The following is a 47833-nucleotide window of genomic DNA, read 5'->3' as shown; positions in this document are numbered from 1 at the left end:
CATCCAACAGCGGCTCAAGCGGGCCGGGGCACGCTGGTCGGATGCTGGCGGCCAGGTCATGGTTGCACTCCGCGCCCAGCACGCCACGCAACTCGCCCAGGCCGCCTAATCACTTGACCCATTACAACTTGTCACACCCTGCGGGTCGGTGGCGCTCGTCAGCCAGTGGTTGCCGGCCGCGTCGTAGCCGTACCCGATCGTGCCGCCCAGCACGGTGCCCACGCCGGTGAGGGCGCTTCCCGTGTAGCCGTAGAAAACGATGCTCCCGGCGTTGTCGTTGACGCTGACGATGCGCCCGCCCTGGTAGGCGATACTGAGATAGCGGCCGCTCACGCGGTCCTTGATCAGGGTGATGTTGCCGCTGCCGTCGTGCGTCAGGTCGATCGCGTTGCCGGCGCGGTCAGTGATCGTGTTCAGGGTGTAGGGCGGCTGCGCCCCGCTCAGGTACTGGCCGAACTGGCAGCCGTTGCAGGAGAAGGTGTAGGTGCGCTGGTCGGCCGTGGTCAGGTAGAAGAAGCCGGAGCCGCTGCTCAGCGTCGCGTTCACGCCCTTGGGCGCGGCGAAGACGCCGCCGCCCTGCCCCTGGCCCAGGTAGGTGAAGTAGTAGACGCCGCCGCCGGGCGTGTTCGCCACCACGCCGGTGGCGTTGTTCACCCACTGGGCGCTGCTCTGCCAGTTGTGCGCCCAGCGGTCGCCCAAAGGCGCCGTCTGGCCGGGGGCGACGAGGGCGCGCGTGCTGTAGGCGCGCGTGAAGCTGAGCGTGCCCGCCACGCCGGGTACGCTGAGGTCTGTCGCCGTGAGGTTGAGCGCGCCCGTCACGGTATCGACGCCGGCGCCGGCCGCCGCCGACAGCGCCTTGGGGAAGCGCGGCGCCGCCGCCAGGCCCGCCGCCGGCACGCCGGTGGCCGTGGGGCCGTCCGCCCGGTCCAGGTAGGCGGCGCTGGGGTAGTGCACCCCCGTGTCCGAGTCAGCGCCGATCAGCACCACGCCGATCTGCCCGGGCGCACCGAGCGAGGACGGCACCTGCACGTCGGCCTCGACCCAGGTGTTCCCCGGCGTGGGGCCGGGGCGGCTGTCGTAGTAGATCTGGGTGTAGACGCCCGTCTGGCTGTTGTACCACTTCACCTGCACGGCCGAGCCGTTGTTGACGCCTGCCTGCAGGTTGTCGATCAGCTCATACCCCAGGCGGAAGCTCGAACAGCTGCCGCCGCCGGAGCAGGCGCCGCTGAAGTCCAGGCTCAGCGCTGTGGACCAGTACTGGTAGTTGGGCGGCGGGCCGGAGGGCCCCACCGACCAGCCGATGGGTGCGCCGCCGTAGCTCTGCGGCGTGCCGCCGAAGTCGGGATTGACGATCCAGGAGACGCCGGCGCCGCTGGCCGTGGCCAGCGCGGGCAAAGGGCTGGTGAAGCTCCACCAGGTGGCGCTGTAGCCGGCGCAGGCGCCGGCGCCGTTACAGGCCTGCACGTTCCACGAATAGCTCTGGCCGGGCAAAAGCCCTTCGCTTGCCGGCACGGTGGTGGAGAGGCTCGTGGTGGTGTGCAGGTCGCCCAAAAAGTGGCCCTGCGGTTCGCCGTAGGGGTCGTAGAGGCTGACGATGTAGAAGGTCGTGCCGGGGATCGCGCCCGCCGGCTGGCTCCAGCTCAGCGTGAGCGCGTTGGGGTTCTGCGCCGTGGGCAGCGTCACGCTGGCGCCGTTGGCCGGGCTGATCTCCAGCGCCGCGCCCGGCGCCGTTGCCGTGGTGAACGTCCATTGGTCGGTGAAGCCGGAGCAAAAGTCGCCGTTGCAGGCGTTGACCGCCCAGTCGTAGGTGTGGCCCAGCACCAGGTTCTCGCTCGTGGGCGCGGTGGCGTACAGGTTCGTCGTCGGCGGCAGGTCGGGCAGGAAGTCGCCGGTGGCGTCGTCCTGGAGGCCGACGACGTAGACGGTGCTGCCGGCCGTGGCGCCCGCGGGCTGGCTCCAGCTGAAGGTGGGCGTGGTTTCGGGCGTGGCGCTCAGCAGCGTGACGTAATCGGGCGCGCCGGCCGGCCCCTGCACGAAGAAGTCCCATTCGCCGCTGCGGGCCGAGCAGTTCGTGCCGTTGCAGGCCTTGACGGACCAGAAGTAGCGGTGGCTGTTCTGCAGCGCTTCGCTCTGCGGCACGGCGAGGCTGGTGCTCGTCGTAGTCAGGGTAGGCAGGTTCTGGTTGGTGTTCCAGTCCGAGAGGAAGAGGCTGTAGACCGTGACGCCAGGGCTGGCGCCCGCGGGCTGCGTCCACGACAGGGTGCCGGTCGGACTCACGTCGAGCTGGCCGTTGGCCGGGGCCAGCAGCGCCGGCGTGCCCGGCGCGCCGGTCTGCGCCGCCGCCGGCAGCGCGCCCAGCGTCGCGCCGCACAGCAGCGCACCAACGAGGCCGGCGAGCAGGCCGAGCAGCGGGTGCAGGCGGCGGGTGCGGGAGCGCATCGGGCACCTCACGGCAGAGCGTGGCGAGACATGGTGGCGGCGCCGCGCCGGCGCTCAGGGACCGCGCGGCGTGGCCGTGGGCGTTGGCGGATGGGCGGGCGACGGCGAAGGGGTGGCGCGTGCGGTGGCCGTGGCCGTCGCCGTGAGGGTGGCGCTGGCGGTGGCGGTGGGGGAGGGCGTGGGCGTCCGGGAGGGCGGCAGGCTCGCCTGGGACAGCGCCTGCACCTGCGCTGGCGAGAGATGTCGCGGCACGCCGTGCACGCGGGCGGCGGGGGTGAGGTCCGGCCGCGGCGGGTGCGCGTGCAGCGCCTGCGCCGGCGGCGTGGCCCGGCGCGGTGGGGTGCCCGCCTGGGCCGTGGTTCCCGAACGCTGGTGCGCCGTGGTGACTGCGGCGGCGGCGCCCAGCGGCAGCGTGGTCAGGCAGAGCAGCAGCACGAGGCGCCGGCGGGGCAGACGCATCGCGGGCCTCCGCACGCTGCGCAGCAGCGCGGTGCTCGGAAGCCTACCCCCCCCCGCATATCGTGTCAAGACCGATCTGCGTGCAGTTTGCTTGCAGAGTGTGAACCGTGCGGTGCGGCGCGATCGTTGGCTCCGCGACGGATCGCTGCTCAGGGGTTGGCTATATCACGGACCGCGGCGACATCGGCGCCTGAGGTCGAGCGGCGCCGCGGCCGATTGTGCAATAATGTACAAACCGGGACACGGCTCCGGCACACCTCGCCGGACCTCAGGAGAGAGCCTCGATGCGGTCTGGTCTTGTTCGAATCCTGCTGCCCGCCGGTCTTGCGGTGGCGCTGGTGGGCACGGCGGCCTGCGGCAGCAGCAACAACAACGGCAACACGGCGGCGAACAGCGGCACGACCAATAGCGCCGCGCCCGTGGCGTCGGTGGTATCTTCGCCCGCCGCTGGGGTGTCCGTGACGAAGCCGGCCGGCACCGTCGCAGCCCCCAGTGCGGGGTCGCCCGCGGCCGCGGCGACCGCGCTCACGGAAGTCGCCACCGACAATAAGTTCTCCGAGACCAAGTACACGGTGAAGGCCGGCGTGCCGGCGACCCTGACCATCGAGAATCACGGCCAGGCGATCCACAACTGGCACCTGCTCGACATGAAGGACGACAGCGGCAAGGAGATCAAGACCGATCTGACCAACGGCGGCAAGAGCAGCTCGGTGACCTTCACGATCAGCAAGCCCGGCACCTACAACTTCCACTGCGACGTGCATCCGACGGAGATGACGGGCACATTGGTTGTGCAGTAGGCAGTCGGCTAAGATCGGCGGGGGCCGCGGCAGCGTATCACTGGTGGCCGGGTCTGCTGGGCGGAGGTGTGCGGTGATACGGCTCGGGGCAACGGGTCGGTTTGCAGCGGCGGGAAGGTGGCCGCTGGCGGCGGTCCTCTGCGGCTCTCTGGCGTTGCTCGCCTGCGGCGGCGGCAAGAACAACACCGCCGCCGGTGCCAAAGCACCGGCCAAGGCGCCGGCAGCGACGCAGGCGGCCGCGGCCACACCCGACCTCGCCGGCCCTGCCTGCCCGCCGGGCGGCAGCCTGCGGCCGGTGATCGCCTCATCGGAGCTGGTGACAGGACCGAACCGCTTCACGATCGGCATCCTCGACCGCCAGTGCACGCCGATACCGGATGCGAAGGTCCACCTCAAGTTCTTCGAGCTGGTCGGGCAGGCGCAGGGCAACCAGGCACAGGGCACCCTTCGCTTCGAGGCCGACGCGACCTTCCGCTCACCGGGCCGCGAGGCCGGCCTGCCCGCCGTGGAGACCGTGACGCGGCCCGACGGTACGCGCATCTCCGTGGCCAGCGGCGGTGACGACGTGGGCATCTACGAGGCGCAGGTCGCCTTCGACAAGGCGGGCAACTGGGGCGTGGAGGCGGACGTGACGGGCGCCGACGCCGTGCACAGCGGCGTGGTGCGCACGCCGTTCACGGTGCTGGCGCAGAGCACGACCCCGGCGATCGGCTCGCCGGCGCCGCGCAGTCAGAACCTGACGGTGAAGGACGATCCGCAGTTCAAGCTGATCGACACCTCCGCGCACCCCTCGGCCGACATGCACACGGAAACGGTGGCCGAGGCGATCGCGCAGCACCACCCGACGCTCGTGCTGTTCGCCACGCCGGGCTACTGCACCAGCCGCCTCTGCGGGCCGGAGCTGGAATTGGCGCGCAAGCTGGAGCCGAAGTACCAGGGCAAGGCAGACTTCATCCACATCGAGATCTACAAGAATCCCCAGACCAAGGAGCTGATGCCCGCGGTGGAGGAGTGGCGCCTGCAGACGGAGCCCTGGTTCTTCGTCGTGGACAAGAACGGGAATGTCGCCGCGAAGTTCGAGGGGCCGACCACGCTGGAGGAGATCGACGCGGCGCTGACAAAGGTGACGGCCGGATGAGGCGGCCGATAAGCGCGTGAGTGTATGCTGCCGGGGGTGCTCACGCCCCATGCTCTGCAGACGGCAGCCCGGCGCCCTGAGCCAAGTGCTGCGCAGGAAAGGCGAATGACCGACGAAACCACCGCCCTTTCATCGACGCCGCTGCTCGACCGCGTGCAGCGCCCGCAGGATCTGCACGCGATGACGCACGGCGAACTGGAGGCGCTGGCGGAAGAGATCCGCGCCGAGCTGGTCCGCGTCGTCTTCGAGACCGGCGGCCACCTCGCCTCCAACCTCGGCACCGTCGAGTTGACGATCGCGTTGCACTCGCTGCTGGACAGCCCGCGCGACAAGATCGTCTGGGACGTCGGCCACCAGGCCTATGTGCACAAGCTGCTCACCGGGCGGCGCGACCGCTTCGAGACGATCCGCCAGTGGGAGGGCCTCACGCCCTTCTGCGAGCGCGACGAGAGCGAGCACGACGTCTGGGGCGCCGGCCACGCCAGCACGTCGCTCTCGGCGGCGACAGGCATGGCGATCGCCCGCGATCTGCAGGGCGACGATTACAACGTGGTGGCCGTGATCGGCGACGGCGGCCTGACCGGCGGCATGGCGCTGGAAGCGATCAACCACATCGGCCACCTGGGCAAGCGGCTGATCGTTGTGTTCAACGACAACGGCATGTCGATCGCGCCGAACGTGGGCGCGATCAACCGCGTCTTCAACAAGATCCGGCTCGACGCCCGCTACCACTTCGCCAAGTCATCGCTCGGCCAGATCGCGCGCAAGATGCCGCTGGGCGATACGGCCTGGGAAGCCAGCCGCCGCGTCAAGCGCAGCGTGAAGGGCATGCTGATGCCGAGCATGCTGTTCGAGCAGCTCGGCTTCGACTACATCGGCCCCGTGGACGGGCACGACATCGGCGAGCTGCGCGCCGCCCTGCAGACGGCGCTGCAGTGGGAGGCCAAGCCGGTCTTCATCCACGCGATCACGCAGAAAGGCCACGGCTACGCGCCGGCCGAGGCTGACCCGGTGAAGCTGCACGGCGTCTCGCCGGCCGGCGGTGGCTCCGGCGGTCCACCCAAGTACCAGGATGTGTTCGGCGCCGCCGTGAGCGAGTTGATGCGCCGGGACAAGACGATCACGGCGATCACCGCGGCCATGCCGGACGGCACCGGCCTCGTCAAGACGATGCAGGAGTTCCCCGACCGCACTTTTGACGTCGGCATCTGCGAGCAGCACGGCGTCACGCTGGCGGCGGGCATGGCGACGCAAGGTCTGACGCCCATCGTCGCGATCTATTCGACGTTCCTGCAACGCGCCTACGACCAGATCATCCACGATGTCTGCGTGCAGAACCTGCACGTGGTTTTTGCCCTGGACCGCGCCGGCTTCGTGGGCGACGACGGCCGCACGCACCAGGGCGCCTTCGACCTCTCCTATCTCTCCTGCATCCCCAATATGGTCGTGTCCGTGCCAAAGGACGAGCAGGAGCTGCGCGACCTGCTGTTCACCGGCGTGGAGCACAGCGGTCCCTTCGCCCTGCGCTACCCGCGCGGCGCCGGCACGGGGGTCGAGCTACGGCCCGGCTTCCAGCCGATTCCGATCGGCAGCTGGGAGGTGCTGCGCGCAGGCGACGATGTGGCGATCATCGCCTGCGGCGCGGCGGTGCAGCCGGCGCTCAGCGCGGCTGAAGAACTGGCGGAGCACGGCGTCTCGGCCGCGGTGCTGAACGCGCGCTTCGTCAAGCCGCTGGATACGGAGCTGCTGCTCGACTACGCGCGGCGCATGCGGGCGCGTCATCTCTTGACGATCGAGGAGAACGTGGTGCGCGGCGGGCTTGGCTCCGCGGTCGCCGTGGAGCTGCAGAAGGCCGGGCTTGCCGAGGTCAAACTCGAGTGCATCGGCATGCCCGATCGCTTCGTGGAGCACGGCTCACAGAAGATCCAGCGGGCGCGCTACGGCGTCACCGCCGCGGCGATCGTGCAACGGTTGCTCAGCGCCACGCCGGAGGCGGTGCCGGCCTCCTAAGCGCTGATTCGCTCGGGGGTCGTCATCCGGCCGAGGCTGCGGCGAAGGATGTCGTTGTATAGTGGCCTCGACGCCGGCCGCGAGGCGCGGGTGGCGGAAAGGCGGCAGGGCATGGTCGTACTCGAACAGCGGATTACGCTCGACACCCTCGACATCACCGACACCGAGCGCTACGTGGCGCGAGGCTACCCCTGGCGCGAGTGGGACCTGTTGCGGCGCGAGGCGCCGGTCTTCTGGTACGAACGCCCCGGCTTCGAGCCGTTCTGGGCGATCACGAGGCACGCGGATATCGGCTTCGTTTCACGCAACCCGCAGCTCTTCTCCAACACGCAGCGGCTGCGCCTGGACAGCATCGAGGGTGTGGACATCCTGGAGCGCAGCCGCGAGCGCAACGCGCGGCGCTACGGCGGCAGCCCGAGCGATCCGCCCGACTTCATCTTCATGGACCCGCCGGCGCACCGGGAATACCGCGCCCTGACGAGCAAGAACTTCACTCCGCGCGCGATGGCCGGCCTGGAGCAGCACTTCCGCGAGATGTCCGGCGAGTTCGTGTCGGACTTCGCACGCGGCCTGGCGGCCAGCCACCCGGCAGGCGAGCCGCTGGACTTCGTCCACGAGCTGGCGGCGAAATTGCCGGTGGCGGCGATCTGCGAGATGGCGGCGATCCCGCGGGAGGACTGGGAGAAGGTCTTCCACTGGACCGAGGTGCTGATCGGCGCGGGCGACGCGGAGTACCAGCGCCCCGGCGAGGACCGTGAAACCACTGCTCGACGAGCCAGCGGCGAATGGAAGGCCTACACCTCGGCGCTGATCGAGCAGCGCCGCGATGCCGGCGCGACCGGCGACGACCTGGTCAGCATGCTCGTGCGCGCGGAGGTTGCAGGCGAGCCGTTGAGCGAGCGCGAGCTGATCAACTACATCAACCTGCTGCTGGCGGCCGGCAACGAGACCACGCGCAATGCCACGACCGGCGGCGTCCAGGCGCTCTTGCAGCACCCGGACCAGTTGAGCCTGCTGCTAGAGAACCCTTCTCTGGTCGAGCCGGCCGTGGAGGAGATCCTGCGCTGGACCTCGATCGTGATCCAGTTCGCGCGCACCTGCGTGGAAGACACGGAGATCCGCGGCCAGCGCATCCGCAAGGGCGAAACGGTGGCGATGTGGTATCCGTCCGCCAATCGCGACGAAGCGGTCTTCGAGGACCCGTACCGCTTCGACATCACCCGCGATCCGAATCCGCACTTCGCCTTCGGGGGCTACGGCGAGCACTTCTGCCTGGGCGCCAACCTGGCGCGCTGGGAGCTGCGCGTGATGCTGCGCGCCCTGCTGCCGCTGCTGCCCGACCTGGAGCTGGCCGGCCCGGCGGAGATGGTCGCGCACAGCCTGCACGTGGGCGGGATCAAGCGGCTGCCGGTTCGCTACCGGCTGCGCGCTTGACCCCGCCGCCGGAAGCCGCGTCCGCATGGGAAGTCTCCATCTGCCATAGGTGCGGCGCGCCCAATTGCAACCGTGGCGCTGCCCTCTGGCCCGAGGCGTGAGGGATGCGGTTAGTAGAACTGCGGAAGCCCCCGAACCATCCTTCCTCATCTCCCATGAGTCCCATGAGTCCCATGAGGGGAAGGGACAGCCGGCGCCGCCGGCAGGGATAGGTGACGCCCGATGCCTGCGCCGCCGGCCGCCCTGAACCGCTTCCGCGCCGCCGTCGAGCAGGAGATGCGCGACACGCTGCGCGGTGGCGAGGGACCGCTCTACGCGATGCAACGTTACCACCTCGGTTGGGAGGAGGCGGACGGCAGCGCGACCACGGGCGTGAGCGGCAAGGTCTTCCGCCCCGCACTCTGTCTGCTCTGCTGCGAGGCGCTGGGCGGCGACCCGGATCGCGCCCTGCCCGGCGCCGCCGCGCTCGAGTTGCTGCACAATTTTTCGCTGATCCACGACGATATCGAAGACCGCAGCCGTTTCCGTCACGGCCGGCGCACGCTGTGGGACTTGTGGGGCGTCGAGCTGGCGATCAACGCCGGCGACGCGATGTTTACCGCGGCGCGGCTGGCGCTGCACCGGCTTGCGGCCCGTGAGTATGCGCCGCAGACGATCCTCAACGCCTTTCTGCTTTTTGACCGCACGTCTCAACATCTCTGCGAGGGGCAGGACGCCGATTTGCGCTTCGAGCAGCGTGCCGCGGTGCCGCTGGACGAATATCTGGCGATGATCGCCGGTAAAACGGGGGCGCTGATCGGCGCCTCGGCGGCGCTGGGCGCCGTGCTGGCCGAGCGGCCCGGCGGCACGGTCGCCTTGTTCGAGCGCTTCGGCCGGCTGCTGGGGCGGTCCTATCAGATCCAGGACGACGTGCTCGGCGTCTGGGGGATCGAAGCCGTGACCGGCAAGCCAAGCGGCGACGATATCCGCTCGAAGAAGAAGGCCTATCCGATCACGCGGGCGCTGGAAGCCGCGCAGGCCGAAGACCGGCTTTTGCTGGCGGAACTGTACGCGCAGCCGGAACTGGACGAAGCGAGCGTGGCCGCGGTGCTGGCCATCTTCGAGCGCAACGGCATCCGCCGCGACGCGGAGGCCGCCGCTCGACGCGCGGCCGCGGAGGCGATCGCCTTGCTCGACCGCATTGAACTGCGGGAGCCGGCGCGGACCGAACTGCGCCGGCTCACCGAGTTCGTGGCCGAACGGGAAGCGTAGCGCGCCGGGCTACTCCCAGCCGGCTGTTCCCAAGCTGCCGCCGCCTACCGTACGCTTGCCGCATGACGAAGAAAACCGTGCGGGACATCGACGTGGCGGGCAAGCGCGTGCTGGTCCGCGTCGATTTCAATGTGCCGCAAGATAAGACCAGCGGCGCGATCGACGACGATTCGCGCATCCGCGCGGCGCTGCCCACGATCGACTACCTGCGCGACCACCAGGCGAAGACGATTCTCGTCTCACACCTCGGCCGGCCGGACGGCAAAGTGGTGGAAAAGCTGCGGCTGAAACCCGTGGCGGCACGCTTGCAGGAGCTGCTCGGCGCGCCGGTGGCCTACGCCACGGACTGCATCGGGCCGGAGGCAGAGGGCGCCGTCGCCCGGCTGCAGCCGGGCGACGTGCTGCTGCTGGAGAACGTGCGCTTTCACCCCGAGGAAGAGACGAACGACCCGGAGTTCGCGCATAAGCTGGCCGCGCTTGCCGACCTTTACGTGGACGACGCCTTTGGCACGGCGCACCGCACCCACGCCTCGACCGAGGGCGTGGCGCACGATCTGCCCGCGGTCGCCGGGTTGCTGATGGAGCGCGAGCTGGACTTTTTGGGCCGCGCGAACCAGAACCCGCAGCGGCCGTACGCCGCGATCATCGGCGGCGCCAAGGTCAGCGACAAGATCGCCGTGCTGCGCCGCCTGGTCGAGACGGTGGACAAGCTGCTGATCGGCGGCGGCATGGCGAACACCTTTCTGGCCGCACGCGGTTACCAGCTCGGTGCGTCGCTGGTCGAGCAGGATCAGCTCGACGTCGCCAACGAAGTCACTCAACGGGCGGCGCAGCGCCGCATCTCGCTGCTGCTCCCCGAGGATTTGGCGGTGGCCGAGCGCTTTGCCGCGGACGCCGGGCGCGAAGTCCTCGATCTGCCGGAGCGCACGGATAACCCGCATACGGTGTTGGAAGACGGTATGATGGCGCTCGACATCGGGCCGAAGACGGTGGCCACCTTCACCGCCGCGCTGCAGGGCTGCAAACTGATCGTCTGGAACGGGCCGCTCGGCGTCTTCGAGTTTCCCAACTTCGCCCTGGGCACGATGCTGATCGCCGACGCCGTGGCGAAGACCGGGGCGACCACGATCGTGGGCGGCGGCGAAACGGTGGCGGCGATACACCGCGCCGGCGTGGCCGATCGCATCAGCCATATCTCGACCGGCGGCGGCGCCTCGCTGGAGTTCCTCGAAGGGAAGACGCTGCCGGGTGTAGCGGTGCTGCAAGACAAGTAGGCGCCGCACAATGCCTGCGTCGCATGCTTTCTGTCCCACGGAGGCGAGATGGACGAGTCGGTGTTGCGCGAGGTGGTCGCGCCGAACCAGAGCAAGATCGTGCTGATGGTGCTCGACGGGCTCGGCGGCCTGCCGCACCCGGAGACGCGCAGGACCGAGCTTGAGACGGCCGACATTCCGCACCTGGACCGGCTGGCCGCCGAAAGTGCCTGCGGGCTGACGATCCCGGTGGCGCCGGGTGTGACGCCGGGCAGCGGCCCCGGTCACCTGGCGCTGTTCGGCTACGACCCCGTGCGCTGGAACATCGGGCGCGGCGTGCTCGAAGCGGTGGGGATCGAGTTCCCGCTCGAGCCGAGCGACGTGGCGGCGCGGGGCAATTTCTGCACGGTAGACGAAGGCGGCCTGATTACCGATCGCCGTGCGGGGCGCATCCCGACGGAACGCTGCGTCGAGCTGTGCAATATGCTGCGCGAGATCGAGCTGCCGGGCGCGGTGGCCCTGATCGAGCCGGTGCGCGAACACCGCTTCGTGCTGGTGCTGCGCGGCGAAGGCCTCTCCGATGACCTCGCGCCGCTGGGCACCGACCCACAGCACGAAGGACTGAAGCCGTTGCCGGTGCAGGCGCGATCGGCCGAGGCCGAGCCGACGGCGCGCCTGTTCAACGAGTGGATCGGCAAGGCGAACGCACTGCTCAAGCATCAGCATCCGGCCAACTCTGTGCTGGTGCGCGGCTTCGCGAAATATCCCGATCTGCCGCCGATGAAGGAGCGTTTCGGGCTGAACCCGGCCGCGATCGCGGTCTACCCGATGTACCGCGGCCTGGCGAAGCTGGCGGGCATGCAGATCCTGAAGACCGGCAGTAGCTTCGAGGACGAGATCGCCACGCTGCGCGAGCGCTGGGACGAGTTCGACTTCTTCTTTATCCATTACAAGAAGACGGACGCGGCCGGCGAGGACGGCGATTTCATGCGCAAGGTCCACGCGCTGCAGGAGTTCGACGCACAACTGCCCAAAGTGCTCGACCTGCAGCCCGACGTGCTGATGGTGGCCGGCGACCACTCGACGCCGGCGATCATGGCGGCGCATAGCTGGCATCCCGTGCCGTTCCTGCTGCACGCGAGGCTGACACGGGCGGATGAAGCGGACGCGTTCAACGAGCCGTCGTGCCAGAAGGGTGCGCTGGGCACCTTCCCCGCGCGCGAGGCGCTGCAACTGGCGCTGGCGCATGCGGGCCGCTTCACCAAGTTCGGCGCATGAGGCAACAATCCAAAGCGACATAACGTACGTGCGAGGCAAGGAGCCGATGGCGCAGCGCAGGCCGATTGCGGCCGGCAATTGGAAGATGAACCCGGCGAGCCAGGTCGAGGCAAGCGACCTGGCGTCGACGCTTGCCGTGGAGCTGGTCGCGCTTACCGGCGCCGATCTCGTCGTCTTTCCTCCCCTCCCGTTTCTCCATGCAGTTGCTCAGCGATTGGCAGGAACGAGGCTGGGCTTGGGAGCGCAGAACCTGCACTGGGAGGAGAAGGGGGCGTTCACCGGTGAAGTGAGCGCCGCCATGCTGCCGGCCGGCGTGGGCTGGACGCTGATCGGACATTCGGAGCGGCGGCAGTATTTCTGCGAGACGGACGAGACGGTGAACAAGAAGCTGCGCGCCGTGCTGGGCAGGCTCATGCCGATCGTCTGCGTCGGCGAGTCGTTGGCGGAGCGCGATGCGGGGCAAGTCGAGGCGGTGCTCGAGCGGCAGGTCCGCGGCGCGCTGGACGGCATCGAGTTCCCGGCCGGCTTCGGGCCTGCTTCGTCGCTTCAGTTTGCCTACGAGCCGGTATGGGCGATCGGCACCGGCCGGGCGGCGACGCCGGAGCAGGCGAACGAGGCGATGGGCCACATCCGTCGCGTGCTGGCCGGGCTGCACGGGCAGGAGATCGCCGGACGGATGCGCATCCTCTACGGCGGCAGCGTCGCGGACAAGAACGTGGCCGAGATCATGACGCAGCCGGAGATCGACGGCGCCCTCGTCGGCGGCGCCAGCCTGAATGCCGAGGCGTTCGCCAGCATCGCCCGGCAGATCGCCGCCGCCCGCCCGGGCTGATCATGTCGCGCGCGGCGCCGGAGCCGCTGATCGCCGTCGTCGGCCCGACGGCTACCGGCAAGAGCGAGCTCGCCGTTGTCCTGGCCCAGGTTCTCGGCGGCGAAGTGATCGGAGCCGACTCGCGCCAGGTGTACCAGGGCATGGCGATCGGCACGGCGCAGCCGGGGCTGGAGCTGCAGGCCGCCGTGCCGCACCACCTGGTAGGTTTTCTGCCGCCCGACGCGCCGTTCGGATTGGCGATCTATCTCGATTCGGCGCGCGAGGCGATCGCAGGCATTTGGGCGCGCGGACGCGTGCCCATCCTCGCGGGCGGCACCGGGCAATACCTTGCGGCGCTGATCGAGGGCTGGAACGTGCCGCGCGTGCCGCCGCACGCGGCCTTCCGCGCCGCGCTGGCGGCCCAGGCCGAACGTGACGGACGGGAGGCGCTGCATCAGCGGCTTGCCACGCTCGATCCCGATGCGGCCGCGGGCATCCATCCGCACAACCTGCGCCGCGTGATTCGTGCGCTCGAAGTGATCGAGCACAGCGGCCGGCCCTTCTCGGTGCAGCGAGGAAGCGGCGGCCAAGAACGGGCGACCGTGCTCGGCCTCGAACTGCCGCGCGAGCTGCTCTACGAACGCATCGACCGGCGCGTGGAGGCGATGTACGCGGCCGGGCTGCTGGACGAGGTGCGGCAGCTTGAGCGCGACGGCTTCGGCAGCACGCTGCCGAGTATGGCCGGTATCGGGTATCCTGAAGCGTGGGCCGTGTCGCGCGGGGAGGTGAGCGCCGCGGAGGCGATCCGCCGCACGCAACTGGCGACGCACCGCCTGGCGCGGCAGCAGCTCACCTGGTTCCGGCGGGCGGCGCTGGGCATTCACTGGCTGCGCGCAGACCGTGCGGATCTGCGCGAGGCGGCGCTTGCGCACATTCGACGCCGGCGTTCAGCAGTGGAACCAACCGAGGAGACCGATGCGCTTCACGAAGATGCACGGGACGGGTAACGACTTCGTGGTGCTCGACGGCCGCAGGGCCGCCGCCGACTGGTCCGCCCTCGCGGTGCCGATGAACGACCGCCACTTCGGCGTCGGCGGCGACGGGCTGATCGTGGCGCTGCCTTCCGACCGCGCCGATCTGCGCATGCGCATGTTCAACCCGGACGGCTCCGAGGCCGAGATGTGCGGCAACGGCATCCGTTGCCTGGCGAAGTACGCCGTGGAACAGGGGCTTGTAGCCAGCAGCAGGGAGAGCCTGCTGGTGGAGACGCTGGCCGGCGATCTCACCTGCGAGCTGCGCCGCGAGCGTGGCGCGGTCACGGTGGTGCGCGTGAGCATGGGGGCGCCGCAGCTCGATCCGCGCGCGATTCCGGTGCTGGCCGAGCAGGCGCCGCCGGTGATCGGCTTGCCCGTGCGCGCCGGCGGGCGCGAGTTCGCCGTGACCTGCGTGTCGATGGGGAACCCGCACGCCGTCTGGTTCACCGACGAAGTGGTCGCCGAGTTCCCGCTGCGCGAGTTTGGGCCGCTGGTCGAGCGGCATCCCGCCTTCCCGCGACGGGTCAACTTCGAGATCGTCAACATCGAGCGGCCCGGCGTGGCTCGCGCCCGCGTCTGGGAGCGGGGCGCCGGCCTGACGCTGGCTTGCGGCACCGGCGCCTGCGCGGTGCACGTGGCGGCGCGGCTCAACGGCCTCACCGGCGACGCGACCGACGTCGCCCTGCCGGGCGGTACGCTGCGCATCGAGTGGAACGGCGCCGGCGATCTCTACCTGAGCGGCCCGGCCGCTGCCGTGTTCGAGGGCGAGTGGCCGGGTTGATTCCGCGCCCATGCGAGTTCAGCGACATTGAAGCCCGGGAAGCCCGGTCGAGTTGCCCCGCGGCCGGGCGAAGGTCTGAGCCGTCTTGCAGCAGGAGCAGGTGATGGAGTTTGCCCGCCGCGTTCAGGAACTGCCGCCATACCTGTTCGCCGAGATCAGCCGCAAGATCGCGGCCAAGCGCGCCCAGGGCATCGAAGTCGTCAGTTTCGGCATCGGCGACCCCGATCTGCCCACGCCGCCGCACATCATCGCGGCCTTGCAGCGGGCGGCCGAGGAACCGGCCAATCACCGCTATCCGGAAACCGAAGGGCTGCCTGAGCTACGCCAGGCGATGGCCGACTGGTACGAGCGCCGCTACGGCCTCTCCTTCGACCCGGCTAAAGAGGTGCTGCCGCTGATCGGCTCGAAAGAGGGCATCGGCCACGTCGCGCTGTGCTTCATCGATCCGGGCGACACGGCGCTGCAACCCGACCCGGCCTACCCGGTCTACGCCGTGGGCACGATGTTCGCCTGCGGCCATACGTACACGCTGCCGCTGGACGAAGAAGGCGGCTGGCTGCCCGATCTGGAGGCCGTGCCGGCGGACGTGGCGCACCGCGCCCGCGTGCTCTGGCTGAACTACCCCAACAACCCGACCGGCGCCGTGGCGGATCGGGAATTCTTCGAGCGGGCGGTAGCCTTCGCGCGCAAGTACGACATCGCCGTGCTGCACGACCTCGCCTACAGCGACGTGACCTACGACGGCTACGACGCGCCGTCGTTCATGCAGGCGAAGGGAGCGAGGGAGGTCGGCATCGAGTTCAGCTCACTGTCCAAGACCTACAACATGACCGGCTGGCGCCTGGGCACGGCCGTGGGCAACGCGGGAATGATCGATGCGCTGATGCGCGTCAAGTCGAACCTCGATTCCGGCATTCCGCAGGCGATCCAGCAGATGGGCATCGCTGCGTTGCGCGGCCCGCAGGACGCGGTGGCCGAGCACAATGCGGTCTATCAGGCGCGGCGCGATCGGGTCGTGACGGCGATGCGGCAGATCGGGCTGCGCTGTACGCCCCCGCGGGCGAGCCTTTATGTCTGGGCACAGATTCCGGCCGGCGAGACGAGCATCGGCTTTGCCGGCCGCCTGCTGGACGACACCGGCGTCGTGGTGACGCCGGGCATCGGCTACGGCGAGCAGGGCGAGGGTTACGTACGCCTTTCGCTGACCACACCGGATACCGCAATCGACGAAGGCTTGCGCCGGCTCGCGGCCTGGCGCAGCGAGGCCGCGAAGGCGTAGACGAGCAGACGACGCGGAGGCGGAATGACGACGGCACGAGTCCGCAGGATTTTGGGCGAGCGGGCCAACCGGCTGGAGCGGCTGCACGACACCGCGCCGCAGCAGGAGCGGGCGTTCCTGGTCGCGGCCGAGGTGAAGGGCCGCGCCGGCTGGTCGACGCAAAGTTCCCTGGACGAGCTGGCGCTGCTCGCGGAGACCGCGGGCGCCGAAGTCGTGGGCCGCGCGATCCAGCGTCTCGATCAGCCGAACTCCGCCACGTATATCGGCAAAGGCAAGGTGCAGGAGGTCGTCGACGAGCGTTCGGCCTGCGGCTACACCCTGGTGATCTTCGACGATGAGCTGACGCCCTCGCAGCAGCGCAACCTGGAAGATCTGCTCAAGGTCAAGGTGATCGACCGCACGGCCCTGATCCTCGACATCTTTGCCCGCCGCGCGCAGACGCGTGAGGGCCGCCTGCAGGTCGAGCTGGCGCAGCTCGACTACCTGCTGCCGCGCCTGGCGGGGCAGTGGTCGCACCTGGAACGGCTGGGCGGCGGCATCGGCACGCGCGGCCCGGGCGAGACGCAGATCGAAACCGACCGCCGCCTGATCCGCGACCGCATCGGGCGGCTGCGCACACAGATCGAGGATGTGCGCACGCACCGGGCGCTCTACCGCCGCCGCAGGGCGCGGCAGGGGGCGCGCGTGGCCGCGCTGGTCGGCTATACCAACGCCGGCAAGAGCACGCTGATGAACGCGCTCTCCGGCGCGGGTGTGCTGGCCGAAGATCGGCTCTTCGCCACGCTCGATCCGGTGACGCGGCGCATTCACCTGCTCGACGGCCGGCCGGCGCTGCTCACCGACACCGTCGGCTTCATCCAGAAGCTGCCGACGGCGCTGGTGGCCGCCTTTCGCGCCACGCTGGAAGAGCTGAGCGACGCCGGTGTGCTGCTGCACGTGGTGGACATCACCGACGCCAACGCGGCGGACCAAGCCGATGCCGTCGATGAGACGCTTGGCGCGCTGGATGTGGCGGAGAAGCCGCGCATTACCGTACTGAACAAGGTCGATCGGCTGTGCGCCGCGGACGGCGAGCCAGTCACGAGCCTGGACGATGTGCGCAAGACCGGCAGCGAGCTGGAGCCGCGAGCGGATGTGGTGCTGATATCTGCCGAGCGGCGCTGGGGCCTGGACGAGCTGCGCGAGGCGATGGCCGCCGCCTTCGCCGGAACGCTGGCGAGCGACACCGGGCTCGAACCAGCACGAGCCGGAGGGGAGCCGGCCATGCCAGTCCGCGGCAGCCGCGCTGCGGGCTGACCGAAATGTGGCGCGGCTGACTCCCGCCTGCGCGAGCACCGTGCAACGATGAAGTGGAGCACACGGCGCCGGATGCGCTGGGAGCCGACGCCGGGCACCGACCGGGGATCGATGCGACGATGACGACTTTCGAACGTGACGCGCCGGCCGCCGGTTCGCTCGAAGACCACGCGACCGAACGCGAGTACGGCGGCTTTGCCGACCTGCTGAAGCCGTCCTCACTCTGGCAGTTCGGCGGCTTTCCGCTGCCGGACGGCGGCTTCTGGCAGTATCGCGAGCCGAACGCCACCGTGCTGGTGCGCAACGGACGCTTGCAGTGCACGGTTTCTCCGCTGACGCGCACACACGACCGCATCCAGTTTCTGGACAACGCCAAGCAGATGTGGTTCTCGAAGGAGCGGTTCAGCGTGCCCGAGCACGGCTCGATCAGCTTCGAGCTGAGCATCGCGGCGCGTGGGCTGGGCACGGCGCCGCGCGATCTGTACGACGGCTTCGTTTCGTACAACCTGCTCGACTTCAACACGGGCTGGGCGATCGACTTCTTCGTCAGCAACGACGTGATCGCCACCGTCTACGGACGGCTGCCGTTTCCCGGCGTGACCGTTCCGGACACCGGCCCGATTCGGCACTTCTGCCTGTTCAAGGAGCTGGAGCTGCCGACGCAGCCCGGCCAGCGCCACGATTACCGCATCGTCTACGACCGCGCCGCCGACACGGTGGAATGGTTCATCGACGGGGAACTGGTGAATCGCGAAGAGGCGGTGCCCGACAAGATCGACGGCTTCACCGCCGCGATGGGCCTGATGACGGAGAAGGATCTCGGCCCCGGCGGCAGCACCTCGTTGCACGGGCAGGGCTTGAGCGGCGAGTGGAGCGCGACGCGCGTGACGGTGCGGCAGGGTCCCGCTGGCGGCTAAAGCCGCCGTCTCGGCGCCCGAGCCCGGACAGCCAGCCTCGTGCTACTTGTCGCCGGTCAGCGATTTGCGGACGGTGCGCGTCTCGGCCAGGGGCGAGGGGCTGGGCGCGTCCCAGTCGGCCATCTCGTCGCGCTGGTCGATCTTGAGCACGACGAAGACCGGACCGTCCTCGTCGAGGATACCGGCGACCTCTTCGCGGAAGCGGCCGACGTCGTCAAAGCTGTAGGCGGCCTTGTAGCCGGCGCCCTTCGCCATCTGCGCGAAATCGATCGCCTCGGCCGAGGCGATCGGCTGGCTGCCGGAGGTCTCGTACACACCGTTCTGGAAGAGGATGTGGCAGAAGTTGGCCGGCGCGGCGCCGGCGATCGTGGCGATCGAGCCAAGCTGCATCAGCAGGCTGCCGTCGCCATCGAGGATCACGACGCGGCGCTCGGGCTGGGCCAGCGCCACGCCAAGGCCGAGCGTGCTGGCGCCGCCCATGAAGCCGATACATGAGAGATTTAACTCGCTGGGCGAGAGCGCGTGCCACGGGCGCAGCACCTGCATCGTGGAGACGACGATACGCTGATCGCGGTGCTGGGCGATCGCGCGCAGGGCGTCGCCGCGGGAGATCGTCATCTGCGTCTGCTCCTCAAGCGCCGGCGGCCAGCGGAAGTCAGGCGGTCTGGGCGCCGATCAGCACGGCGACCGGCGCCTCACGGTTCAATGCCTCGCGGTACGCCGGCTCGATCAGCCGCACGTCCTCGGGGCCATCCACGAGATAGTGCTTGATGCCCAGCGTGTCGAGCAGCGGCTCGGCCAGGCGCACCATGGAGCCGGTATTGTCGCGCGGCGCCTTGTTCACGTCGCGGCCCAGCAGGCCGATCAGCATGAACAGCGGTGCCTTCAGATCGAGGCCGACGCCGCGCAGATGGTTGACGCAGGCGTAGAGCCCGGCATGCTGGATCATCATTGCCACCGGCGCGCCGCCGATCCAGAGGCCCATCGCTACGCAGACGGCCTCGTCCTCGGTGCAGCAGGTGATCACGCGAATGTCGTGCACCGTGTCCAACAGCGCCAGCAACGACTTCTGGTGCGTATCGGGCACGGAGACGATGAACTTGACGCCGCACCGTCTGAGGGCGTCGAGCAAGGTCTGCGCCGGAACCGACTCGGCCGGCAGCGGCATAGCGATCACTCCGGGGCGCACGGATGCTCGATCGCAGGCTCAGCCCGGCTCGTCAGCCGCCGCGGCAAGCACGGCGGTAAGCCGCGCGACGCGATCACCCAACGTCCGCGCCTGCAGCCGGTCTTCCTCGGTGACGGCGCCGTGCGCGGTTGCGCCGTAGTAGGAGCCGGCCACGCGCATGCGCGCCGTCCAGGGCAGGCCGACGAACAGCATACCGTGCGAGAGCAGCAGATGCATCAGTTGCAGCAAGGTTGCTTCGGTGCCGCCTGAGCGCGAGTAGCCGGCGGTGAAACAGGCGCCGGGCTTGCCGGCCAGCTCGCCCGTCTCCCAAAGGTCGCCGGAGTGGTCGAACCACTCTTTGAGCTTGCCGGTCATGCCGCTCCAGTTGGGCGAGCCAACGATCAGCGCGTCGCAGAGCGTCAACTCGGCTGGATCGGCGTCGTCCACGCGCAGCCGGGCCAGCTCGACCCCGCCCGCCGCCTTCACGCCCGTGGCCACGGCCTCGGCAAGTTGTTCGACGAGGCCGCCACGGCTGTCGTAGAGCAGCAGCAGGCGGGGCAACGAGGTCATGGCGAGCTGTTAGTCGCCGAGCCTGGTGCTGTAGCCGAGGGCGATGATCTCTTCGACGTATTCGGACCGCCAGCCAGGGTCGGGAATGGGCCGGCCGTGCTCGCGGAACCACTTGTGCAGGCTGAGATACTCATCTTCGAGCTTATCTCGGCGTCCGTTCTCTTCCTCAAAGACCTCGGCGTCGACCTCTTCCAGGCGCTTGTCCATCTCTTCGGGGCCGATATCGAGGTCTTCCTGCCAATAGTCGGCCAGGTAGTCGAGACCCTCGTCCAGCTCGCGCCGGCACTCGTTGAGGATCATGCCCATCATCGTCTCTTCGTCGACCTTGCGGGCGCGCAGGCGCAGGTCGCGGGCACAGCTCTCGCAGACGACGACGAGACGGCGGGCGTCGCAGTCATCGGCGTGGGGGCATTCGTGGCGCCGCGGAGAGAACGCAGCGACGCCGGGTGAGCGGGAGTAGCCCACCACGATCTCGGGACTCAGCCGGCCGCAGCGCAGGCAGGCCACTTTCTCGCTGAAGATCTCGTTGATGGTCTTATCCCAGTCGATGCGCATCGATTCACCTGCCGTCGGCCGGCGCGCTCGCGTGCGGCGCCGGGCCACAACCATTGTACCGCGAAATCCTGACAAAGCGCGCCACGGGCGGGTTTCCGAGCGTTCCACCCCTTGCGCACCCATGATATGGTGAGTGGTGAAAGCTTCACAGTTTTGCAAGGCACGGGATGATGAACAAGCCGCTGGTGCTGGTCGTCGACGACGATCACAAGATCTTGCGTCTGGTACGCATCGAGCTGACCGCGCAGGGCTTCGGCGTGAGCATGGCCGAGCGCGGCGAGGAGGCGTTGCAGGCGATTCCTCGCATCCGTCCGGAGCTGGTCGTACTGGATATCATCATGCCGGGCATGGACGGGCTGCAGGTCTTGAAGAAGATTCGTGAGTCGTCCGGCGTGCCGGTGATCCTGCTCACGGCCAAGGGCACCGACTCGGACAAGATCATGGGCCTGGAGCTGGGCGCCGACGACTATCTGCCCAAGCCGTTCAATCCGGAAGAGCTGACGGCGCGTGTGCGCGCGGTGCTGCGCCGTTCGCAGGTGCGCGAGGCGCCCACCACCGGTAATCGCCTGCAGTGCGGCGACATCGTCATCGACCTTGCGCGCCGCACCGTGTTTGTGGAAGAGAAGCCGGTCGTGCTCAGCCGCACCGAGTGGCAGCTCTTGCAGCAACTCTGTTCGAACGCCGGGCGCGTGATGCTGCACGAGGATCTGCTCACCCGCACCTGGGGGCCGGAGTACCGCGACGACTTGCAGTACCTGCGCGTCTGGGTGAGCCGCTTGCGCCAGAAGCTGGAGAAGAACCCGGCCGAGCCGCGCTACATCCGCACCGTGCAGGGCATCGGCTACATCCTGGAGGCGAACAGCGCAAGCCCGACGCAGGCCGCGAGCTGACGGCGGCCTTGCGCCGCTGCCGCCTCTCCTAGTCCCCGCGGCGAAACACCGGCGATACGATCTACCCCGGCGGAATTATGCGGCCGCAGGCCGCCGCCCGTACACTGGCCTTGCCGTGGATCGCACGTGTGTGCTGGTCTGCGGTGACAAGGAGCCACAGTATGGTAAGCCTCGGGGGCGGTCTGCCGGCGAGCCGGACGCCTCTCCCCTCTTCGCTCGCCACCGGCGCGCAGTCGGTCGCGCCGCTGATCACGCTTCCCGCGGCGGAGACCGCCACCCGATCGCTTTCACGCGGCCAGATCGAGGCAATCCGCTCGGCAATGCGCCTGTTCATCGACGACGACCTGGCGCGCGGCGTGCGCCAAACGGACCGCGTCTACTGCGACGCCTGTCAGCGGCCGCGACCGGCGGCCGGCGTGATCCGTTACGGCCGCTATGCGCTGTGCAACGGCTGCGCCACCGAATACGAGGTCGCGCGGGCGCACGGCGCGCTCTCGACGCCCGGCCAGTTCGTGCGCGACAAGCATTTCGGCGAGGACGAGCGCTACACGTTGCTGGACTGAGACGATGTCAGGCGCTGAACGGCGGGCGGTGCAGATCCACCGCCCGCCGTTGCTGCGGCCCCGGCGCGGCGTCTAATACTCGGCGAGATAGCGTTGCAGCTCCCATGGGGTGACCTGCTTCCGGTACTCTTCCCACTCGATCTCTTTGGCTTCGAGGAATCGTTCCAGCACCTGCGGGCCCAGCGCCTCGCAGATCACCTCGTCGCGCCGCAGTTCGCTCAGCGCGTCTTCGAGGCTCGCGGGCAACGACTTGAGGTTGTATTCGGCGAGCAGCGCGGGCTCGAAGCCGGAGACGTTCTCTTCGACGGGATCAACAAGCGGCAAGCGGCGCTCGATGCCGTCCAGCCCGGCGCGCAGCATCACGGCGAAGGCAAGATACGGATTGCAGCTTGGGTCCGGGCAGCGCAGCTCCAGCCGGGTGACGGCGGTGTCCAGGCGGCTGGTGCGCGGCACGCGGATCAAGGCCGAGCGGTTCGTGTGCGCCCAGCCGACGTAGGCGGGCGCCTCGAAGCCCGGGATCAGCCGCTTGTAGGAGTTCACCAACGGCGCCAGGATCGCGCACATGCCCCGGGCATGCTCCAATAGACCGGCGATGAAGTGCCGCGCGATTGGCGAGAGCCGATACGGATCCTCGGCGTCGAAGAACAGGTTCTCACCCGTCTCGATGTCGCGCAGCGCCTGGTGCACGTGCATGCCTGAGCCATTGACGCCATAGATCGGCTTCGGCAGGAAGCTGGCGATCAGGCCGTGCGCCTGCGCGATTGCGCGGACGGTGTACTTGAACGTCACGGTGTCGTCGGCGGCCTGCAGCGCCTCGCGGTAGGTGAAGTCGATCTCGTGCTGGCCGGTGGCCACCTCATGGTGGCTGTTCTCCACGACGATGCCGATCGCCTCCAGGGCGTTGACCATCTCTTTGCGCACCTGGTAGGCGAGATCGGTCGAGAGGTCGAAGTAGCTGGCCGTGTCGTGCGGTGTGGCGCGCGGCGTGCCGTCGCCGTCGGGCTTGAACAGGAAGAACTCGATCTCCGGCCCGGCGATGAAGTTGAAGCCCTGCTGCGCCGCCTCGTCGAGGGCGCTGCGCAGCACGTAGCGTGAGTCTCCCTGAAAGGGCTCGCCGTCGGTAGAGAAGATGTCGCAGATCACGCGCGCCGTGGTGTTTTCGCCGCGCTCCCACGGCACGACCGCCAGCGTCGAGAGGTCCGGCTGCAGATAGCGATCGCTCTCGGAGACGCGGGCGAAGCCCTCTAGCGACGAGCCGTCGAACCATTCGCCGTGCTCGACGCAGTGGCGGAAGCGGTGCGCGGGGATCGTCACGCTCTTCACCGCGCCGAGGACGTCCACGAACTGCAGATTCACAAAGCGCACGCGCTCGCGTTCGATCAGCTCGAAGGCAGCGGCCGGTTCTGCAGCGTTCACTTGCGGATCCTCAGCGGCAGCCGCCGCGCGATGCGCCGAAGCCAGGTCGCGGGCGCCCCATCGGCGGCGGCGCGGCGGCCTGCCTCGGCGGGCCCGTCATAGTTGAGCAGATCGCGGGCAAAGTCGGCGGCGTGCTGGTAGCGATCGTCGGGGCGCTTGCGCAAGGCGCGGCTCACGATCGCCTGCAAGACCGGGGGAATGCCCGGGCGAAAGCGGTCCAGGCTCGGGGGATCGCTGTGCACCTGCTGGTACATGACGGCGTTGGCGTTGTCGCCGTCGAAGGGCACTCGGCCGCTGAGCAGCTCGAAGAGCAGCACACCCAGGGCGTAGAGGTCGGTGCGCGGGTCGCCGCGTGCGCCCTCCACCTGCTCCGGCGCCATGTAGTCGGGCGTGCCCGCCGCGTCGCCGCGCACCCGCCAGGTGAGGCGGCGCATGCCCTGCAGCCGCGCGTTGCCGAAGTCGATCAGCTTCACCCGGCCGTTCGGCAAGACGAGGATGTTCTCCGGCTTCAGGTCGCGGTGCACGACGCCGTGCTCGTGCGCGTATTGCAGGGCGAGGGCGACCTGGACCGCGATGTTCACGGCTTCGGCCACGGTGGGCGGCGCATCCGATTCCAGCCAGTCGCGCAAGGGGCGGCCGTCGACGTATTCCAGCGCAATGTAGCCCGCGTCCCGCGGCAGATCCGCATGCGCCGCGCCCTGGATGTTCGCGTGGCGCAGGCGCTGCACGATCGACGCTTCGCGGCGGAAGCGGGCCGCACTGCTGGGATCGGCGATGGTCGCGGGGATGGGAAGCTTGAGCACGACCCGCTCGCCGCTGCCGCGGTCGACGGCGAGATACGAGGCGGCATACAGCCCATGTCCGAGCAAACGCACGATCTCGAACTGATCGATACGATCGCCCGGCCGCCGTTCCGCGCTTAGGCTTTGCAGCTCTGGTGCGCTCATGGCCACCTGCTCCGCGCCGTGGCTTTGCCCGGCCGGATCGTGCCCTCGCGCGGCCCCGTCACCGGCCGAACCAGGACTTCCAGCGCGGCGCCGCCGGCGGAGTGGCCTCGACCGCATGCACCCGGGCGAGGCCGATGGTCATATTATCCGCGGCGCCACGATCGGAGCCAAGCTGCAGCAGCCGCTCGCAGGCCTCGTCGCCCGGCAGCTCGGCAACGGTGCGGCGGATCTCTTCGCTGCTGACCTCGTTCCAGAGGCCGTCCGTGCAGACGACGTAGGCATCGCCGGCCTGCACGCGCTCGCGCAGCGTATCGACCTGCAAGATCAGGTCCGCGCCGAGCGAGCGCGTGAGCATACTGCGCGCGGGGTGGCGCAGGGCCTGCTCCGGCGTGATCAGCCGCATGCGCAGCATCTCAGTAACGCGGGTGTGATCGGTCGTGAGTTGCTGGATGGCGCCGCCGCGCAGGCGGAAGACGCGGCAGTCTCCCACGTGCGCCAGCAGCAGACGGTCGAACTGGATGGCGATGGCGGACATGGTGGACTGCATGTTGAAGCAGTCGGGGTGATCGTGGCCGTGGTTGAAGATCGCCAGGTTCGCCTGTTGCAGCGCCCGGCTGAAGAAGCGATCGCCCAGCGGCGCCCCTTCCTGCCGCGCCTCGTCGATCAGCGTCTCGACCGCCATTTTGCTGGCGACCTCGCCGGCGCGGTGGCCGCCGAGGCCGTCCGCAACGATCAGCAGAAAGCTGCGGGCGGCGTCTGACTCCAGGCCGAGGGCGGCGCAGTAGTCTTCGTTGCCGTCGCGCACGGGGCCGGTGTCGGTGCGCGTGTGCAGCTCGACCTGCGGCGGCGTCTGCACCAGCATCGGCCCTCCTCCCCGCGCCAGTATGGCGGGATCGCGTTTCGGGCCTGTGACCGGCGCTTTTCGGCGCTGTTGCCGGCGCGTTTCTCCCGCGTTTCGTCGCGTTCAGCGACGGGAGGGTTGCACCAGCACCTTCTCATGCGCGCCGCGGTCGGCGACGATCGTGGCGAAGGCTTCGGGCACCCACGCCAGCGGGATACGGTGCGAGATCAGCGGGGAAACGTCGAGCGTGCCGAAGCCGATCAGCGCCGCAGCCTGGGCGAACTCCTCGCGGTAGCCGAGGGAGCCGATCAGCGTGTGCTCGGCAAGCGTGAAGCGCGCGAAGTTGACGGGATAGGGCTGCTGGAAGACTCCGGCAATCGCAATCCTGCCGCCACGCCGCGTGGCCGCGAAACAGTCGTCGAGCGGGGCGGCGAGGCCCACGCACTCGAAGCTGACGTCGGCGCCGCGGCCGTCCGTCAGCTCTTTCAGCGCCGCGCCAACGTTCTCATTCACGGGGTCCAGGGCGCGTTCGACGCCGAGCGCCTGAGCGCGACCACGGCGGCCGGCCGCCGGCTCCGAGAGGAAGATCCGCTCGATGCCGTGCTGGCGCAGCGCCAGGATGACGAGCTGGCCGATCGGCCCGGCGCCCGCGACCAGCACCACGTCTTCCGGCGCCGGCGCAGCACGGTTGACGGCGTGCAGGGCGACGGCCAGCGGCTCGCTCAGAGCCGCACGGTCGGGCGCCGTACCGGGCGGCAGGACGACACAGCGGCGCGCCGCGGCAACCGTGTACTCCGCGAGGCCGCCGGGTTTTGCGTAGCCGAGGGCGCCGCGGGAACGCTGACAAAGTTGCTCGTCACCGGCGAGGCAGAAGCTGCACTCCTGGCAATTCTCCGCCGGATTGACGGTGACGAGGTCGCCGGGCGCCATGCCTTCCGCGCCCGGGCCGAGCGCCATGACGCGCGCGGAGAACTCGTGCCCGAAGATCGTCTCTGCTGGCCGTTCCGGGCCGTAGAAGAGCCGGCCGGACTCGTATTCGTGCAGATCGGTGCCGCAGATGCCACAGAACTCGACGCGCAGCAGCACCTCGCCCTCGCCGGGCAGCGGCAGCGGCCGCTCCTCCAGTTCGATCCTGCCCTGGCCCTTATAGACCGCCGCTCGCATCGTTGCTCCTTGATCCGGGTACGCGGTGCGGCCCCCGGCGCGGTTCTCCGCGTTCCGCATGATAGGGTGGAGGGGAAGCTGCGGCAACGGTAGACGGCAAGGCGCAATGCGGCAGGAACTAACGGTAGAGGTGGCGGCCTCGCGCGACGCGGTCTGGCGGGCGCTGGCCGGCGACCTGGCAAAACGTGGTGGGCATGTGGAAGTCCTGGTCGAACAGCCGGCCGAGGCGCTGCGGCTGGTGGTAGCTGCCGGCGCCGGCGAGCGCTTCGCTCTCGACTATCGGTTGGACGTGCTGGGACCGGAGGATACGGCCGTGATCGCCGCGATCGAGCCGTCCGGCCCGCGCTACCTGCTCAAGCGCTTGCTCTCGTTCGGCGCGGTAGATCGTGGCTACCTGGACGCACTGGCGGTCGGCCTGGCCAACTTGCAGTCGCATCTCGAAGGCCCGCCGGCCGGCGAGGCCGAAGCGGCCGAGGTCTAACTCCGCTGGTGTCCGGCTAATGATGCGTCTGGTGCGTGGCCGCGGGCAGCGCGGCTTCGAACTGGTAGACGAGGCGTGAGAGGGCGGTCAACGTCGCGTTGCCGTCGTCCTCGCCGACGCCGGAGCCCAGGGCCACGGCGATGTAGGGATGCACGGGCGCGAGGAAGATCGCCGCGTCGTTGAAGACATCAACATCGGTGCCGATCTTGTGGGCGACGGGGATCGTGGCCGGGACGCCGGACTGCAGGCGGTCAGTCCAGACCGTGTTTTGCATGAACGCGAGCACCTCGTTCGTGGCGGCCGCGGACAGCAGCTTGTGCTGCTGCAGCAGGCTGAGCAGCACGGCGGCATCGCGGGCGGTGGTCAGGTTGTCCACCAGCGAGGTGGCCTTGAGCCCCCACGACTGCAGGTCGGCCTGCACGCTGTCGAGGCCGAGGCGCTTGCCGAGCACGAAGGCGGCGGTGTTGTCGCTCTCCTCGATCGCGAGCTTCGCCAGGTCGCGGTAGGAGTAGACCTGGCCGGAGCCCTGCGACTGGATTGTGCCGGTGCCGTAATGCTGGATCTCGTCGTCGGCGATCGCCGTGGTCGCGTCGAGATCGATCTGGCCCGCCGCGGCCCGACGGTAGAGGTCGATCACGATCGGCAGCTTGTTCACGCTCGCGGCGCGGTACTGCGTATCCGCATCGTTGAGCAGGGCGACACCCGTCGTGAGATCGAGGGCCACGAAGCCGTACTTGCCGTCGCGCCCGGCGAGCAGGCCGCTGAGCTGCGCCTGATAGCGCTGCACGACGGCGGGATCGACCCAGCTCGCCGGCGCGGAGGCTGCCGCCGCGCCCTGGGCGGCCACGGCCCCCGCGCTCGCCGCTTCCGAGCTGCCGCCGTGGGGGCGGCGGCCGAGGGCGCGCACGCCCAGTACCGCCGCGCCGAACGTGATCGCCAGCAGCAGATAGACGCGCAGCGGCAGCGGATGGGACGTTGCCGGCGGGCGTGCCGCGTGCCGGGTGGTGCGCGGCTCCGCGACCGGTCGCAGGGCTGTCGCGCGGGCGCTGGGCGCCAGGACGCGGCCGGCCCGGTGGCTGGAGCGATCGGGGGCGGGTGGGTTGATGAAGCGGTCAAGGCCGCGATCGCGACGGTTGGCCACGGGCTGCTGGCTCCTGAGCGCTGCGGCCGGCGGAGCGGAGACGCGCGGCGAGGCTCCCGAGATTCGATCGCCGGCGACCCTCGCCAGGCAGCCGACTGGCTGTTATCCTATCACAGGCTTCGTTGACCACGGAATCGAGGGTTCGACGTAATGGCGATCGACGTGCGGCTGCTCGACCACTCCCACGACCCCATCCGCTCGCTCTACATGGCCTACCGCACGTGCTACTCGGCCTTGACGCCGCAGCAGGTAGCGGCGCGCATCGCGGACGAGCGTATCACGCGTGAGCAGATGCTGATATTCGTAGACGAACGAATGCGGACTGGCCACGTCTCTCCGCTGGAGCAGGTCTGGTTCGAGTTCGCGATCGCCGGGATCAGCCGCGCCTTCTCGCACCAGTTCGTACGGCACCGCGTAGGCATCTCCTTCGAGCAGCAGAGCCAGCGCTACGTCGTGTACAAGCAGGGGCGCTTCCCCTTCAGCGTGCCCGACACGGTGCAGCGCGCGGGTATGGGCGACCGCTTTGCAACGTTGATGGCCGAGATCGGCTCGTTCTACGAAGAACTGGTGGCGGCGGGCGTACCGGGGGAAGACGCGCGCTTTGTCCTGCCCAACGCGACCAATACCAACTTCAAGGTGACGATCAATTTCGCGGCCCTGCTGCACCTGGCCGATCTACGCCTCTGCACGCGCGCGCAGTGGGAGTTCCGCCGCGTGGTCTCGCTGATGCGGGCCGAAATCTTCCGCGTCTATCCGGAGCTGGCGCGACAACTGCAGCCGAAGTGCGGCGAGCGGCGCATGGGTTACTGCGACGAATCGCTGGAAGCCTGGGAACGCTGCCCGATCGGCCGCAAGCGGCCGCACAAGACGCGGCTGTTCGATCTGTTCAACGCCTTCCAGCGGGGCGACGAGGCCGCGGCCTTCGCCGCGGCCGACGCGCCGGAGAGCGGCCTCGCGCCGCTGGACGCCGGGGATTTCCAGGTGATCGAGACCTATACCGAGGCCTGAGGCTGGCCGGTGAGCGCGCGGCACATTCGGCGGCGCCAGTGGATCTGGCACAGCTCCTGCAGCGGTTCGGCCGCGGCGCAGAGCGGGCCGCCGTGGCGAGCGGCCGCTGGCGGGTGTTCCGGGGGCGGTGGGCGGCCGGCGGACTCTATTTCCTCTTCCCGTACAATCGTCTGCTCTACGGACTGAACGACGTCTTCGCCTTCGCCTCAGACCGGCTCAACCCGCGCAAGCGCTCGATCGAGGGCGCCGTGATCCGGCCGCGGTATTTCCGGGCGCTGATCAACGCGATCATCGTCACGAACCTACGCCTGCTGGCCATGCTGTTCGCCACCAGCAGCGCACCCGCGGCGGCGCTGGCGTTTCTGCTGTTTACCAGCATCGCCTACAGCGCGCCGCCGCTGCGCTTCAAAGAAGTCCCGTTTCTCGACTCGTTCACCTCCGCCACGCAGTTCGTCACGCCGCTCGTCTTCGGCCTGCTGTACGGTCACGCCGGCGTGTTTGCCTGGCTGGAAGTGATCGCCTTCACCCTGTGGGCGATGGCCTCGCAGGCGTTCGGCGCAATCCAGGACCCCACGCCCGATCGCACCGCGGGCCTGGCCCCCGTCGCGACCTATCTCGGCCTGCGGCGTACGGCCTGGTTCTCGCTTTCGCTCTCTCTGCTCGCCGTGGCGCTGCTGCTCGCCGCGCAACAGTCGCTGGTGTATCTGTGCGTGGTGGCCGCGTTCCTGCTCTATCCGGCGTACGTGCTCTGGTTCCTTCGGGCGCCACCTGAGGCTTCAGAGCACCGCCACTGGCGCTTCTTCCTCTACCTCACTCTCATCGCCGGCATGATCATCACCCGGGCGTTCATCCTGCATGTGCGTTCATCGCCGTGGGGCCGAGCGGCCGCGTCGGTGCAGAGGGCGGGCCAGGCGATCGCTTGCTGCGGGCGGGGTGCGCTTCAGCGCACGTAGCGCTCGTGCAGGATGCACTCGGCTTCGGCGAGCACCGCTTCGACCGTGGGCAGCGGATCCACCAGCGGCCGCGCCGGGCGCGAGATCACCTTGAACAGGCCGCGCATCCGCGAATGAACCATCTCCCAGCCGGCGGCCAGATGCTGGCACAGACGTTGCAGCACGCCTGGCGCGGGCCCGGCAGGCTGCGCGTCGGCTGCTTGATCCGTTGGCCACTCGCGATCGTTCATCACTCACCGTCCTGTTCAGGCGCCGGACGGGGTGCATCCTTAGCGTATGCAGCCCGTGCAACGCCCGCCAGCACCCCCGGCGGTAAACAAGCGCGGCGCTGTCCGGCCTTTAGCCTTTACAGATGGTTTCAAAACCGGCGTTCACGTGCGATCGCATCTCTGCAAGCGGGAACTCCAGCCGGTTTTGAAACCATGTCTTAGAAAGAGGCGGATCGATTGGCTGATGTACACCGCTCAGCCTGGCTGAGCCGCGGCCTCAGCCGACATAATGCTCATGCAGGATGCGCTGGGCTTCGGCGAGTACGTCGTCCGCCGTCAGCAGCGGCTCGACGCCGGCCATTGCCGGGGACCACACAGCCTCGTCCAACAGGTGTTCGAGCGCGGGACCCATCTCCCAGCCCGCGATCAAGAGCTCGCGCATGCGCTGCAGAAAGTGTGGCGCCGACACGGCATAGCGGGCGCCGATGAAGCGATCGGTGGTCCGGTCATGTTCCAGCATTGCTCACGGTCCCGTGCGGGGGTCGGACGGGGGATTCTTCCAGCGTGCGCGTGCGGCGCCTTCCCCGCCAGTACCGACGACAGTAGCCAGAGCGGTTTGTCATAATTCTTTCGTCGCTAGGATGATGCGAGCACCTTCACCCGGCAGGTAGGGGCCGCGCTGCCCACGCCGTTGCTCCGGCCGCTACCCGGTCCCGTCGCCGGAGGGCAACCAGCGCCGCACCAGCTCCTCCAGATCCACCAGATTGAAGGGCTTGGCGATGTAGGCATCGGCGTGCGCCCGCTCGGCCGCGCTGCCTCCCTCGGTGATCGGCCTGATGATCTGCGCGATCGTGGGCCTGGGTGGTCCCGCCGCACTGCCTTATGCCGCCGACCTCGGTCTCGCCATGCAGTTCACCAAGAAATCGACCTCAACCGCGCGATCTACCGCCCCGCCGAGACGGGGATCCCCTCCTTGCCGAAGTTCGCCCTCTATCCCGTGCGGCCGGCTGGGTGGCTCTACGCGCGATCCTGGAGCGAATCGAGCGCAACGGTTACGACGTGTTCAGCCGGCGAGCCGCCACCACGAAGGCCGACAAGCTGCGCACGGCCGCCATACTCTGGGCGGCGGAGCGTCGCGGCGCGCCCCGCTCTCTGGTCGATCTCACCCACCAGCGGGAGGGCTAACGGCTGCATGACAGCGTCTCAGTCGCGCAGGCGCACATGGGCCTCTTGCACAAACTGCTCGTAGGGCAGGGTATTGAGCACGTTCGCGGCGCCGGCCCAGCCACGCCGCGCCACCTCGACCCCGTAGCGCAGCGCCGGCAACTGATCGGTGGCGTGGGCGTCGCTGTCGATCACGAGCTTCACGCCGCGGCGCACCGCCTCGCGCACCAGCCCGTCCGGCAGGTCGAGGCGGTCCGGCCAGCCATCGATCTCCAAGAACTTGTCATGACGCAGGCACGCGGCCATCACGGCGCCCCAGTCGGCGTCGATGCCTTCGCGCTGGTTGATCAGCCGGCCGGTGGGGTGGGCGATGCCGTTGATGTTCGGATTCGCCAGGGCAGAGAGCAGGCGCGCGGTCATCTCCTCCCGTGGCTGGCGGAAGCTGCTGTGGATCGAGCCGATGCAGTACTCGTGGCGGCTCAAGATCGCGTCGGGCACCTGCAGGCCGCCCTCGGAGGTGATGTTCACTTCCAGCCCGTCGATCAGGCGGATGCCGCGATTCGAGGCCCGCAGCGCGTCCAACTCGCGCGAGCGGGCGGCGAAATCGAGGTTGGGATACGAATGATCGGTGATCACCATGTAGGAACGGCCCAGGGCGCCGCAGGCAGCGACCATCTCGGCCATGCTGTTAGCGCCGTCGCTCCAGCGCGTGTGCGTGTGGCAGTCGCCGCGGATCGCCGCCGCTTCGATCAGCTGCGGCAGCGTGTGCGCCAGCGCCGCCTCGATCTCGCCCGAGTCTTCGCGCAGCTCCGGCGGGGGCGTCTGCATCTCCAGCAGGTCGTAGACTTCATCTTCCGTGGCGGCGGGCAGCACAACGCCGTCCGCCAGGCGCAGCACGCCCAGCTCAGAGATGGAGAGACCACGCTGGCGCGCGATCGCCCGGAGGTGAATGTTGTGCTGTTTGGAGCCGGTGAAGTGGTGCAGCAGAGCGCCGTAGTTGTGCGGCGGGGCGGTAAGCAGATCGACACGCACCCCGCTGTGCAACGTGACGCTGGCGGCAGAGGGACCGGATTCGATCAGGCGAGCCACGCCGGGCGCAGTCGCAAAATGGGCGATCAAATCGGCGGGGCGCTCGCTGGCGGCGGCGAGGTCGAGATCGCCGATCGTCGCGACGCGCCGCCGCAGGCTGCCCGCCGCCTCGGCCGCGACCACGAGGCCCGACCCGCGCAAGTGGACCAGCAGCTCGGCAGCCAGCCGCTCGGCCGCCGGCAGCAACAGGCGGCCGGAGCGGCGCTGCAGCTCCCCCAGGCCGCTGCCGAGCTTCTCCAGCGCCTTCGCCGAGAAGCCTTTGCCGGCGAGACCGCCGCTGGTGATCTTCATCTCGAGGTCGCGCAAGTCTTCGACCCCGGCGCCGGCCAGCTTCTGCGCTGTCGCCGGGCCGACACCGGGGATCTTCACCAGGTCGAAGACCGCCTCGGGAATGCCCGCGAACACCTCCTCGAAGTGGCGCACATGGCCGCTGCGGAACAGCTCCTCCAGGTAGCCGGCGATGCCCTTACCGATGCCGGGAATCTCGGTGAGCGTGCCCTGCTGCCACAGCTCACGGGCGTTGCGCGTGGCGTGTTCGACGCCGGCGGCGGCGCTCTCATAGGCCTGGGCCTCGAAGCGGTTGCGGCCGCGAATCTTGTAGGCGACCGCAACGTCGCTCAGCAGCTCGGCCAGGTCCTGGTTGGTCTCAATGCGCCGCTGACTCATGCGCCGGCTACCCTCCGCAGCCTCGTCCCGCGTCCCGCGTCCCATGAACAAGTTTGCTCTCGTGTTGCTCTCATCGTATGCCGGAACGGCGTCGCCCGCTTCTCAGACATCAGAAGGAGATCCGCAGGGCCGCACAAGTTTCAGGAAACTGATGCGCGAATCGGCGGTGCTCGACCGTTTACTTACAACGGGTGCCGCGGGTGCAGTGGCGATGCTGCCGCCCTGATCTTTCGCCGGAGGCCCGCGCTACGAACGACGTGCCCCCCGGCTGTATGGCGCCCGGTGAACTGAAGGGGGAGCAGCTCATCGCTTTCATCTATCGAGAGACTCCCGACGCGCCGGTCCTGCGCCATCTGTTGCGCTGCGCCGCCTGCCGCGCCGCGCTGGCACAGTACCGACGCGTGGCGCATCTGCTGCTCCGGGTCTATTACCGTCGCTCCTGCCCGGCCGCCGACACGCTGCTGGCCTATGTGATAGGCGAGCTGGCGGCCGCGGAGGCCGAGGCGGTAACGGGCCATCTGCAGGGGTGCGGCGAGTGTCTGGCGGAGGTCGAGATCCTGGTCGCGGCGGCGGCGCAAGAGTAGGACGCCGGCCCATGACGCGCCGCGCGCCGCCGGCGGGCCGGTTCCGCCCGCCGCCGTGCGGCCCGCTACGAGCGCCAGTGCTCGTAGGCCGCGCGGGCGGCTTCGGCGATCAGGTCGTCGAGGCGGCGGCGCAGGGCGGAGAGTTCACGCGGGCCGGCGCCCTCGGGCACGCGGGCGCGGGTGAAGGCCGCGATCGCGAGATGCTCGCCGTTCTCCAGGGTCAACACGCCCGCGTCGTTGTGAATCTCCCAGGCGCCGCTGAGCGAGCCGGTCTTGTGGGCGAAGTCGAGCGTGCCGGGCAGGTAGCGCGGCAGTCGGTCGTTCAACTGCTGCCGCAACAGGATGGCAAGCATCGGCTCACACTCGGCGCGACCCAGGCCGATGCGCTCCATGCCCGCGCCGCTCTGAATCGCGGCGAAGAGATCGACCATATCGTCGGCGCTGGTCACGTCGTTTTCGGCGGAGGCGTGGTAGGCGGGGCTGTCTGGATCGGTTGGGTGTTGCTTCCACTGCCGCGCCCGCTCGGATGGTGCGAGGCGGTGGTCGCGCGGCAGATCCATCAGCTCGAACAGGCGGCGGCAGGTGGCGCTGACCCAGGTGTGGCGCAGCCCCAACTCGCGCATCGTGGCCGTAACGCGCTCGGCGCCGAGCCGGCGCACGAGGATGTCGGCGGCGGTGTTATCGCTGATCACGATCATCAGCGTCAGCAGGTCATGCACGGTGGGCGCCAGGTGCGCGTCGAGCAGTTGCAGCACGCCGCTGCCCACCGTCTTGTCGTCCTCGCTGAGCTGCCAGCGGTTGAGCAGCGAGAATTCGCCGGCCGCGGCCCGGCGGAAGGCCTCGACCAGCACCGGCACCTTGAAGACGCTGCACGACGCAAACGGACGATCCGCATCGACTCTGACCCGCTCACCACGCTCGATCTGCAGGGCGGCCAGGCCGGCCTCAACGCCGTCGGCCGCGGCGGCATCCGCCAGACGGCGTAGTCCGGCTTCCAGCGAGGCGACCGCGGTCATCGCGACCTCCGCTTGTTCGTTTGCCCTGCGCAAACGTATGGTAACCGTGGAGCAGTGCGGCGGCCAACGCGCGCCGCGTACCGCCGCCTCGGGCGTTTCGTGCCTGCGTGCTCAGCGGAACGAGACCGCAAAACCCGATCGCGGCGCCGCCGTTGTGCGTTCTCCGCCGCGAGCATGCCCGATTTGCACCCTTCGCTAAGGATGGATCGCGTGGAACTGCAGTTCGGCGAAAAGGAGGAGGCGCTGCGCGCGGAGGTGCGCAGCTTCCTCGCACAGCACCTGCCCAGGGATCTCGAGAACGGCGGCTCGATGGGCGCCCGCAACGATGAGGCGTTCGCCGCGGCGCAACGCTTCAACACCGAGCTGGGCAAGCGCGGCTGGATCGCGCCGGCCTGGCCGAGAGAGTACGGGGGTCTCGGCGCCTCGATCTACGAGCAGATGGTCTTCAACGAGGAGTTCGGCTACGCCGGCGCGCCGGACACCGGCACACGCGGCTTTGGCGTCGGCATGATCGGCCCCACGCTGATCATCCACGGCTCCGAGGAGCAGAAAAAGGAGCACCTGCCGCGCATCACCAGCGGCGAGGCGATCTGGTGCCAGGGCTACTCTGAGCCGGGCGCCGGCTCGGACCTGGCGTCGTTGCAGACGCGCGCGGTGCGCGACGGCGACGACTACGTCGTCAACGGCCAGAAGATCTGGACCTCCGGCGGCCACCGCGCCAATTGGATGTTCATGCTGGCGCGCACGGACCCGGACGCGCCCAAGCACCGCGGCATCTCGTTTCTCTTGCTCGACATCAAGCACACGCCCGGCGTGCAGGTGCGCCCGCTGATCAACATGGCGAACCGGCATCACTTCAACGAGGTGTTCTTCGAGGACGTGCGCATTCCGCGCAGGAACCTCGTGGGCGAGGAGAATCGCGGCTGGTACGTCGGCATGACGCTGCTTGACTTCGAGCGCTCCGGTATCGGCGGCACGGCGGCGCAGCGGCGCACGCTGGAGAAGCTGAGCGCCTGGCTGAAGGACCAGCCGGTGGAGAAGCGCGAGCGGCACCGGCTCGGCCTGGCAAACCTGGTGATCGAGAACAACGTGGCGAAGTATCTGGGCTATCGCATCGGCGACATGCAGGCGAAGGGCCGCCACCCCAACTACGAAGCCTCGGTGATCAAGATCTTCCAGTCGGAGCTGGGGCAGCGCATCTACCGCTACGGCGTGAACATGGTGGGGCTGCCCGGCCAGCTCGTGCCGGAAGAGCCGCGGGCGCCGTTTTCCGGCGAGCTGCCGGAGGGCTACCTGACCTCGGTGCCGACGAGCATTTTCTCCGGCACCAACGAGATCCAGCGCAACCTGATCGCCACGCGTGGCCTGGGCCTGCCGCGGGGCTAGGCGCGAGACGGGGGAGGCGAGCTTGAGCATGGGGCGGCCACGCGGCCGCCCCTTCGCTTGAGCGACGAGGGACGAGGCGGCAGAGGAGGAGGGGGCATGCAGATGCGGCACGTGCTGGCGGTCGAGCAGTTCGAGCGGTCCTGGATCCTCGGGGAGTTGCTGCCGACGGTTGCCCGCTTCGAACAGGGTTGGCCGGCAACGGCGCTGAGCGGAACGGAGATTTTCCACCTCTTTCAACAGCCAAGCTTTCTCACGCGGCTCGCCTTTTCCCGCGCGATCAAGCGGCTGGGCGGTGGCCACGAGCAGGCTGACTTCGAGGACGCGTTCACCGCCGAAGGTCGCCGGCAGAGCATCGAAGACGAGGTGCGCATTCTCAACGGTCTCGATTATGCGGCGATCGTCGTGCGCGCCGCGGCGGCGGGCGGAGCAGAGCGAGCCGCCGCCGTTTCTCGCGTGCCGGTGATCAACGCGGGTGAGCCGGCGCATCGGGCGGCGCTCGGCAGCGCCCAGCACCCGACACAGGCACTGGCGGACCTGGTCACGATTCGGCGGGCGCTGGGCCGCATCGACCAACTTCATGTCGCGGTCGTGCCGGGCGACGGCGCCTCGCTGGTGATTGTGCAGTCGCTGGCGATGCTGCTTGGGCGCGTGTGCCAGGGATTGCGGCTGAGCCTCGTCGTGCGTCCGGCGCTGACCGCGCTGTTCGAGGAGTTGCGCGCTTCGCTGGCGGCAACCGGCGTCGACCTGGCGCTGGTCAACGATCTGCGTTTGGTAGCGCCGAGCGCCGACGTGATCTACTTCGCGCAGGCGAACAACCTGCACCTGGGCATGGCCGAACGGTACCTGCCCGCCGGCGAGGAGCCGGGAGTGTTTGTGCTCACCGACGAAGTTGCCGCGTCGGTGCGGGCAGACGCGGCGATCATGCATCCGCTGCCGCGCAACATCGGCGCGGGGCAGGGCGTGCCGGAGGAGCTGCCGGAACGCTTCAGCGACGACCCGCGACTGTATGCGTTCACCCAGGCACGAATGAAGTACCTGGTCGCGGGCGCGTTGCTCTATATGCTTCTGAATGGGTCGGGATCCCGGCCGGCCCCGCGGCTTGAAAGCTGAGCCGCTGTTCGCTAAGGTATTTGCAGCGGGTTCGTGTGCCCGTCGAGCCTCCGTAGCTCAATTGGCAGAGCAGTTGACTCTTAACCAGTCGCTCTACCGTTTTTCTTGTCTTTTGTGGACGGTATTGGACCGATTTCACGCCTAACTTCCGTCTACGTCACCCGTCACAGCTCCATGTCCGTCCAGTGTTTTCCACGCGCGTTGATGTACAGTTGATGTACGAACTGTGTCAGTAGATTGCGAATCGGTTAAGAGACTCGGCTGAGCCGCCGCCGCGCCCGCGCGTGCTGCTGGTTGAGCCGGTCGCGCTCGCGCGTGCAAGCGGCCTTGCCGCAGATGTTCATGCTGTTCGCCCGCGGCCGCCGCGTCACCCCGTACGGTTCGCCGCAGATGACGCAACTGGGCGCGGCCGAAACATCAGCGAGCGCCAGGGCGAGCTGAAGCGCCACGGCGCCGATCAGGTTGGTGGCGCCGTAGCGCACGGCCGGCTGCCGCGGCAGCGCACGCGGCGTGTCCCGCAGAGGCTGGTCCACGTTGCCGAGCGGCAGCACCAGCACCGGACGCACGCCGCCGCGGTCAAGCCACAGCGACACCGCTAGGCAGAGCGTCGCCTGCGCGGCCACGAGCGATAGCGGATCGTCTGGCCGGCACCGCCACGCTTCCCCGGCGTGCAGGGAAGTCTGCGCCAACTCGTGCCAAGCGTCCACGTCGCCGAGAGCGGCAGCCTCGGACCGCGCGACGGCTTCGGCGACGGCGCGCAGGACGGCAGGATCGATGCTCGCCGGCATCGGCCTCTGCTGGGCGCCGAGCATCCGGCGAATCACGGCCCAGTCTGCGGCGTCGCCGGCCTGTCCCATGCCGACCGCCGTGGCGCAACGCAAGATCGCGCCCGCCTGCTCAGCAAGCAACGTCCACACGGCGGCGGACTCCCACAGGCTGCCGTCGTTGCGCCTGTCGTTGTTGCAGATGCCCGGCCGGTGGCGGTCTTCGCACCAGCGCATGTCCGGGTCGCGGTCGCGGAAGACGAGCGGGCCGTCGGGGTGAGCGGCGATGATGCTGCCATCCGGGGCGTACTCCACGAAGCCGACGCCAAACGGCAGGTAGCTGGCACGCAGCGGCCGATGCAGGCAGAGGCACAGCGGCCCGTAGCGTGCGGCGAAGGTGCGGATCGCGCTCGCCGGCTTCGCCACAAGCGCCGCGAAGGCGAACAGCAGCCCCTTGGGCGCGATGACACGTCTCTGTTGTTCTGATGCCGGCCAGCGGAGCCAAGCGCCCTCAGCGGTGGTGCCGTTGGGCGCGACCGGGACCAGCTCAGGCCGGGCGGCGGGCACCAGCCAGCCGGACTCGTTGGTGATGTGCGGCAGCTCGCCGTCCGGGTCGGAGAGGATGCGATTCGCCATACGCGCTCGGTCCTCCGGGTGTCAGTCGTAAGTCACAGATAACGCATAGAACGACTGTTCGCCTCCAACTTAGCATGAATGCATAGCGACTGGACACAGATGGACGGGGGTGGGACCGATGAGCACTGTTGCCGAGCCGGACGGTTGCGCCATTCGGCTTGAACCGTTGGCGGTACGGGCGGGGGATGCAGCACGCATGATTGGCGTTTCGCGCTCGCGCCTCTACGAGTACCTAGCGAGCGGCGCGATTGAGTCGTTCCGCGCCGATCGCGGCATCCGGTTGATCCCGGTCGAGGCGCTGCGCGCCTGGGTCGAGCAGCAGCGCGTCGCCGCGCGAGGCACTTAAGTGCGCAAACGCCGGCCACACCTGGCCGGCGCTGAATCTCATGCCCGCTTCGCGCTGCATTCGCTACCGCCGCGCGAAGCGGGCGAAAGGAGACTGATCATATGGTTGCACAATTCCAACCCTTCGACAATAACCCGACCAACCGCCCGGATGCACCAACGATTCGCGCGGCACTGCGCTGCGAGCGTGCCCGCTGCGATTGCCAACGTCCGGCTGGCCAGAAGGCCCATTGTCCGAAGCACCAGGATACGCATCCCAGCTTGAGCGTGACCGAGCGGGATGGGCGGGTGCTCGTGCGCTGCCACGCCGGCTGTCTTCAGCAATCAGTGATCGACGTACTGCGCGCGCGGGGCTACTGGCCAGTCGGACGCTATACCGGCCAGCGCCGGAAGCTGCAGAAGGTGAGGGTGCCGACTTCGCGCACACCCGCGCTCGCAACCGACGCCACGCGCCACGAGTACCGCGCTGCAGATGGCGCACTCCGTGCCACCCATGCGCGTATTGTCAAGCCGGACGGCGGCAAGACCATGCCGTGGGAGGGAGTGAACGGCCAGCCGGTGACGATCAGCGGCTTGCCGCTGTACCGCCTGCTGGAGCTGCTTGCTGCTCCCGCTGGAGCCGACGTGCAACTCCATGAAGGAGAAAAGTGCGCCGATGCCGCACGAGGCGCAGGCTTCGTCGCCGTCTCGCTGGGTGGTGGCGCAGAGCAGCGCGACTTCGGCATGGCGCTTGAACCGCTGTGCGGCCGCCGCGTCTACCTTTTCCCCGACAATGATGCGCCCGGTCGTGGTCTGATGCAGCACGTCGGCGCGGCGCTCACCGGCATCGCCGCCGAAGTGCGCGTGGTGGAGTTGCCAGACGTGAAGGAAAAGGGCGACATCGCGGACTACCTGGCGGACGGACACACCGCCGAGGACGTGCGCGCGGCGATGGCGGCGGCGCCGACCTGGACAGACTGGGTCGCGAGCTTCGCCAGTGACCGGGAGCCGGGAACGGCGGCGGCATCCGGGCCTGCGCCGGGAGCAGCCGCCGCGCGCCCCCCATCGCAGGCGACGCGCCTGGTGCAACTCGCCGAGCAGATGCAGGTCGAGCTGTTCCATACGCCAGACGGGCGGGCCTTTGCCAGCTTCCGCCGTGATGACCACACGGAGACGCAGCCGCTGCGGTCGAAGGGGTTTCGTACCTGGCTCGCCGCGCTCTGCTACAAAACCGAAGGCACGAGTCCGCGTGCCCAGGCCGTGCAGGACACGCTCGGCGTTCTGGAAGGCCGTGCGCTCCACGATGGCCCAGAGCGCGCCGTCTTCCTCCGGGTGGCATCCTGCGATGGGAAGGTCTTCCTTGATCTCGGCGACGCCCGCTGGCGCTGCGCCGAGATCGACAGGACCGGCTGGCGGCTGGTTTCGATCGCGGACACGCCGGTCCGCTTCTGGCGGTCGCCCACACTGCGGGCGCTGCCAGAGCCGGTGACGGGCGGGGCCATCGCCGCCTTGCGCCGGTTCGTCAACGTCGGCGAGGACGCGAGCTTCCGGCTCTTCGTCACCTGGTTGAGCTACGCCCTGCTGGGGCAGGGACCGTATCCCGTGCTGGTACTGCGTGGTGGCCAGGGTCGCGCCAAGAGCACCACCGCCCGCGTGGCGAAGGAGTTGACCGACCCGGCGACGCTCACGCTGCGGGCGGAGCCGCGCGAACTCCGCGATCTTGCGGTGGTCGCGCGTGGCTCGCACCTCCTCGTCTTCGACAACTTCAGCCACCTGCCCGGTTGGCTCTCGGATGGCCTCTGCCGGCTCAGCACAGGCGGCGGGCTGGGGGTGCGCGCCCTCTACACCGATGACGAAGAGCAGGTCTTCGACGCCGTGCGCCCCCTGCTCATGACCGGGATCACAGACTTCGTGGAGCGCAGCGACCTGCTCGATCGCAGCATTTTCATCGAGCCGCCCCGGCTTGAGCAGGTCACGCCGGAGCGGGAGTTCTGGTTGGACTTCGCGCGAGGGCAGCCCAGCATCCTCGGCGCGCTGTTCGACGCGGTTGCTATCGGGCTGCGGAATGCGTCCGCTGTCTCAGTGTCCCGGCCATTCCGCATGGCGGACTTCGCTCACTGGGGCGTGGCCGTGGCCCCCGCGCTCGGCTGGACCGGGAACGACTTCGAGAACGCTTACGGTGACAACCGCGACGAAGGCGCCGCCCTGCCTCTCGAAGCGTCGCCCCTGGTTGTGCCGCTTCAGGCGCTTGTGCAGGCGGCCGGGGCCGACGGCTGGCAGGGCACGGCGCGGGATCTGCTGGACGAGCTGCGGGTACGTCTGCCCGAAGCAGAGCGGCAACGCTCGCCGCGCGGTTGGCCCGCCGCAGCCAACGCGCTCTCCAATGCGCTCAAGCGGCTGGAACCCAACCTGCTCACGATCGGGATCGGCGTGCAGTTCGCGCGAAAGGGGCACGCCGGTGCCCGGACGATTCACCTGAGCCTGGTGGAGAAGGCGGCGGACCCACCGTCCGCATCGTCAGCACCGTCGGCAGCGGCGCAAGCAGGCGTGCAGCGCGGCCACAACGCTAACGATCCCGCTTACGATGGCGCACAGGGGATTGTCAGCAGTATCCAGGGGATCGTCAGCAGCGGCGGCGAACGCAGGCGTGAAATCGAGCCGGCTGACGGTGCTGACGACGCTGACGATCGTTCCGCCGACTCTTCGAATTACGCTGCCCCCGCGAGGGATGAACCGCAGGCGGCCGACACCGCCGACTCGGCCTGCCCGCACGGAGTCGTCGTCGCACCGGGCGCTGTCTGCTACCTCTGCGACTTGCGTTGGTGCGCCGATTGCGGCGAGTCAACGGGCAGTGTGCTGCGTGTGGTCTGTCCGGTACGCTGCCGGCCGCGCCGGGTTGCCGCCAATGCACGTGAGGCGCTGGCAGCATAGCGATGGGGAGGACACATCCTGAACGGCATCACGTTCTGAACCGGCCAAGACAGCAACCCGCGCACCGGCTTGAAGCCAGTGCACGGATGGACGAGCCGTTGGGGCAGATCGGGCGCAGGGCAAGGAAGCCGGCCGCGGGCGGGAAGATGACGCAGTGGGACGCGCTTAGGGCGTCATGAGTGAGAGAGGCGGTGAAGACCATGAACGAAGGTGCGCTGACAAACGAGGACAAACTGCGCCTGCGCTGGGACAAAGAGGACTGCGCGGCCGTGCTCCGCATCGAGGGCATGGGCTACAAGCAGATCGCCCGCGAGCTGCACTACTGCGACGCTTCCGGAGCCCGCAAAGCGGTCAAGCGGTCGCTGGCACGCCACCCGTCCGATGAGGTCGAGGAGCGGCGGCAGATCATGGCCGCGCGCATCGATCGGCTGATCGGCGTGCTCTGGCCGGAGGCGATGAAGGGCAAGCTGTTCAGCATCGACCGTATCATCAGCCTCATGCACCGGGAAGCCGATCTCTTTGGCCTGGACGGTGCGAAGACGGTCAATGTCAAGGAAGAGCTGTACACCATCGCCCGGCGAGAAGCCGATAAGTATGGTCTGTCCGAGGCCGAGGCCCTCGCCATCGCCGAGGAGGTGCTGAAGGACCACCGGCGGCGTGGCTGAACCACAAGGTCGATGGGGCACCGCGTGTCGCGCAGCAGGTGACCCAACACCACAATCTCGGCACGGACGAAGTGATCACGCACGCCGCGAAGCCGCAGCGAGGCCGCCAGCGGAGGGAAGCAACGTCCGATAGGGTGCTATGCCGCCCAATCGGCCGCAAACAGCTCCGCTTGTTGCAGCACCCCGGTAATCGCCTCGGGCTGGGCATCGGGTGGGTAGCGGTGGTGGCGCAGCACCCGCCGCACTAGCGCCCGCAAGGCCGCTCGCGCGTCCTCCCGCACCGTCCAGTCTACGGTGACGTTCGCCCGCACCTTCGCCACCAGCTCGCGTGCAATCGCGGCCAGCGTGGCATCGCCCATGACATCGACCGCGCTCGCGCTCAGCCGCAGCGCGTCATAGAAGGCGAGCTCATCCTCGCGCAGCCCGAGTTGCTCGCCGCGCCGCTGCGCATGCTCCAGCTCCTTCGCAAGCTGGATGAGCTGCTCAATCACCTGGGCCGTCTCGATCGAGCGGTTCTGGTATGCGAGCACGGCCCGTTGCAGCAGCTCCCCGAACGACCGCGCCTGCACGGCGTTCTTCGCCGAGCGGGTCTTGATCTCATCGTTGAGCAGCTTGCGCAGGACTTCTACCGCAAGGTTCTTCTGCGGCAGCGCCTGCACTTCGGCGAGGAACTGGTCGGAGAGGATAGAGAGGTCGGGCTTCGCAAGCCCCGCGGCGGCGAAGATGTCCACCACGCCCTCCGGCGCGATCGCCTGGGAGATGAGCTGGCGGATGGCGTGGTCTAGCTCGTCCGGCGCCCGCTGCGTGCGGATCGACTCTTTGCCCAGCACCGCCTGCACCGCCTGGTAGAAGCGCAGGTCGTCGATCATCGCCATCGCTTCGTCGGCCGGTACGGCGAGGGCGAAGGCTTTGGACAGCTCCGAGACGGCGACAAGATACCGGCGCTTGCCGTCGGCCTGGGCGAGGATGTGCTCCTGCGCCGCGGGCAAGACAGCGAGCTTCTCCGCGGCCGTGCCGGCTTTGAACGGCGAGGCGTCGAAGCCGTGGAAGAAGGCGGCGACGATCTCGACCTTCTCCTGCGTCACCGCGACGGCCTCGCGTTGGTCCACGGTGGGCTGGCCGGCGCCCCCGCCCGCCGTGTACTGCGCCAGCGCCCGCTTGAGCTGGTCGGCGAAGCCCAGGTAGTCCACCACGAGCCCGCCCGGCTTGTCGCGGAAGACGCGGTTGACGCGGGCGATCGCCTGCATCAGCCCGTGGCCGCGCATCGGCTTGTCCACGTACATCGTGTGCAGCGCCGGCACGTCGAAGCCGGTGAGCCACATATCGCGCACGATCACGAGCTGCAACGGGTCGTCCGGGTCCTTGAAGCGCCGCGCCAGCGCCTCGCGCGCCGGCTTGTTGCGGATGTGCGGCTGCCAGGTGAGCGGATCCGGCGCCGAGCCGGTCATCACCAGCTTGATCGCGCCGGCCGCGTCGTCGTCGCTGTGCCAGGCGGGGCGCAGGCGGATGATCGCCTCGTACAGCTCGACGCAGATGCGGCGGCTCATGCCGACAATGAGGCCCTTGCCCAGCAGCGCCTGCTGCCGCCGCTCGAAATGCGCCACCAGGTCCTCGGCCACCAGCTCCAGCCGCCGCCCGGCGCCGACCACGGCCTCCAGCGCCGCCCACTTCGTCTTCAGCCGCTCGCGCTGCGTCTCCTCCTCGCCCTCGGTCAGCTCCTCGAACTCCGCGTCGAGGTGCGGCTGCTCCTCCTCGGGCAGCGCCAGTTTGGCAAGGCGGCTCTCGTAGTAGATCGGTACGGTGGTGTGGTCGTCGATGGCGCGCTGGATGTCGTAGACGCTGATGTAGTCGCCGAAGACGGCGCGGGTGCTGCGGTCCTCAAGGTCAATCGGCGTGCCGGTGAAGCCGATGAACGTCGCGTTGGGCAGGGCGTCGCGCAGGTGGCGGGCGTAGCCGTCGACGAAGTCGTACTGGCTGCGGTGCGCCTCATCGGCGATCACGACGATGTTGCGCCGGTCGGAGAGCAGCGGGAAGCGGTCGCCGCGCTCCTCCGGCGAGAACTTCTGGATCGTGGTGAAGACGACTCCGCCGGACGCGACGCGGAGGAGTTGCCGGAGGTGCGCGCGGTCGGTGGCCTGCACCGGGTCCTGGCGCAGCAGTTCGGCGCAGCGGGCAAACGTCCCGTAGAGCTGGTCGTCCAAGTCGTTGCGGTCGGTGATCACCACGAGCGTGGGGTTCTGCAGCGCCGGGTGCAGCACGAGCTGGCCGGCGTAGAAGAGCATCGAGAGGCTCTTGCCGGAGCCCTGCGTATGCCAGACCACGCCGGCGCGGCGGTCGCCGTCCACGTGGCTGGCCTGAACCGTGGCCTCCACCGCGCGGCGCACGGCGTGGAACTGATGGTAGGCGGCGAGGATCTTGCGGAGCTGCGGGCCGTCCTGCTCGAAGACGATGAAGCTGCGCAGGTAGTCGAGGAAGCGCCGCGGTTCGAACAGCCCCTCGATCAGCACCTGCAAGCGCGGCATCTGCGCCGGGGCCAGCTCCTCGCCTGCGATCGTCTTCCAGGGCACGAACCATTCCCAGTCTGCCGTCAGCGAGCCGGCCCGCGCCTCGATGCCGTCGGAGATGACCAGCGCCTCGTTCTGGAGAAAGAGCGTGGGGATCTCCTGTTTGTAGGTTTGGAGCTGGTTGAAGGCGGCGCCGATCGTGGCCTGCTCGTCGGTGGGGTCCTTCAGCTCGATCACGGCGAGCGGCAGGCCGTTGACGAAGACGACGAGGTCGGGCCGGCGGTTGTGGCCGTCCTCGATCACGGTGAACTGATTGACCACGAGCCAGTCGTTGGCGGCGGGGTCCTCGAAATCGATCAGGCGCAGATTGACCCCGCGCACACGGCCCGCCGCGTCGCGGACCTCGACGCCGACGCCGTCCACCAGCCGGCGGTGGCAGCGCTGGTTGTCGGCCACGATCGAGGGCGACTCACGGCGCAGCAGCCGGCGATGGGCCTCCTCGCGCGCCTCGGCCGAAGCCCAGGGGTTGAGCCGGGCGATGGCGGCGCGCAGCCGCGCCGGCAGCACCGCCTCGCCGTATGAGTTGCGCTCGGCACGCTCGGCGCCGGGCGCAATCTCCGGCCCATGCAGCACCGTGTAGCTCAGCGCCGCAAACCAGCCAAGGGCAGCCTCTTCGACGGTGGACTCGGTGAACGTTACGGACATCGGCTGTTGGCCGATCTTGCTCTATCAACGCCGCGTTGCCTACCTGAACGGCGGCAGATCCGACGGCAGCCCGACTCGCATAAAGAAGCGAGCAAAGGCTTGCGAATAGTGCTCAAGGTATGGCGAGCGCAGCCGCCAGCGGCTTCCCAAGCGGGCGGTATGGTTAATGAGATAGCCAACCGGTAGGCTGTAGATCTGGTGGAAGTCCGCGACCTGAGCTTTGCGGTTGTCGTCCGGTTCATCCGGCGATGCCAACAGATACAGTCCTTCAATCTGGCCCTTGCGCACCTGCTCCCAGCGTCCCTTTCGCTTGAACGCCTCATTTTCCCGTTCGTAGTCAGCGATCGTGAAAATCGGACAGGTTGCAACCAGCGGCGCCTTGTCGTTCTCCAGATCACAGCTCTGAGTGATGATGATTAGGTCGAAGACTGCTCCACCAAAAGTGTAGTCCCCTTCGTCATCCAGCAGAGGTGGCTCGTAATCGGGCGGCATTATGGGGACGATACAGTCGGGCAGCAGATCCCCTTGAGCCAAGCCCGGTCCACCGATGCGCTCCCACCATGGCTGGATCATCAGTCGATATCGTCGTCATCAAAGACGAACGGCATCGGGCGGCCGCGTTCCGGGCGGCGCATCCTGACCCTCATGGTAAAGAATCGCTTCGGTGGCATTGGCCGATAGTCAAAGTCGTCGATTTCGTCTGCCAGTTCGCCCCACGCCTCGGCGGGCTCGGCTAGTTGAGCCTGTGCCTGGTCGATCCGCGCCGCCAATTCGCGGCCGTCCACGCTCTGCGGAGCCGCACTGTCATCGGACTGGAGCGGCCGCTGAATGACAGGCCAGCCGACCAGTGAGCGCTTTTCTAATAATGCAGGCATCAGGTCATTACCTCATTTCTTGTCCGATCGGTGATCGACGCCTCGAACCCTACGTACATCAGGTCGTGCAGTTCCTCGATCATCTGCCAGAGCTGTGCCTCGTCCGGTGTGCTCTGGAGTGGGCGCATAAGTTCCAGATCGAGCAGCACTGAGGTCACGTTCGGCCGCGGAGGCGACACAATTGCTTCGTTCAAAATGAGCATCGTGCCTGCATTGTCCTGTGGCATCTGCAACTGCATCAGATACCCCGTCAGCCCATGCGGCAAATCAGGCGACACCTCCGGCACGGTGCGCAGGTACTCCTTCAAGTCTCGGATCGTCTCGGGCAGGTCAAGACGGTTCACGTAGCGGAGAGCGATCCTTGTGACGGTTATCGGATGCAGCCGCTCGCGGTAGACCGTCCAGAGCCGGTGCGCCTCCTGGCGAAAGTCGGGCCACTGGCTGTAGGGCGCCAGTCGATGGAAGGTAAAGCCGTCCAACCGTGCCTGGAAAATCTGTCGTTCGTCCTCGCTCGTGAAGGTGTACCCGACTGGCGTTGAGAGCGCTTCAGCCGCGACCTGAGCCCCCACCGTAAAGCGGCCGTGCATCTGCATGCGCGAGTTGAGAGCCGGGTATCTGTGCTCTTCGCCTTCCTGCAAGGCCGCCAGGGCATCGAGTGGCGTATCAGCGGGCAACTCGACCCGCAGGTCGAGCAACGCCTCTCGAATCGGCGGCCGCGGATATCGCCTTTTATCGACCATCGAGTTCAGTATATCCTGCTTGCTATCGCCCGACTCGGCCGGTCGCCGCTGTGTTGATTGCAGACAATGGAATGGACCTCATGCCGGCCAACGACGCTCGCGTCGCCTCATTCGCCGCTGCATTGTCAGGTTGGTGGCCTCATGATGGCCTCCTGCCCGCAGCGGTCGAGGCTGGCGGCATTCCGACGAGCCCGGCGGCCTCGCCCACTCGCAACTCGCCCGACAGCAGCTTCGGTAGCAGCGCGTCGCGGACGGCCGCGAGCGTGGCTGACTCGCTTGCGTTCGAATCACCCAGCTCAAGGATTGGCTCGGTGTGGAACCCGTATCGGCCAAGCAGCGGACTGTTGGTCGGGGGTAGCACCAGTTCGTACTGAGGCAATGCCTTGCTACTCATATGCAGGACGGTAGTACCGTTCGCATACGCTCTCGCATGGTCACGGAACTCCGGCGGAACCTGTCAACCTTGTTGAGACCACCCGTTGGGAAAATTAGCGGAGGATTCACTCTGGCATCGTCGTCACCTCCTCAGGCAGCGGGAACGGCGGATTGATCCAGGCAGCCGTCGGGATCGCGGGTGGGGTCGGTGGC

Annotated in this window: 44 protein-coding genes; 24 read left to right on the top strand and 20 right to left on the bottom strand. The window is 68.6% G+C overall.

Annotated elements, in window-relative coordinates; genetic code table 11:
• Positions 1–105: 105 nt before the first annotated feature.
• Together VKV26_24190 and VKV26_24185 are read right to left on the bottom strand one after the other, a co-directional pair.
• Complete coding sequence (locus VKV26_24190) at positions 106–2439, bottom strand: DUF6531 domain-containing protein (GenBank protein ID HLZ73015.1); 2334 nt, start codon at positions 2437–2439, stop codon at positions 106–108.
• 54 nt (positions 2440–2493) lie between these two features.
• Positions 2494–2898, bottom strand: coding sequence for a hypothetical protein (locus VKV26_24185; protein ID HLZ73014.1), 405 nt, complete (start codon positions 2896–2898; stop codon positions 2494–2496).
• A gap of 284 nt (positions 2899–3182) precedes the next feature.
• Between VKV26_24185 and VKV26_24180 the strand changes: the two genes are divergently transcribed.
• The 13 genes from VKV26_24180 to VKV26_24120 all read left to right on the top strand — a co-directional run bounded on the left by VKV26_24180 (position 3183) and on the right by VKV26_24120 (position 18180).
• The gene (locus tag VKV26_24180; protein HLZ73013.1) at positions 3183–3698 is read left to right on the top strand and encodes a cupredoxin domain-containing protein; all 516 of its coding nucleotides are present in this window, start codon (positions 3183–3185) and stop codon (positions 3696–3698) included.
• A 73-nt stretch (positions 3699–3771) separates the two neighbouring features.
• Positions 3772–4836 (top strand): thioredoxin family protein, encoded by a 1065-nt coding sequence (locus VKV26_24175; protein ID HLZ73012.1) that lies wholly within the window; start codon positions 3772–3774, stop codon positions 4834–4836.
• A gap of 105 nt (positions 4837–4941) precedes the next feature.
• Positions 4942–6846 (top strand): 1-deoxy-D-xylulose-5-phosphate synthase, encoded by a 1905-nt coding sequence (gene dxs / locus VKV26_24170; protein HLZ73011.1) that lies wholly within the window; start codon positions 4942–4944, stop codon positions 6844–6846.
• 111 nt (positions 6847–6957) lie between these two features.
• On the top strand, positions 6958–8280 hold the full coding sequence (locus VKV26_24165) for a cytochrome P450 (GenBank protein ID HLZ73010.1): 1323 nt from the start codon (positions 6958–6960) through the stop codon (positions 8278–8280).
• Between the two features lie 222 nt (positions 8281–8502).
• Positions 8503–9531, top strand: coding sequence for a polyprenyl synthetase family protein (locus tag VKV26_24160; protein ID HLZ73009.1), 1029 nt, complete (start codon positions 8503–8505; stop codon positions 9529–9531).
• Between the two features lie 62 nt (positions 9532–9593).
• On the top strand, positions 9594–10805 hold the full coding sequence (locus VKV26_24155; GenBank protein ID HLZ73008.1) for a phosphoglycerate kinase: 1212 nt from the start codon (positions 9594–9596) through the stop codon (positions 10803–10805).
• A 48-nt stretch (positions 10806–10853) separates the two neighbouring features.
• Positions 10854–12062, top strand: a complete 1209-nt coding sequence (locus tag VKV26_24150) for a 2,3-bisphosphoglycerate-independent phosphoglycerate mutase (GenBank protein HLZ73007.1) — start codon at positions 10854–10856, stop codon at positions 12060–12062.
• A 46-nt stretch (positions 12063–12108) separates the two neighbouring features.
• The gene (gene tpiA, locus VKV26_24145; GenBank protein HLZ73006.1) at positions 12109–12894 is read left to right on the top strand and encodes a triose-phosphate isomerase; all 786 of its coding nucleotides are present in this window, start codon (positions 12109–12111) and stop codon (positions 12892–12894) included.
• 2 nt (positions 12895–12896) lie between these two features.
• Positions 12897–13880 carry a tRNA (adenosine(37)-N6)-dimethylallyltransferase MiaA gene (gene miaA, locus VKV26_24140; GenBank protein ID HLZ73005.1) on the top strand — a complete coding sequence of 328 codons (984 nt, stop codon included), beginning with the start codon at positions 12897–12899 and terminating at the stop codon, positions 13878–13880.
• The gene (gene dapF / locus VKV26_24135; GenBank protein ID HLZ73004.1) at positions 13849–14688 is read left to right on the top strand and encodes a diaminopimelate epimerase; all 840 of its coding nucleotides are present in this window, start codon (positions 13849–13851) and stop codon (positions 14686–14688) included. Before miaA ends, dapF begins: the two co-directional genes overlap by 32 nt.
• Positions 14689–14791: 103 nt before the next feature.
• Positions 14792–15967 (top strand): LL-diaminopimelate aminotransferase, encoded by a 1176-nt coding sequence (locus tag VKV26_24130; protein ID HLZ73003.1) that lies wholly within the window; start codon positions 14792–14794, stop codon positions 15965–15967.
• Between the two features lie 24 nt (positions 15968–15991).
• Positions 15992–17263: a GTPase HflX gene (hflX, locus tag VKV26_24125; protein HLZ73002.1), complete on the top strand. Its 1272-nt coding sequence runs from the start codon at positions 15992–15994 to the stop codon at positions 17261–17263.
• A gap of 119 nt (positions 17264–17382) precedes the next feature.
• Positions 17383–18180, top strand: a complete 798-nt coding sequence (locus VKV26_24120; GenBank protein HLZ73001.1) for a DUF6081 family protein — start codon at positions 17383–17385, stop codon at positions 18178–18180.
• 42 nt (positions 18181–18222) lie between these two features.
• Here VKV26_24120 and VKV26_24115 read toward each other — a convergent pair whose 3' ends face one another.
• The 4 genes from VKV26_24115 to VKV26_24100 are packed head-to-tail and all read right to left on the bottom strand — an operon-like array spanning position 18223 to position 20473.
• Entirely contained in the window at positions 18223–18798 is a 576-nt protein-coding gene (locus VKV26_24115) for a thiamine pyrophosphate-dependent enzyme (GenBank protein HLZ73000.1), read from the bottom strand.
• A 37-nt stretch (positions 18799–18835) separates the two neighbouring features.
• Entirely contained in the window at positions 18836–19348 is a 513-nt protein-coding gene (locus VKV26_24110; protein ID HLZ72999.1) for a thiamine pyrophosphate-binding protein, read from the bottom strand.
• Between the two features lie 39 nt (positions 19349–19387).
• Positions 19388–19918: an NAD(P)H-dependent oxidoreductase gene (locus VKV26_24105; GenBank protein HLZ72998.1), complete on the bottom strand. Its 531-nt coding sequence runs from the start codon at positions 19916–19918 to the stop codon at positions 19388–19390.
• 9 nt (positions 19919–19927) lie between these two features.
• Positions 19928–20473 (bottom strand): hypothetical protein, encoded by a 546-nt coding sequence (locus VKV26_24100; protein ID HLZ72997.1) that lies wholly within the window; start codon positions 20471–20473, stop codon positions 19928–19930.
• Positions 20474–20643: 170 nt separating this feature from the next.
• On the opposite strand from VKV26_24100, the gene VKV26_24095 reads away from it, so the two are divergent.
• On the top strand, positions 20644–21363 hold the full coding sequence (locus VKV26_24095) for a response regulator transcription factor (GenBank protein HLZ72996.1): 720 nt from the start codon (positions 20644–20646) through the stop codon (positions 21361–21363).
• Positions 21364–21524: 161 nt separating this feature from the next.
• Complete coding sequence (locus VKV26_24090; GenBank protein ID HLZ72995.1) at positions 21525–21926, top strand: hypothetical protein; 402 nt, start codon at positions 21525–21527, stop codon at positions 21924–21926.
• 72 nt (positions 21927–21998) lie between these two features.
• Here the strand turns inward: VKV26_24090 and VKV26_24085 are convergent, their stop codons facing one another.
• From VKV26_24085 to VKV26_24070, 4 genes are all read right to left on the bottom strand, one after another.
• The gene (locus tag VKV26_24085) at positions 21999–23342 is read right to left on the bottom strand and encodes a glutamine synthetase family protein (GenBank protein ID HLZ72994.1); all 1344 of its coding nucleotides are present in this window, start codon (positions 23340–23342) and stop codon (positions 21999–22001) included.
• Positions 23339–24289, bottom strand: a complete 951-nt coding sequence (locus VKV26_24080; GenBank protein HLZ72993.1) for a serine/threonine-protein kinase — start codon at positions 24287–24289, stop codon at positions 23339–23341. Before VKV26_24080 ends, VKV26_24085 begins: the two co-directional genes overlap by 4 nt.
• Before the next feature lie 58 nt (positions 24290–24347).
• Positions 24348–25151 carry a protein phosphatase 2C domain-containing protein gene (locus VKV26_24075; protein ID HLZ72992.1) on the bottom strand — a complete coding sequence of 268 codons (804 nt, stop codon included), beginning with the start codon at positions 25149–25151 and terminating at the stop codon, positions 24348–24350.
• Positions 25152–25253: 102 nt separating this feature from the next.
• Positions 25254–26294, bottom strand: coding sequence for an alcohol dehydrogenase catalytic domain-containing protein (locus tag VKV26_24070; protein ID HLZ72991.1), 1041 nt, complete (start codon positions 26292–26294; stop codon positions 25254–25256).
• Between the two features lie 106 nt (positions 26295–26400).
• Here VKV26_24070 and VKV26_24065 point away from each other — a divergent pair, with 106 nt between their 5' ends.
• Complete coding sequence (locus tag VKV26_24065) at positions 26401–26775, top strand: hypothetical protein (protein HLZ72990.1); 375 nt, start codon at positions 26401–26403, stop codon at positions 26773–26775.
• Between the two features lie 16 nt (positions 26776–26791).
• Here the strand turns inward: VKV26_24065 and VKV26_24060 are convergent, their stop codons facing one another.
• Positions 26792–27916, bottom strand: a complete 1125-nt coding sequence (locus VKV26_24060) for a serine hydrolase (GenBank protein ID HLZ72989.1) — start codon at positions 27914–27916, stop codon at positions 26792–26794.
• Between the two features lie 150 nt (positions 27917–28066).
• Between VKV26_24060 and thyX the strand changes: the two genes are divergently transcribed.
• Together thyX and VKV26_24050 are read left to right on the top strand one after the other, a co-directional pair.
• Positions 28067–28924, top strand: coding sequence for an FAD-dependent thymidylate synthase (gene thyX, locus VKV26_24055; GenBank protein HLZ72988.1), 858 nt, complete (start codon positions 28067–28069; stop codon positions 28922–28924).
• A gap of 38 nt (positions 28925–28962) precedes the next feature.
• Positions 28963–29877, top strand: a complete 915-nt coding sequence (locus VKV26_24050; GenBank protein HLZ72987.1) for a UbiA family prenyltransferase — start codon at positions 28963–28965, stop codon at positions 29875–29877.
• Here the strand turns inward: VKV26_24050 and VKV26_24045 are convergent.
• From VKV26_24045 to VKV26_24035, 3 genes are all read right to left on the bottom strand, one after another.
• The gene (locus tag VKV26_24045) at positions 29865–30107 is read right to left on the bottom strand and encodes a hypothetical protein (protein ID HLZ72986.1); all 243 of its coding nucleotides are present in this window, start codon (positions 30105–30107) and stop codon (positions 29865–29867) included. The genes VKV26_24050 and VKV26_24045 overlap by 13 nt on opposite strands.
• Positions 30108–30363: 256 nt before the next feature.
• Positions 30364–30606: a hypothetical protein gene (locus tag VKV26_24040; protein HLZ72985.1), complete on the bottom strand. Its 243-nt coding sequence runs from the start codon at positions 30604–30606 to the stop codon at positions 30364–30366.
• A 683-nt stretch (positions 30607–31289) separates the two neighbouring features.
• A complete protein-coding gene (locus VKV26_24035) occupies positions 31290–33005 on the bottom strand; it encodes a PHP domain-containing protein (protein HLZ72984.1) in 1716 nt (571 codons plus the stop codon).
• Between the two features lie 272 nt (positions 33006–33277).
• Here VKV26_24035 and VKV26_24030 point away from each other — a divergent pair, with 272 nt between their 5' ends.
• The gene (locus VKV26_24030; protein HLZ72983.1) at positions 33278–33589 is read left to right on the top strand and encodes a hypothetical protein; all 312 of its coding nucleotides are present in this window, start codon (positions 33278–33280) and stop codon (positions 33587–33589) included.
• A gap of 65 nt (positions 33590–33654) precedes the next feature.
• Here VKV26_24030 and VKV26_24025 read toward each other — a convergent pair whose 3' ends face one another.
• Entirely contained in the window at positions 33655–34605 is a 951-nt protein-coding gene (locus VKV26_24025) for a serine hydrolase (GenBank protein HLZ72982.1), read from the bottom strand.
• 210 nt (positions 34606–34815) lie between these two features.
• On the opposite strand from VKV26_24025, the gene VKV26_24020 reads away from it, so the two are divergent.
• Both VKV26_24020 and VKV26_24015 read left to right on the top strand, forming a co-directional pair.
• Positions 34816–35991 carry an acyl-CoA dehydrogenase family protein gene (locus tag VKV26_24020; protein ID HLZ72981.1) on the top strand — a complete coding sequence of 392 codons (1176 nt, stop codon included), beginning with the start codon at positions 34816–34818 and terminating at the stop codon, positions 35989–35991.
• A 96-nt stretch (positions 35992–36087) separates the two neighbouring features.
• Positions 36088–37101 carry a hypothetical protein gene (locus VKV26_24015; protein ID HLZ72980.1) on the top strand — a complete coding sequence of 338 codons (1014 nt, stop codon included), beginning with the start codon at positions 36088–36090 and terminating at the stop codon, positions 37099–37101.
• 248 nt (positions 37102–37349) lie between these two features.
• On the opposite strand, the gene VKV26_24010 is transcribed toward VKV26_24015, so the two are convergent.
• Entirely contained in the window at positions 37350–38501 is a 1152-nt protein-coding gene (locus VKV26_24010; protein ID HLZ72979.1) for a hypothetical protein, read from the bottom strand.
• Positions 38502–38697: 196 nt separating this feature from the next.
• Between VKV26_24010 and VKV26_24005 the strand changes: the two genes are divergently transcribed.
• The 3 genes from VKV26_24005 (at position 38698) to VKV26_23995 (ending at position 42421) form a co-directional block, all read left to right on the top strand.
• On the top strand, positions 38698–38847 hold the full coding sequence (locus VKV26_24005) for a helix-turn-helix domain-containing protein (GenBank protein HLZ72978.1): 150 nt from the start codon (positions 38698–38700) through the stop codon (positions 38845–38847).
• Positions 38848–38948: 101 nt separating this feature from the next.
• Positions 38949–41756: a hypothetical protein gene (locus tag VKV26_24000; GenBank protein HLZ72977.1), complete on the top strand. Its 2808-nt coding sequence runs from the start codon at positions 38949–38951 to the stop codon at positions 41754–41756.
• A 191-nt stretch (positions 41757–41947) separates the two neighbouring features.
• Complete coding sequence (locus VKV26_23995; GenBank protein HLZ72976.1) at positions 41948–42421, top strand: hypothetical protein; 474 nt, start codon at positions 41948–41950, stop codon at positions 42419–42421.
• Between the two features lie 137 nt (positions 42422–42558).
• On the opposite strand, the gene VKV26_23990 is transcribed toward VKV26_23995, so the two are convergent.
• The 4 genes from VKV26_23990 to VKV26_23975 are packed head-to-tail and all read right to left on the bottom strand — an operon-like array spanning position 42559 to position 47245.
• Positions 42559–45630, bottom strand: a complete 3072-nt coding sequence (locus tag VKV26_23990; protein HLZ72975.1) for a type I restriction endonuclease subunit R — start codon at positions 45628–45630, stop codon at positions 42559–42561.
• A gap of 39 nt (positions 45631–45669) precedes the next feature.
• On the bottom strand, positions 45670–46203 hold the full coding sequence (locus tag VKV26_23985) for a hypothetical protein (GenBank protein ID HLZ72974.1): 534 nt from the start codon (positions 46201–46203) through the stop codon (positions 45670–45672).
• Positions 46203–46505, bottom strand: coding sequence for a hypothetical protein (locus VKV26_23980; GenBank protein HLZ72973.1), 303 nt, complete (start codon positions 46503–46505; stop codon positions 46203–46205). Before VKV26_23980 ends, VKV26_23985 begins: the two co-directional genes overlap by 1 nt.
• On the bottom strand, positions 46505–47245 hold the full coding sequence (locus tag VKV26_23975; protein ID HLZ72972.1) for a TIGR04255 family protein: 741 nt from the start codon (positions 47243–47245) through the stop codon (positions 46505–46507). The genes VKV26_23980 and VKV26_23975 overlap by 1 nt, the downstream gene beginning before the upstream one ends.
• Positions 47246–47833: the final 588 nt, after the last annotated feature.

Source organism: Dehalococcoidia bacterium, from assembly GCA_035310145.1.
GTDB lineage: Bacteria > Chloroflexota > Dehalococcoidia > CAUJGQ01 > CAUJGQ01 > CALFMN01.
This window is presented reverse-complemented; position numbering and strand designations above follow the sequence as displayed.

Excerpts from the sequence above, each read along its gene's own strand:
- VKV26_24190 (HLZ73015.1), bottom strand. The coding sequence starts at position 2,439 with ATGCGCTCCCGCACCCGCCGCCTGCACCCGCTGCTCGGCCTGCTCGCC.
- VKV26_24185 (HLZ73014.1), bottom strand. The coding sequence starts at position 2,898 with ATGCGTCTGCCCCGCCGGCGCCTCGTGCTGCTGCTCTGCCTGACCACG.
- VKV26_24180 (HLZ73013.1), top strand. The coding sequence starts at position 3,183 with ATGCGGTCTGGTCTTGTTCGAATCCTGCTGCCCGCCGGTCTTGCGGTG.
- dxs (HLZ73011.1), top strand. The coding sequence starts at position 4,942 with ATGACCGACGAAACCACCGCCCTTTCATCGACGCCGCTGCTCGACCGC.
- VKV26_24165 (HLZ73010.1), top strand. The coding sequence starts at position 6,958 with ATGGTCGTACTCGAACAGCGGATTACGCTCGACACCCTCGACATCACC.
- VKV26_24160 (HLZ73009.1), top strand. The coding sequence starts at position 8,503 with ATGCCTGCGCCGCCGGCCGCCCTGAACCGCTTCCGCGCCGCCGTCGAG.
- VKV26_24155 (HLZ73008.1), top strand. The coding sequence starts at position 9,594 with ATGACGAAGAAAACCGTGCGGGACATCGACGTGGCGGGCAAGCGCGTG.
- VKV26_24150 (HLZ73007.1), top strand. The coding sequence starts at position 10,854 with ATGGACGAGTCGGTGTTGCGCGAGGTGGTCGCGCCGAACCAGAGCAAG.
- tpiA (HLZ73006.1), top strand. The coding sequence starts at position 12,109 with ATGGCGCAGCGCAGGCCGATTGCGGCCGGCAATTGGAAGATGAACCCG.
- miaA (HLZ73005.1), top strand. The coding sequence starts at position 12,897 with ATGTCGCGCGCGGCGCCGGAGCCGCTGATCGCCGTCGTCGGCCCGACG.
- dapF (HLZ73004.1), top strand. The coding sequence starts at position 13,849 with ATGCGCTTCACGAAGATGCACGGGACGGGTAACGACTTCGTGGTGCTC.
- VKV26_24130 (HLZ73003.1), top strand. The coding sequence starts at position 14,792 with ATGGAGTTTGCCCGCCGCGTTCAGGAACTGCCGCCATACCTGTTCGCC.
- hflX (HLZ73002.1), top strand. The coding sequence starts at position 15,992 with ATGACGACGGCACGAGTCCGCAGGATTTTGGGCGAGCGGGCCAACCGG.
- VKV26_24120 (HLZ73001.1), top strand. The coding sequence starts at position 17,383 with ATGACGACTTTCGAACGTGACGCGCCGGCCGCCGGTTCGCTCGAAGAC.
- VKV26_24115 (HLZ73000.1), bottom strand. The coding sequence starts at position 18,798 with ATGACGATCTCCCGCGGCGACGCCCTGCGCGCGATCGCCCAGCACCGC.
- VKV26_24110 (HLZ72999.1), bottom strand. The coding sequence starts at position 19,348 with ATGCCGCTGCCGGCCGAGTCGGTTCCGGCGCAGACCTTGCTCGACGCC.
- VKV26_24105 (HLZ72998.1), bottom strand. The coding sequence starts at position 19,918 with ATGACCTCGTTGCCCCGCCTGCTGCTGCTCTACGACAGCCGTGGCGGC.
- VKV26_24100 (HLZ72997.1), bottom strand. The coding sequence starts at position 20,473 with ATGCGCATCGACTGGGATAAGACCATCAACGAGATCTTCAGCGAGAAA.
- VKV26_24095 (HLZ72996.1), top strand. The coding sequence starts at position 20,644 with ATGAACAAGCCGCTGGTGCTGGTCGTCGACGACGATCACAAGATCTTG.
- VKV26_24090 (HLZ72995.1), top strand. The coding sequence starts at position 21,525 with ATGGTAAGCCTCGGGGGCGGTCTGCCGGCGAGCCGGACGCCTCTCCCC.
- VKV26_24080 (HLZ72993.1), bottom strand. The coding sequence starts at position 24,289 with ATGAGCGCACCAGAGCTGCAAAGCCTAAGCGCGGAACGGCGGCCGGGC.
- VKV26_24075 (HLZ72992.1), bottom strand. The coding sequence starts at position 25,151 with ATGCTGGTGCAGACGCCGCCGCAGGTCGAGCTGCACACGCGCACCGAC.
- VKV26_24070 (HLZ72991.1), bottom strand. The coding sequence starts at position 26,294 with ATGCGAGCGGCGGTCTATAAGGGCCAGGGCAGGATCGAACTGGAGGAG.
- VKV26_24065 (HLZ72990.1), top strand. The coding sequence starts at position 26,401 with ATGCGGCAGGAACTAACGGTAGAGGTGGCGGCCTCGCGCGACGCGGTC.
- thyX (HLZ72988.1), top strand. The coding sequence starts at position 28,067 with ATGGCGATCGACGTGCGGCTGCTCGACCACTCCCACGACCCCATCCGC.
- VKV26_24045 (HLZ72986.1), bottom strand. The coding sequence starts at position 30,107 with ATGAACGATCGCGAGTGGCCAACGGATCAAGCAGCCGACGCGCAGCCT.
- VKV26_24040 (HLZ72985.1), bottom strand. The coding sequence starts at position 30,606 with ATGCTGGAACATGACCGGACCACCGATCGCTTCATCGGCGCCCGCTAT.
- VKV26_24035 (HLZ72984.1), bottom strand. The coding sequence starts at position 33,005 with ATGAGTCAGCGGCGCATTGAGACCAACCAGGACCTGGCCGAGCTGCTG.
- VKV26_24030 (HLZ72983.1), top strand. The coding sequence starts at position 33,278 with ATGGCGCCCGGTGAACTGAAGGGGGAGCAGCTCATCGCTTTCATCTAT.
- VKV26_24025 (HLZ72982.1), bottom strand. The coding sequence starts at position 34,605 with ATGACCGCGGTCGCCTCGCTGGAAGCCGGACTACGCCGTCTGGCGGAT.
- VKV26_24015 (HLZ72980.1), top strand. The coding sequence starts at position 36,088 with ATGCAGATGCGGCACGTGCTGGCGGTCGAGCAGTTCGAGCGGTCCTGG.
- VKV26_24010 (HLZ72979.1), bottom strand. The coding sequence starts at position 38,501 with ATGGCGAATCGCATCCTCTCCGACCCGGACGGCGAGCTGCCGCACATC.
- VKV26_24005 (HLZ72978.1), top strand. The coding sequence starts at position 38,698 with ATGATTGGCGTTTCGCGCTCGCGCCTCTACGAGTACCTAGCGAGCGGC.
- VKV26_24000 (HLZ72977.1), top strand. The coding sequence starts at position 38,949 with ATGGTTGCACAATTCCAACCCTTCGACAATAACCCGACCAACCGCCCG.
- VKV26_23990 (HLZ72975.1), bottom strand. The coding sequence starts at position 45,630 with ATGTCCGTAACGTTCACCGAGTCCACCGTCGAAGAGGCTGCCCTTGGC.
- VKV26_23985 (HLZ72974.1), bottom strand. The coding sequence starts at position 46,203 with ATGATCCAGCCATGGTGGGAGCGCATCGGTGGACCGGGCTTGGCTCAA.
- VKV26_23980 (HLZ72973.1), bottom strand. The coding sequence starts at position 46,505 with ATGCCTGCATTATTAGAAAAGCGCTCACTGGTCGGCTGGCCTGTCATT.
- VKV26_23975 (HLZ72972.1), bottom strand. The coding sequence starts at position 47,245 with ATGGTCGATAAAAGGCGATATCCGCGGCCGCCGATTCGAGAGGCGTTG.